Here is a 55,256-nt window from a genome sequence, read left to right on the forward strand (position 1 = left end):
CCATCTCCCGGTCTACTGCACGAATTTCTACCTGGGTGACGGACCGCATATTAGGCCGCATTGCTGCAACCATGGCATCTGGTTGTGACCGTAACTTGGGTTTGAGTGGTTCGCGGATAGCGATATGCCTTTCAAGTAGCAGCAGATCATTCCGCAAAATGAAGGTCCATTTTTTTAGCGCGGCAGGATCCACTTCAATAAAATATGCGGCTATGACGTCATCTTCCCCCCCACCATTTTTATTCGCAAAAAGCTCTGATAATCCTGCATCCTCCCAGTCAAGTTCAACACAGCCATCACTTTGCCAACTTTGCGGTAGGTAGCTGGGGAGTCGCCACAATCCTCTCAAAATTGCAGGTGCATGGCCTATATATCCAAGTTCCAAACAATACTCACCTGGAGGGGCAAAATCATCAGGAACCATGCATGATGCTCCGTGCTGCAGAGTTTGGGCGTACTCAAATACATGTACAGCCCTAAGATGTTGACCGGTTGAAAATTCATACCCGGAGGCATCGAGATAGAGGTCAATTGCTCCTATGCCAGCCCAGTGATAAATGTCCCCCACTTGGCAATCAAGCAGGGTCGCGGCCCGTTCGGGAGTACAGTATTCCAGTGGTATCACTTTTGATTTGTGGCTTTGTGTACTTGAAGGCATATGGTGTCTTTTTTCGAGTCTCTTTTGGTTAAGTGAGGTCTTCTTCACGTCCCTTACAACTAGACTCCGCGCTTAGTGATAGGCAGGGGCACCACCTTGTCACCGGCGATAAGGGATTCAATGCGTTCGGCCCATAGGTTCAAGCCTTGGCGGATCTCGGGTAGGTATTGGTACAGTGCATAGTCCTCAAACACGGAAGATACGCCTGTTTGGATGGTGTGATTAAGGGTCAGTTCGATCACGTGTGGTAGCACGCCAAGGGCCTGCATCTGCGTCGTAGCGGTACGGCGCAGGTCATGCGGTGTCCAATGGGGGATGCTGTTGCCATTCACCAAGAAGCAGCCTTGCTTGCGGGCGATGGCGCGGGTAACGCTCTTTTCGGTTAGGTGTTCGTCATTTTTGCCGGGGAAGCACCAGGGTGAACCCATAGCTAAGAGATGCAATTCACGGAATAGCTGTTCGGCCAGCGGAGAAAGCGGTACCTTATTCGACTTGCCGTTTTTGGAGATCGGGATAGTCCAGATCAGGGTTTCCCAGTCGATGTGCTCCCACTTAGCGGAAATCAACTCTCCCCGACGTTGGCCGGTGACCAACAGTAACTTTATGGCGAGTACGGTTTGTTCTGAAAGGCCCAGCTCCGGCAACGCTAGCCAGACCGCACGCACCTCATCCAAGGTTAGATATCGGTCGCGAGCTCTTCTCCGCCCTATCAGGGTAGAGGCCTTGATGCTAGCGATTGGGGACTGCTCGACGGCACCTACTTGTTCACCGTAGGCAAATATCTGCTTCAAGATCAGTAGTACTTCACGAGCCAGCCCCGGAGAGCCCCTGGCGACAACATCATCAATGACGCAAATCAGTTGAGCACGATGGGCTTCGGAGAGGGCTACCTTTCCCAGCTTTGGGAGGATGTCGACTTCAATGATCCGTTTAGCGTACTCGGGGCGACGGCGATTACGCATGGCGTAATTGTTAAACCAGCACCAACACAGCACCTCGATGGTATTTTGCTGCCGGGCCTTCTCCCGCTCTAATTCAAGCCGTCTGTGCTCTGCCTCTAGGCGCTGCTGTTCGCGCTGTTCGAGAGGGTCTATGCCTTGTTTCAGCAAGCCCTTGGTTTCTAGATGTACGAGACGAGCATCAGCAATAGATAGTTGTGGGTAACTGCCATACTCGATCCGATGTTTCTGACCGGTGGTAGGGTGGCGATACTGATAGAACCAAGTGTAAGAATTACCGCCGTGACTGATCCGCAGTTGCAATCCCTGTCCATCCTTCAGTGTCTGCTGCTGTCCGGTGGGTTTCACTGCCTTGATGTCGCCGTGTTTGAGTAGTCCCATAAATGCCCCACAGTCGCGAAGTCTTGGGGCAATTGTGGGGCATTTTTTCTGGATGCGCGAGGACAAACCTGAGCATTTGCGGACGAACATCACAATAGATATTTTGTAATGCACTGAAATTAAAGATTTTTATGCGCACACCCAAAAGCATCAGAACAAGTCAGAACGGTACAGAACTTCGTTCGGGACGAAGGGGTCGGAGGTTCGAATCCTCTCACACCGACCAAATTTGAAAAGGCCGCTCAATAGAGCGGCCTTTTTGCATTTTCCTTCCAGTTACTCGGTTTTTCATTAGCTGCTGACCTGTTACCTGGCCAAGTGATCTGACTTGATGTATGCAGGGTCGAAGCAAGCCCACAGACATTAAAAGGGCCACCGCTCGGTGGCCCATCGGTGGAGTCTGATCCTGACTCCGGCACTCTAGATTGTGGCAATCTCGCTATGGGTCTTGTCTATGGTGCCCTCCTTGCGCGCTAGGCGCTTTCAGATATGCCAGTGCTGATGCCGCAAAGCCTTCAAGCTGTGTTGAGGTTGCAAGGCCGCGTGCTTGGGGTACTCACAAATGAAATGTTCGATTCCCTCCATCAGTTGTTCACGTAGTGACATCACGGGCTCATGCCAGGCTTGCAGGCATAAATGGCCGGGGATCAACTGCTCCTGATAATCTTCCAGCAGCTGTTCTGGCCAGGGTTCAATACCGGAATTGCGTTGCAGCAAATAGTGGGCGGCGGGTTCACGGGCATAAATGAACTGAATTTGGGCCAGATCGCGTTGGCATAGCGTTTGACTGTTGATATGACAGGTCAAATATTTTCCCGTTTTCAGATCCAGAAAGTGACCGCGTTGCCGACAGGGAACGATGCGATACCAAGGCAGGGGTGAGGAGAGAGAATACCCCTCAAGCTCCTGTTCCAACCAGTGGCGACACTCGGGTGTCTGCACCTCGTCGAGCATGGACTCGAGCTGTGTCAACAAGGCTCTGGATGGTTTGATGGCCAGTTTCGCACTCATCGCCTGCAATCCTCCCTCTGCACACAATCCCGACTCTCAGTATGGACCTTGTTCGGCTAGAGGGGGTAAGGAATCTAATGATTAAAAGTGGATTAGCCGCGTGGTTTTTATGCACTAACTTGGTTCAACCCACCAGATAGGTACCGGTGCCGAAGGCGATGTGGGTGCCCTCTTCGTTGTGCAGCTCCATCCGGGCGACGGCCACCTTGCTGCCAGCCCGGATGATGTGGGCGGTGGCGATAAACTCGTTGCCGCGCCCTGGGCGCAGGTAATCCACCCGCAGATCTATGGTGCCGAGGCGGGCGAAGCGCTCCTTGAGATAGCTGGGGGAGAACTCCTCCAGCTCGTCGATGCAGGAGGCGGCGACTATCATACCGCCTGCCACATCCAGCAGCGTGGCGGTGACGCCGCCATGCAGGATGTTGTGGAAAGGGTTGCCGATCAGCTTCTCATCCATCTTGATGCGCAGCTCCACCTTGTCGAAGTCGTAGTGGGTCACCTGCATGCCAATCAGCTTGTTGAAGGGCATCTTCTCGGCAAACAGGTTGGCAATGCCACTGAGCGCCATCTTCTTGAGCATCTGTTTCATTCTCTGATCCCAATCCTTGTCATCAAAGCCGAGTAAAAACTCCAGCCAGTCTGCAACAGTTCATTAACAGTCGCAATGGCAGGTTTATTGTGGGCGGCGGCTGCTTTAGAATGGCGACCCCAAAGGAGAGCCCATGACCGCGATTGCCGAAACCCTGCCAGATCCTCAGCCAGAGAGTCCGCTTGCCCTGCTGCAGGCAGTCTTCGGCTATCAGCAGTTTCGGCCGGGTCAGCTCGAGATCATCGAGCAGATCGTCGCGGGGCGCGATGCGCTGGTGCTCAAGCCCACCGGTGGCGGCAAGTCGCTCTGCTACCAGATCCCGGCACTGCTGCGGCCCGGGCTCGGTGTGGTGGTCTCTCCCCTTATTTCGCTGATGAAGGATCAGGTCGACAGCCTGCGCGCCAACGGCGTAGCGGCGGTCTACATCAACTCGGCCCTCAGTCGGGAGGAGATGATCCAGAACTTCGCCGCCATGCGCCGCGGCGAGATCAAGTTGGTCTATGTCTCCCCCGAGCGCTTGCTGCAGCACGAGTTTATGGATCGGCTGGCCGAGCTGCCGCTCGGGCTGTTCGCCATCGACGAGGCGCACTGTGTCTCCCAGTGGGGCCACGATTTCCGGCCTGAGTATGCGGCACTGGGGCGACTCAAGCAGTGGTTCCCGCAGGTGCCGGTGGTAGCGCTTACCGCCACCGCCGACGAGGCGACCCGCAGCGACATGCTGCACCGCCTAGAGCTGAACGATCCCTTCATCCACACCGCCAGCTTCGATCGTCCCAATATCCGCTACAGCCTGGTGGAGAAGTTCAAGGCGGCTGAGCAGCTGCTGCGCTACGTGCAGAGCCAGAAGGGCAACTGCGGCATCGTCTACTGCTCCAGTCGCAACCGGGTGGAGGAGGTGGCCGAGCGGTTATCCCGCCACGGCTGCAAGGCGGCGCCCTATCATGCGGGGCTGCCGCTCGAGCTGCGCCAGCAGACCCAGGATGCCTTCCTCAAGGATGACATCGAGATAGTGGTGGCGACGGTGGCGTTCGGTATGGGTATCGACAAGCCCAACGTACGCTTCGTGGTGCACTACGACATTCCGAAGAACATCGAATCCTACTATCAGGAGACCGGCCGCGCCGGTCGCGATGGCACCCCCGCCGAGGCGCTGCTGCTCTACGATCCCGCCGATATCGGCCGGGTGCGCCGCCTGCTCGACAACATCGAGAACCCGCAGCAGTTGCAGGTGGAGCAGTACAAGCTCAACGTGATGGCGGCGTTTGCCGAGGCGCAAACCTGCCGCCGTCAGGTGCTGCTCAACTACTTCGGCGAGTACAACGACAAGCCGTGCGGCAACTGCGATATCTGTCTCGATCCGCCCAAGAGCTATGACGGCACTGAAGATGCCCAGAAGGCGCTCTCCTGCGTCTGGCGGGTGGGCCAGAATTTCGGGGTGGGTTATGTGGTGGAGGTGCTGCGCGGGTCGCTGAACCAGCGCATCAAGGATCATGGCCACGATAAGCTGTCGACCTACGGCATCGGCAAGGATCAGAGCCACGAATACTGGATGAGCGTGATCCGCCAGCTGATCCACAAGGGGCTGCTGACCCAGAACATCACTCGCAATCTGGTGCTGCAGTTGACCGAAGCGGCCCGTCCGGTACTGCGTGGCGATGTGAAGCTGGAACTGGCGGTACCCCGCCTGCAGCCTATCTCCAGCCGCAAGGAGAAGCGCAACGGTCTGCTCGATAACGCCAACTACGACAAGCGGTTGTTCAAGGAGCTGCGCGGCCTGCGCAAACAGATTGCCGAGGATGAAGAGGTGCCGCCCTACGTGGTGTTCAACGATGCAACCCTGGTGGAGATGGCTCAGCTGATGCCGATGACCGAAGACGAGATGCTGGCTATCAACGGTGTCGGGCACCGCAAGCTGGAGCGCTTTGGCGACGCCTTTATGGATCTGATCATCGACTACTGCCGCCGGTAGGGTCGATTAGGCAGCCTAATCGACCAGGGTAAGCGCGGCGCGGAAGAACCAAGGGTCAGACGCGAGGTTATTTCAGGCTGGCGTAGAAGGCGGCTAAATTGTCGATATCCGCATCGGTCAGCGGCGCCATGAAGGGATCCATCAAGGGCTCTTTGCGACTGCCATCCTTGAACGCTTTCAACTGTTTCACCAGATAGGCGGCATTCTGGCCCGCCAGATGGGGATAGTTGGGGATCATCGCCTTGCCTTCCACGCCGTGACAGGCGGCACAGACCGCCGCCTTGGCTTTGCCGGCTTCAATATCGGCAGCCTTGGCCTGATGACCCCATGCCAGTGCCAGCAAGGGCAGGGCATATACCCATTTTTGCATCTTCTTCTCCTTGAATTGAAAAATGATGGTTGCCAGTGAGCACAAGCATGGCTGACGGCAGTATAAAGAGTGACACGAGCATACGCAGGGACGAATGGCACAACCATGAAGTTGATCAACACTTTTGCGACCGAGTTGCCCTGGGCCTGTGAACCCGTGGTCCCCCAGCCGCTGCAGCAGCCCCAGTTGCTTCATCTCAACCGGGCTTTGCTGGATGAGTTGGGATTGGGAGGCGTCAGCGAGGCTGACTGGATCGCCTGTTGTGGCGAGGGAAAAGTGCTGCCAGGCATGCAGCCGGTAGCTCAGGTCTATGCGGGCCATCAGTTCGGGGGTTACAGCCCCCGGCTCGGGGATGGTCGGGCGCTGCTGCTGGGTGAGCAGCAGGCGCCGGATGGTCAGCGCTGGGATCTGCACCTGAAGGGGGCGGGTAAAACCCCGTTCTCCCGTTTTGGTGACGGCCGCGCCGTGCTGCGCTCCAGCATCCGCGAATATCTCGCCTCCGAAGCGCTCCATGCCCTCGGCATCCCGACCACGCGGGCGCTGGTATTGGTGGGGAGTCAGGAGCCCGTTTATCGTGAGCAGGTGGAGACGGGAGCGACCGTGCTGCGCACCGCCCTCAGCCATCTGCGCTTCGGTCATATCGAGTATTTCGCCTGGAGCGGGCAGGGGGAGAAGATCCCGCATCTCATCGACTATCTGCTGCGCCACTACTTCCCCGAACTGGAGAGTGGCGCCGACCTGTTTGCCGAGGTCGTGCGTCGCACCGCGCGGCTGATTGCCAAATGGCAGGCGGCGGGCTTCTGTCACGGGGTGATGAACACCGACAACATGTCGCTGCTCGGCCTGACGCTGGATTACGGCCCCTACGGCTTTATCGATGCCTACGTGCCCGATTTTGTCTGCAATCACTCGGATCCGGCGGGCCGCTACGCGCTGGATCAGCAGCCTGCGGTCGGTTACTGGAATCTGCAAAAACTGGCGCAGGCGCTGGCTGGCCATGTAGACGGTGATGCGCTGGCTACAGCGTTGGCCCAGTACGAGCAGCAGCTGATGTTGCACTACTCCGAGTTGATGCGGGCCAAGCTCGGGCTGGCAGTGTGGGAGGAGGATGACCCGGCTCTGTTCCGCGAGCTGTTCCGGTTGCTGGCGGCCCACAAGGTGGATTACCACCTGTTCTTTCGTCGTCTCGGTGAGGTAACGCAAGAGGGGGCGTGGCCTGCGTCTCTGCTGTCGCTATTGCCTGATCCAAAGGGTTGGCAGGCGTGGCTGGAACGCTATCGGGCGCGGCTGATGCGCGAAGGCGGAGAGGATGCCGTACGCAAGGCGCAGATGGATGCCATCAATCCCAAGTATGTGCTGCGCAATGCGCTGGCCCAGCGGGTGATAGACGCCGCTGACACAGGGGATATGCGGCCGTTCGAGCGGCTGTTCGCCGCCCTGCAGCGCCCCTATGATGAACAACCCGAATATGAGGATCTCGCCACCCCGACTCCGGCATGGTATTGCGGTGGTGAGCTCTCCTGCAGCAGCTGAGAGACAGGGAATGAGTTGGCAAATCAAACAGGTAGATAGCGAAGCTGGCGTGGTGACGCTGGATTGCCCAGCACTCGACTGGGACACGTTTCCGCTGTTGGCGCAGGTCTTGCTGCGAGAGTGGGAGCTGCAGCCGCTCGAGCAGGATGCGGGGGCTGACCGCCATAGCTGGTTGCTGGAGTTTGAAGGGAGCCAGTTTCGGCTGGAGTACGAACACTACAGCGGCTGCTGGCTGGAGGCGGTGTGCCCGGCGGATCGGGAGGCGCTGCTCTGGCTCGCCAGACAGCACAAGCTGTGACTATCGCCCACAAGGCTTGCTCTGCCGCTGGCCAACCTGGACAAGCGTAATCGCATAAAGATTGAACTATCGGTTTGGGGGCGTATAATCTCGCCCCTCGATTATCGCCAATGGTGGCGATATGGGTTCCCTAACCCCATTAACCAAAAAGGTCACAAGATGAATCTGACCCCTGCGCAGTACCAAACGGCGCTCGTTCGCCTGTCGTTGTTCCACATTCTGATCATTGCCAGCAGCAACTATCTGGTGCAGCTGCCGATCACCGTGTTTGGCTTCCACACCACCTGGGGGGCGTTCAGCTTCCCGTTTATCTTCCTGGCGACCGACCTGACAGTGCGGATCTTCGGTGCCGGTCTGGCGCGCAAGATTATCCAGACCGTGATGTTGCCAGCACTGGCGGTCTCCTATGCGCTCTCCGTACTCTTCTTTGAAGGGAGCTTCCAGGGCGTTGGTCATCTGGCCGAGTTCAACCTGTTCGTGGCGCGTATCGCGCTGGCCAGCTTTATGGCCTATCTGGTGGGGCAGTTCATGGATGTGGTGGTGTTCAACCGCCTGCGTCTGCTCAAGCAGTGGTGGATTGCACCTGCGGCCTCCACCCTGTTCGGTAATCTGGTTGATACCATCGCTTTCTTCAGTGTGGCCTTCTGGCGCACCACAGATCCTTTCATGGCAGAGCACTGGGTCGAGATCGCAACCGTCGATTACGTATTCAAGTTGCTGATAAGCCTTGGTTTGTTCGTGCCGCTCTACGGTGTCTTGCTGCGCTACCTCAGCCGCAAGCTGGTGGGCGAGGCCGGATTATCCAGCCTGCAAACGGCCACCCGGCAAGCCTGACGAGATTGACCACCCTTCGCGGTGGTCAATTTTTTTGCACTTTCTGCAAATAGCGCTTGCCTAGTTAAATGAGAATGATTATTGTTAACTTGTTTTCCGGGAAAGACTTCATTCGTTCCAACGTGATGGACTTCTTGTGAAGGCACGACATTGCTCACATTGCTTCCAGTTAAGGGCCAGTTTATCTGGCCCTCTTTTTTTGTCATTTTTCAGCAAGTTGCAGGCATAAAAAACGGGAGCCAAGGCTCCCGTCGTCACGCTGTCTGTGGCTTACTCGATATCGAGAGCCTCGGGGGAGAGGATCACCCCTGTGGTATCGGCGTAGAGGTGGTCGTCAGGCAGGAAGGTCACGCCACCGAAGTTGACCGGCAGATCGGTCTCCCCTACATCCTTGCTGTCGGCACCGACCGGAATGGCTGCCAGTGCCTGAATGCCGATGTCCAGATCTTCCAGAATATCGACTTCGCGGACGCAGCCGTAGCAGACAATCCCTTCCCAATCGTTCTCGGCCGCCGTGGTGGCGATGTCGCTGTCGATCAGAGCTCGGCGCATGGAGCCACCGCCATCGATCAGCAAGACGCGTCCCAGTCCGTTCTCTTTGACGAGTTCACGTATAAGACCATTCGATTCGAAGCATTTGACGGTGGTGATGACGCCGCCGAAAGAGGCGCGGCCGCCGAAGGAGCAGAGCATGGGTTCAAGCACATCCACCATGTCCTGATAGATGTCGCACAGTTCAGAAGTATTGTATTCCATAGTGTCAAATCCACGGCTGGAAACAGGTGCAACCAGTATAAGGAGTGGGTGTGGCATTTCAATGAATATTCCTTGCACAGATCACCTGTCGCCGCTTTTCTGCATAAGCTCAATGCAGTTCACTGCCTGTTTGCGAGAGGTCCATCGTGCTTATCCGTCATAAGTTGATCCTGAATACCGTGCTGGTTGCCGTTGCCATGCTGGTACTGAGCGGCCTGTTTATCTACTCCAGCCAGGTGCACCGTCACCTGACCGAAGCCCAGCGCAATATCGACCAGCTGGAGATCGCCATGCTCAACCTGCGGCGGGCCGAGAAGGATTTTCTGATCCGTAAGGATGTGACCTTCGTCGAGCGCTTCAATCAGGGGCTGTCAGATTTTCACCAGCACAATCGGGAGCTGGTGACCGATGACAATCTGGCGGCTGTCGAGGGGGAGCTGACCAGACTGGATCAGCAGATCAGCGGTTATGGCAAAGCCTTCAACGATCTGGTGGCCCAGCAGCAGAAGATTGGTCTGGGGCCGGAGGAGGGGCTCTATGGCAAGCTGAGGGCGGCGGTGCATGAGGTGGAGAATGGACTCAAGCAGCTGGATCAGCAGGGGCTGCTCATCACCATGTTGCAGCTGAGACGGGCGGAGAAAGACTTCATGCTGCGCTCCGATATCCAGTATCTGGAGCGTTTCGAGACCTTGCACAAGAGTTTTCAGGATAGCCTTGCCACTTTGCCGGAGGCGGATCGCGGCAAGCTGGAGCAGGCCAGCAAGCAGTACCGGCAGGACTTTGTGGCGCTGGTGCAGGGGATGCAGGTACTGGGGCTGAAAGAGGATGAAGGGCTGCGTAACCAGATGCGGGATCTGGTGCATCAGACCGAACAGGGGTTTGCCGCCGTCGATCAGCACATTGTCGCTGAGCTGGAGCGGCAGAGCGCTCGCCTCAACAGCCTGATGCTGGTCTGTGGCGGGGTGATTGTTGTGCTGATCGGCATCATGAGCGTGTTGCTGGGGCGCAGCATCGACCGTCCCATTACTCAGGTGAATGACACCGTCAACCGCATTCGTCAGGATAATGACCTGCGCTTGAAGATAGAACTGCGCGGGGCAGATGAAATGGCCCAGCTGGCAGGCAATCTCGACGTGATGCTGGGCGGGTTTCGCGATCTGATCGGCGATGTGAAGCAGAGCGTGCACACCCTGACCGAAGCGGCGGATCACCTTTCGGCCAACGTCAAGCGCACCAGTGAAGGGGCGGCGCGTCAGCTGCAGGAGACCGATATGGTGGCGACCGCGTCCACCGAGATGGGCTCCACCATCGAAGAGATCGCCCGCAACACAGAGCAGGCGGCCAACAATGCGCAGGCGACCAACAACAAGGCGATGGAGGGGCGGGCTGCGGTCGAGAATACTGTCGAGCAGATCCGCTCGCTGGCGGGTAATCTGGAGAGTTCATCCCGCGAGGTGAGCCAGCTGCAAAAAGAGAGCGAGACCATCGGCTCCGTGCTCGACGTGATCCGTGGTATTGCCGAGCAGACCAACCTGCTGGCCCTCAACGCAGCCATCGAAGCAGCTCGGGCAGGGGATCAGGGGCGCGGCTTTGCGGTGGTGGCCGATGAGGTGCGTAATCTGGCCATCCGTACCCAGAAATCGACCCAGGAGATTGCCGGCATCATCAGCTCGCTGCAGAAACAGACCGGCAGCATCGTCGAGGTGATGGCAACCTGCCGCGAGCAGGGCAACCGCAGCTCGGATCAGGCCAGTACTGCAGGGGAGTTGCTGGGGCAGATCACTCAGGATGTTACCAACATCATGGACATGAGCACCCAGATTGCCGCCGCCATCGAACAGCAGAGTTTGGTGGCCAACGAGGTGAACCGCAACGTCAACAACATCCGCGACATCGCCCAGGAGTCGAGCATCATGGCGGAGGAAAATGCGAGATCCAGCGAGGGCCTCAACGAGCAGGCCCAGCTGCTCAACAAGGCGGTGGCAAAATATCGGGTTTAGTGAGCGGACTGGCATCCTTGTGAGGTTTTTGCACCAGAGTGGCAATGATTTGATCGTAATGGCTGTTATTGGGGAAATTCGCTCATATAATCGCCGCCACTATGATGATTCGGAAGGATTCGATGGCAAAGTTGCTGGTGGCCGTATTCGGGCTGCTCTGTTCCTGTCTGGTGTTGGCAGGTTCGGCGCCTCAGGCTACCCCACTCAAGCCCGGTATGGAACCGCTGCTCAGCTGGTTCAACGGGGCCTTTACGAGCCGGGAGCAGGCCAGTTACGACAGCCGCTTTACCAGTGCCGAGCTGCGCCTGATGGAGATTTGGCCCGGCTATCAGGGCTATCGCTGGGTCTATGCCGAGCAGTATCTGAGCATGCGCTCCGTCCGTCCTTTCCGCCAGCGCATCTATCGCTTCTCACCTGCCCCTGACGGGCGGATCCTGATGGCCGAACTGACCATGCCCCGTGCCACCGATTTTGCCGGTGCCTGGCATGATCCCGCCCTGCTCGACAGTCTGACCCCGCAGCAGCTCTCCTTGCGCCACGGATGCGAGATCTGGTTGACCCGTACCCCCTCCGGCGAATATGCCGGTCACACCCGGGTGGGCCACTGCTCCACCGATTTTGGTGGTGCCACGACGCTGGTGCAGCATATTTGGATTGGCCCCGACAGCGTCAGACTGCTGGATCGCGCCTATGACAACGCAGGGAGCCCGCGCTGGGGTAGCCCGGGTGAGGGGTATGTCTATTTGCGTCGTTCCAAAGGGTTTGGCCAGTAGGGGAGAGTGCGTCTGGCTGCGGGAACATGAAGGATGAAAAACAGGGATCGTAAAAAAGGCGCCCATTGGGCGCCTTTTTCAGAATTCTTCAGAAGTAAAATTACTTCTTGGTGGTCATCGCACCGAAACGCTTGTTGAACTTGTCTACGCGGCCGCCGCTAGAAACTTCTTTCTGCTTGCCGGTGTAGAACGGGTGGCACTCGGAGCACACGTCCAGGTTCAGATCTTTACCGATGGTAGAGAAAGTGTTGATGACGTTACCGCAAGAGCACTTGGCGGTGATGGCTACGTAGTCAGGATGGATACCAGCTTTCATGGACAACCTCAATTAATAGGCCGTGTCGCCATCCGATCTCTTGTCGGACACCACACGATTGTTGAACACAGTTTCAAAGGCTGCGAATAATATAGGAAATGCCTGAGATCAGGCAAGTGGCTTCGCAGAAAAAATAGGCAACCCCTGGTGAATTCTTCCCAAACGCTGGATCTGGTTCGTGTCGCTGTCCCGGTACCGTTACGCCGTCACTTCGACTATCTCTCTCCCCTGCCGTTACCTGCCCCCGGTTGCCGGGTCGAGATTCCTTTCGGTCCCCAGACCCTGGTCGGGCTGGTGGTGGATCATCCGGCCGACAGCCAGGTGCCCCGCAACAAGCTCAAGCCCATCAAACGGGTATTGGACACGGCTCCGGTGCTGGGGCCGGATATTCTGGCGCTGATGAACTGGAGCGCCAGCTACTACCAGCATCCGCTGGGGGAAGTGCTGCCCCATGCCCTGCCGGTGTTGGTGCGCAAGGGGGAGCCAGCCGCCTATCGGGAGCTGGAGTTCTGGTTTGCCACCGAGGCGGGCATGGCCATCGACCTTAACGAGCTCAAGCGGGCGGCCAAGCAGCAGCAAGCGCTCGCCCTGCTGCGCAAAGGGCCGCAGACCCCCTCCGCCCTCAAGCAGGAGGAGATCCAGAGCGCCGCTCTCACCGCGCTGGAGAAGAAGGGGCTGCTGGAGAAGCGCTCGCTGGAGCCAAGCCATGACGGCGACTGGGCCGCCCGTTTTGAACCGGGGGAGGGGCTGCGCCTCAATGGCGAGCAGGCGCTGGCTGTCTCTGCCGTTACCAGCCAGAGCGACAAGTTCGGTGCCTTCCTGCTGGATGGCATTACCGGCTCCGGCAAAACCGAGGTGTATTTAAGCATCCTTGAGCCCTTGCTCAAGGCGGGCAAGCAGGCGCTGGTGATGGTTCCGGAGATCGGTCTCACCCCGCAGACCATCAACCGCTTCCGGCGCCGCTTCAACGTGCCGGTGGTAGCGATGAACTCCGCCATGAACGATCGGGAACGGCTCGACGCCTGGCTCGCCTGCCGCGACGGCGGCGCCGCCATCCTGATCGGCACCCGCTCGGCGGTGTTCACCCCGTTTCACAACCTCGGCATCATCATCATCGACGAAGAGCACGACGGCTCTTTCAAGCAGCAGGACGGTTTTCGCTACCACGCGCGAGATCTGGCGGTGATGCGGGCTCATCGTGCCGGTATCCCCATCCTGCTTGGCTCGGCTACCCCGTCGCTGGAGACATTGCACAACGCCCGCACCGGCAAGTATCACCACCTCACCCTGACTCGCCGCGCCGGCAATGCCCAGACCGCCCGTCAGGTGATCCTGGATATCAAGAGCGTGCGGTTGCAGGCCGGGCTCTCCCCCCAGCTGGAGCTGCTGATGGCAGAGCATCTGGCGGCGGGCAATCAGGTGATGCTGTTCCTCAACCGCCGTGGCTATGCCCCGGCCCTGATCTGCCACCAGTGCGGCTGGAGCGCTGCTTGTGAGCGGTGTGATGCCTGGTACACCTGGCATCAGGCTGGGCGACGACTGCATTGTCACCACTGCGACAGCGTGCGCCCGCTGCCCCACCACTGCCCCGAGTGTGGCAGCAACGAACTGATCGGATCGGGAGTGGGCACCGAGCAGCTGGAACAGCTGCTTACCACGGTTTTCCCGCAATATCCCGTAGTGCGCATCGATCGGGACAACACCCGCCGCAAGGGGGAGCTGGAGACCCATCTTGGCGACATCAAGGCGGGCAAGTACAAGATCCTGATCGGCACTCAGATGCTGGCCAAGGGCCATCACTTTCCGGATGTGACCCTGGTGGGCCTGCTGGATGTGGATGGTGCCCTGTTCAGCGCCGATTTTCGCGCCGCCGAGAAGCTGGCCCAGCTCTACACCCAGGTGGCGGGCCGTGCCGGTCGTGCCAGCAAGCCCGGGCTGGTGGTGTTGCAGAGCCACCATCCGGAACATGCCCTGCTGCAGGATCTGACCCAGAACGGTTACGGCCATTTCGCCGATACGGCGTTGAAAGAGCGCCGCCTGCTGGGGCTACCGCCGTTCAGCTATCAGGGGCTGTTCCGCGCCGAGGCCAACGGCCGTGACGAGGTGCAGCTGTTCCTCGCCCGCCTCGCCGATACCCTGCGCAGCGCCCGCTATCCCCACGTTCAGGTGCTGGGGCCCATCAGCGGCTTTATGGAGCGCAAGGCGGGCAAGTTTCGCATGCAGTTGCTGGTGCAGGGGCCGAATCGGGCACCTCTGGCCCAACTGCTGGATTGGGCGGTGAAGGAGCTGGAAGGCTGGCCCGAGACCAAAAGGGTGCGCTGGAGTCTGGATATCGACCCCACCGAGCTGAGTTGATGGTGCCGGAGCCGGTCGCTGGCAGTTATCGTCAGCGACCGGGTTTGCCATGCGGGTGCGGGGTTCAGACCCGCAGATCGATCTGCTGCACCCAGCCTCCCTTACCCTGTTCGGTGAGATAGAGGCCGGATTGGCGCAGCACCCCCTGATTGCCGCTCTCCCCCAGATGGTTGAAGGGGGTGTCGAGGGGGCGCAGCAGGATGGCGCCGATCCCCAGTTCGACCAGTGCGATAGGTGCGTGCTCCGGATGCCAGAACTGCAGGGCTGAAAACTGGCTATCCCCCTCATCCAGCACCCCGTTGCCATCCTCATCTAGGGTGGCCAACTCGCCGAAGCCATTGCCGGAGCGGGCACCGAACAGCTCGCCCCCATCGTCTATGGTGCCGTTGCCATTGCGATCCAGCGCCACAAAGCCGCTCCCTTCCCGCAGACCCGGCAGGCTATCCTCCTTGCCATCCTGATCGATATCGAAAGTGACCCGTGCCTCGGTCAGATCGGCAATCTTGCCATCCAGACTCAGCACCAGCGGATCCTTGAGGGCATTGAGGGTGGTGCGCCGCTGGCTCACCTCCAGTTGACGCCAGTCGAGCACAAAGCCGAGATCGAGCTGCATAGTCTGACCATCTTGAGTCGCTACGCTGGCCGATGCCACCACGTTGAGCTGCTCCTGTTGCAGCAGGGTGTCAGTCACCTCCACCAGTTGATCCGGCTCGGCGGCTTGAGCAGCGGCGTCTCCTTGGGTCACTCCATCGCCTCCTTCTTCGGAGGGTTTGATCGGCTTGGGCAGCTCGATTTCGTGGCCCAGCATCGCCTCGATCATCAGCTTGATCAGCCGCTGGCGGTTATCCAGTCCATCGTCGGGAATGCCATCCTGCTCTTTGCCGACTTCCGCTGCGGGCGGTGTGGGAGGCGTTGAAGCTTGCTGACTGGCGGCGGATTGCCTCGGGGTTTGCAGCGTCAGGGCGCTGGCGAGGGTCAGGGTGCTGCTGCGTTCGCCGGCCGCTGCCGTATTGTTGCCTTCCGGTGGATTAACTACGGGTGGCACTGGCCCAAGATTGCGCACCTTGCGGCTCTGGGCCTGTTGTTGCCGGTATTGCACCTCCCCCTGGAGGTCGTAGTGGTCGATGCGCATACGTTCGCCCTCGGCGCTATACATCTGGTCAGTTATCGACCGCTTAATGTACAGGGCTTAACACCAAATCGGACTAATCAGGGAGGTGGTTAGTACTAGGTTGCAAGGTGGCGGCGTGGCAGGATGGCAAGAGACTGGATGGTGGCGCTCTAGTTGAACATTTTCAGGTAACGCGGCGCACTCTGGCTGACAAGCGGCATCGGTGAGGATAGGGAGAATTACATGAGAAATTGTCTGGTGATGGACGTGGCGGGCTATGGTGGATTCCTGTCTGGCGCCCCTTGCATCAATATCAATGATGTTGAGGGCTTCACTCATGCGTAATTGTCTGGTGATGGGAGCGGCAGGCTATATCGGTTCCTATCTGGTGCCTCACCTGCAAACCCTCGGCTACAGGGTGATTGCCGGGGCGCGCCGTCCCTGCCGCTTGCCTGAGGGGGTCGAGTTTCGCCTCGCCGACAGCCTCAAGCCGATCACACTGCTGCCTGCGCTGGCGAACATAGACACAGTCTTCTATCTGGTGCATGCCATGGGGGCGGGGGCCGATTTTCACCGGCTGGAGCAGCAGGGGGTAAAGAATTTTGCTGCCGCCGCCCGTGCTGCCGGGGTGCGCCGTATCATCTATCTCGGGGCAATCCAGCCTGAACAGTGCAACAGCCGCCATCTCAACTCCCGCCGCTACTGTGGCGAGTTGTTTCGCGAATCTGGCGTACCGACGGTGGAGCTGCGCGCCGGCATCATCATCGGGCCCGGTTCGGCGGCGTTCGAGGTGATGCGGGATCTGGTGTTCAACCTGCCGATGATGGTGACGCCCAAATGGGTGCGCTCGCGCACGCCGCCGATTGCGCTGTCCAACCTGTTGCACTATCTGGGCGGGCTGGTAGAGGCAGACGAGGTGGATGGGCGCATCTTCAACGCGGTCGGCCCCGAGCTGCTCAGCTATCAGCAGCAGTTGCAGAAGTTCGCCGCCCATATCGGCAAGCGCTGCCCCATCATTCCCATCCCGTTTCTGAGCCCGCGCCTCTCCGCCTGGTGGCTGCAGTTTGTTACCTCGGTGCCGCAACCGGTAGCCAAGGCGCTGGTGGGCGGTCTCAAGCACGACATCCCGGCCGATGACGGCCCGCTGCGCGCCTTGCTGCCGCAGACCCTGCTCAGCTTCGACGAGGCGCTGGCGGAGAGTCTGGCGCTGGAGCAGAAGCTGGGTGCCGAGCAGCAGGGGCAGGAGACCCCCCTCGGCCTGCGCTGGCGCCATCCCGAATATGGTTTCTATGACCGTACCGCCAGCGGCGAGGCCATCTGCCTCGCCTCCCCCGAGGTGGTGTGGCAGGTGTTGCAGCAGCTGGGGGGGGAGCAGCGCTACTTCTACATGAACGAGCTGTGGGTGGTGCGCGAATGGATGGATCACCTGATCGGCGGCCCGGCCCGCACCCGTGGCCGCACCAATCCGGATCGTTTCGTGAAGGGGGATATGCTCGACTCCTGGCAGATCCTCGGGGTGGATGAGGGGCGCAGGCTCGATCTCTTGTTCAACATGAAGGCCCCGGGCGTCGGGCGGTTGGAGTTCAATATCCTGCCGGAGGAGTCCGGGTTGACCCGCATCCGGGTCACCGCTCACTGGCACCCGCAGGGCGCCTGGGGGCTGGCCTACTGGCTCGCCATGCTGCCGTTTCACCTCTTCATCTTTCAGGGGATGACCGAAGCCATCGCCCGTCAGGCCGAAGCGAGAGCGGGTATCCCGGTGATGGATTAACCCCTCTTCACACCATTCCCGCTGATAGAGTGCCCCGTTCGGGGCACTTTTTATGCCGCGGCCATGCCCGGTTATGGCAGATAGTGGTAGGCGTCTCATGGCAAAGGCTGGCATCATGCCGCGGTCTTGTTTACCGCGGATAGATAATCAGTCAGAAAAAGAAGGGATTATGAAGAAAAAACCGTCAATTTTGGGGGGCGCCTGCATCATTGCCAGCGTCTGCGTGGGAGCCGGCATGCTCGGTCTGCCGAGTTCGGGGGCGGGGGCCTGGACCCTCTGGTCGGTGCTGGCGCTGACCGTCACCATGGTGATGATGACCCTCTCCGGCTGGATGCTGCTGGAATCCTTCCAGCACCACGACATGCGGGTCTCCTTCAATACCGTGACTCGCGAGCTGCTGGGGGAGAAGCTCAATCTCCTCAACAACCTCTCGGTCTACTTTGTTGGCGGCATTCTGCTCTACGCCTATATCACCTCCTCCGGTGCCATCCTGCAGGGGATTCTGGGGATCGACAGCAAGCTCGCGTCCGTGTTGTTCGTGGCGCTCTTCTCTGCGGTGGTGTGGCACTCGACCCGCGCCGTTGACCGTATTTCGGTGGTACTGATCGCCTTCATGATCCTCAGCTTCGCCCTCGGTGTGGCCGGTCTGCTCGGCAGTATCAAGCTGCCGACCCTGCTCGATCTGGCGGGCAGCGAGAGCCGCTATGCTCCCTATGCCATGGCGATGCTGCCGGTGGCGCTCACCTCGTTCGGCTATCACCACTCGGTGGCCTCCCTGCGTGCCTACTACCAGAACGAGCAGCAGGCCAGATGGGCCATTCTGGGGGGAACCCTGATCGCGCTGGCGCTCTACGTGCTCTGGCTGTTGGGGATCTTCGGCAACCTTCCCCGTCAGGATTTTGCTCCCGTGATTGCCAAGGGAGGGGACGTGAGCGTGCTGCTCTCCGCCCTCTCCGGGGTCATTGAATCGGAGAAGGTGGCCAGCGCCATCAACGGCTTCTCCATGGCGGCCATCCTCTCCTCCTTTATCGGGGTGGGGCTCGGGGTGTTCGACTATCTGGCTGATCTGTTCAAGTTCGACAACAGCCGCGCCGGTCGCTGCAAGACCTGGGCGGTCACCTTCCTGCCGCCGCTGCTGCTCTCCCTGCTCTTCCCGTTCGGCTTCCTGCTGGCCATCGGCTATGCCGGTGCCGCCGCCACCATCTGGACCTGCATCATCCCGGCATTGCTGGTGCTGCGCACCCGGGCGCGGGCCGAGCGGGGCGAAGTGACACCCCACTTCGTCACCCCCGGCGGCAAGCTGATGGCCTGGCTGCTGATCCTGTTCGGATTGGCGACCGCGCTGTTCCACTTCCTGTCGATGGCAAATCTGTTGCCGGTCTATCTGGGCAACTGAGTCAGGTCTACAGCACTGACAGAAAGGGCGGCAAGGCCAACTTGCCGCCCTTTTTGCTCCATTTTCATCCCATGCGGCAGAATCTATAACTAAAGTGGTATGTTTGGGTGGGGTAAGGTGCTGAAATAACTGGTCTGATCTGGCTGATGGCAGCATGATCTGCTGGGCATGCCCACCGCTTTCTTTTATGATCCCCGCCCTTCTGCGTGCCCCCTGTCGGCACCTCATTTGCACCAACCACATCGGGGTCCCCCATGTCCGATCTGCGTCAAGAAGCACTCGATTACCACGCCCAGCCCGTACCGGGCAAAATTGCCATCGCCCTGACCAAGCCTGCCGAAACCGCCCGTGATCTGGCGCTGGCCTACAGCCCGGGTGTTGCCGAGCCGGTGCGCGAGATCGCCGCCAACCCGGCCGATGCCTATCGCTATACCGGCAAGGGCAATCTGGTGGCCGTCATCTCCAACGGCACCGCTATTCTGGGGCTGGGTAATCTGGGGCCGCTGGCCTCCAAGCCGGTGATGGAGGGCAAGGCCCTGTTGTTCAAGCGCTTCGCCGGTATCGACGCCATCGACATCGAGGTGAAGCACGAGACCAGCCAGCAGTTCATCGACACGGTGGCGGCTATCGCCGATACCTTCGGTGGCATCAATCTGGAAGATATCAAGGCGCCGGAGTGTTTCGAGATTGAAGAGGCGCTGATCGCGCGCTGCGACATACCGGTGTTCCACGATGACCAGCACGGTACCGCTATCGTCACCGCCGCCGGTCTGCTCAACGCGCTGGAGATTCAGGGCAAGCAGATCAGTGACAGCCGCATCGTCTGCATGGGGGCGGGGGCTGCCGCCACCGCCTGCATGGATTTGCTGATCAAGTGTGGCGCCAGAGCGCACAACATCTTCATGCTGGATCGTCAGGGTGTTATCCACACCGGCCGCAGCGATCTCAACAAGTACAAGCAGCGCTTCGCCAACGAGACCCCGCTGCGTACCCTGATGGATGTCATCGAAGGGGCTGATGTGTTTGTCGGTGTTTCCGGCCCCGACGTGCTGCCCGCTGAAGCGGTCGCCCTGATGGCGCCCAATCCGGTGATCTTTGCCTGCTCCAACCCGGACCCGGAGATCAAGCCTGCGCTGGCCCACGGGGTGCGCAGCGACCTCATCATGGGTACCGGCCGCTCCGACTACCCGAACCAGATCAACAACGTGCTCTGCTTCCCCTTCATCTTCCGCGGTGCCCTCGACGCCCGTGCCAGCCGCATCAACGATGCCATGAAGATTGCTGCGGTCGAGGCGATCCGCGCTCTGGCCAAGGAGCCGGTGCCGGCCGAGGTGCTGACTGCAGCCGGGGTGAGCGAGCTCGCCTTCGGCAAGGATTACGTCATTCCCAAGCCGATGGATGCCCGTCTGCTGCCGCGGGTTGCCCGCGCCGTGGCGCTGGCGGCGGTCGCCTCCGGCGTCGCCCGCATCGAGCTGCCCGCGGACTACATGCTGTAATCCGGCATTGCAAACGGCCCTATAGCGGGGCCGTTTTTATCTCTGCTTCTGGCGACAGCCAGAGACGCCAGCCGGGCGACAGGTTGGGGCTGATGGAGGCAAATCGGGTGCAAAGGTGGTCAAACAGCGCTCTCCTCTGACACAATATTGCCACTATGACGCTAACGAGAATCAAGATGCAGCAGCCTGTCAGCGGCCGTTTGGCCCACGCCCTCTCCTTCTTGCGCCATGATGGTCGCCACTTTGCCCAGTTTGTCTGGGGCCGTTTCCAGCAGGACAGATTGACGGTTACCGCCGGTTATCTGGCCTATGTCACCCTGCTTTCACTGGTGCCGATGATCGCCGTAGTCTTTGGCATGATGTCCGCCTTCCCGGTGTTCCAGAGCCTCAAGCAGGCGATGGAGCAGTTCGTCTACCACAACTTTGTGCCGACTGCGGGAGATATGCTCAAGGAGTACATCGACGGCTTCGTCGCCAATGCCACCAACACCACGGCAGTGGGGATAGGAGCGCTGGTGGTGGTGGCGCTGATGCTGATCTCCGCCATCGACAAGAACCTCAACTACATCTGGCGTTCGACCCAGGGCCGCCCGCTGGCGCAGGCGTTTGCCATGTACTGGATGATCCTGACCCTGGGGCCCGTGCTTATCGGGGCCAGTATCGCCATCTCCTCCTACATCTTCTCGCTGCGGTTGTTTGGCGCCGAGAGCCTGTTCGGCATCGGCTATCTGCTGCTGCGCGGCTTGCCGTTCCTCTTCTCGGTGCTCACCTTCCTGCTGGTCTATACCGTGGTGCCGAACTGCAAGGTGCGGCTGATCCACGCCTTTATCGGCGCGCTGGTAGCGGCGACCCTGTTCGAGCTGGCCAAGCGCGGCTTTGCCATCTACATCACCAACTTCCCCTCCTATCAGGCCATCTACGGCGCGCTGGCCACCATCCCGATCCTGTTTGTCTGGGTCTATTTGAGTTGGCTGGTTGTGCTGCTTGGTGCGGAGACTACCGCCTGCCTCGGCGAGTACGAGAAGCCGGCGAGCGAGGAGCTGGGCTAAGCCATCGCCTTGGCCACCGGTTTATTGGTAGCATCGACGACCGCCCCTGTGAGGGGGCGGTCGTTCTGTTTTGAGAGGAGAGGGATGTGATTGCATTGATTCAGCGGGTCAGCGAGGCTAGCGTGACCGTCGAGGGCGAAGTAACCGGCTCAATCGGTCAGGGGCTGCTGGTGCTGCTCGGGGTGGAGCAGGGGGATGATGAGGCCAAGGCCGACAAGCTGCTGCACAAGGTGAGCGGCTATCGGGTCTTCTCCGACGAGAATGGCAAGATGAACCTCAATGTCAGCCAGATCGGCGGCAGTCTGCTGGTTGTCTCCCAATTCACGCTGGCGGCCGATACCAAGAGCGGGATGCGCCCGAGCTTCTCCTGTGGTGCCCACCCGAGCGAGGCCGAACGCCTCTATGACTACTTCGTGGCCAGGGCCGCCGCCAGCGGCATCCCGACAGCAACCGGGCGTTTTGCCGCCGACATGAAGGTGGCGCTGGTCAACGACGGCCCGGTCACCTTCTGGCTACAGGTCTGAGGATGCCTGATCCCGCGGTATGACGTGGACGATCACGTTGATGAGCCCTGCGACCGGATAGGGGGTAGCCGGGCCAATCCACTGCTCGATCAGCGTCAGGGCGTGGGTTAGCTCCAGTTCGGTGCGCGGCAACAGGTTGATGACCAGAGTGCCGTTCAGCCGGGGGGCCAGCGCCCGGTAGAGCCGCTCCTGAAACAGCAGCAGCGGGTTGCCATCCTGACTGAAGAGATCGAGCAGGATGAGGTCGTACTGCTGCTCGCTCTGCTCGAGAAAGGCGAGGGCATCGGCCTGATGGAGTGTCGGAACGGCTTGCCCATCGTGCGCCTGATGCTGGAAAAACTGCTGATAAACGGTCAGCACCTCTTCGTCGAGGTCAACGCACTCGTGGCGAGCATCGGGCCAGCGCTGACTCAGATGGCGGGTGAGATCGCCGCCACCCAGCCCCAGTTCGAGGATTTGCTCAGCCCGCTCCGGTAGCAGGCAGGCGATGACCCGCTGATGGGGCAGACAGAGGGTCGCGGGGTCGGCGAGCGACATGGCGGATTGCACCACGCCATCTATCTCCAGCCAGCGGTGCTGGTCATTTTCCTGTACCGTGAGGCGGCGCTGGGGTTTGACGCTGAGGTGCAACAAGTGATCGGCTTGGTACGCTTGCAGATTGAAGTCCATGAATTTGCACGGCAAGATGGTTTCCGACCAGTGTAACTCAAGGATGAAACTATGTACCGGGTAGTCACCCCTCAGACAGTCGCCGAGCTGGATGCCTACTACCAGTTGCGCTGGGAACTTCTGCGTAAACCCTTCAATCTGCCGGTCGGTTCCGAGCGGGACGAATACGATACGGTCGCCATTCACCGGCTGATGCTGGCTCCCGATGGTACTCCCATCGCTGTGGGCCGCCTCTTTATCGGCGGTGACGAGGCGCAGATCCGCTTCATGGCGCTGCGTCCCGAATATCGCGGCCAGGGGCTGGGCGCCAAAATGGTGGAGGATCTCGAGCAGCTGGCCCGCAGCGAGAAGGTGAAACGGCTGGTGATGAACGCCCGTCAGGAGGCGGTGGAGTTCTATCGCAAGTGCGGTTTTCTCGAAGTGGGGGGTGGCCCCGTCTCCTTTGGTCGGATTCCCCATCGCCAGATGATCAAATCCCTGAGCCCGTTGCAGACTATCCAGTACCGGCCGGAGTGGTGTCAGGATCTCACCACCCGCTGGTCGCGCGGGGTACCCATCAGCGAGAAGATGGGGATGCATATCAGCCACTACGATGGCCAGACTTTCCACCTCAAGGCCAATTTGGCGGCCAACTTCAACGTGCATGGCAGCATGTTCGCCGGTAGTGTCTACAGCCAGTGCGTGCTGGCGGGCTGGGGGCTGATCTGGCTGCAGCTTAAAGAGGAGGGGCTGGTAGGCGAGCCGGTGCTGGCCGAGAGCACCATCAAATATCATGGCCCGGTCGATGAGGAGCCCGAGGCGCGAGTGGCCCGCGAGGGGATGCCCGCCGTGCTGCAGCCGCTCAAACGGGGGGAGCCTGCCACCTTCAGCCTCAAGATCCAGCTGTTCAGCGGCAGTAAACTGGCGGCGGAGTTCTGCGGCCACTACGTGGTGCAGCCGCCCCGCCGTCCGGGCCAGTAACCGCGTCGTTTCCCCATCAAACAACAAGGCCTCATTATGAGGCCTTGTCTGTTTTTACCCTTGCCGGCTGTCGCTTGCCTGCCCGGCTTGGGTCTGCACTTGGGCTTGGGCTTTCGGCGCGGGAGCCGGTCGCCAGAGCGGGGCACTGTTGCCTTGCGGAGGATAGCGTACTCCCACTTCCCAGCCGCAGGCGTCCTGCTTCTGAGGGAAGCTCCAGGCCAGCGTGGGGGCAGTTAGCGGCCCGCGCCACTGGCCGAGCAGCTCGGCGCAGCGGTTGCCATTGAGGATCCCCAGATCCAGCTGCCACTGCTCGTTGACCAGATCGATCCCCCCTTGCAGCGCCAGCAGATGGGTGATGGTGGAGGCACCAGCCTGCTCGATCTGCAGTTGCCCCTTGTCGATCTTGCCCAGCAGCTTGATGCGGTAGAAGGGGGTGTCACCCTCCTGCATCGCCTGCCACAGCTGATCCGGCGTCAGGGTGGGTGGGGTCGCCCCCTTGAACCACTCATCCAGCAGCGGATCTATCTTTACCTTGTCCCAGAACGGCTCGTCGGCATCGAGGGCAAAGCTGCCCTGCAGGGTCTGGCGCCACTCGCCCGCCGTTTTGCCGTGTTCGGCTTGCAGGTCGGCGCTCACGTCCGCCTTGCCGGCAAAGGAGACCGGGGAGTGGAATAGCTTGCCCCATTGCTGTAGATCCAGCTTGGTCGCCTGCAGTTGGAGGCGGCTGCTCTGGCCCGGTTCGCGGCCCCACTGGCCACTCAGGCTGAGGGAGCCCTCATCCGGCAGCGAGCTGGTGAGCTTGCCCAGTTGCCAGGAGCTGGGGGTCAGCTCCCCATACAGTTCGCCGTTGCGGGCGCTGAGGCCATCCCACACCAGCTCGAACCACTTGCTCTCGATACGAGCACGGCCGAGCAGCGGGCCGGGTTGGTTATCGCGCAGGGCGAGATCGCTCAGATAGAGCTGCCAGCCGGTCAGCGACAGGGGCAGGGTATCGTCGAAGGAGAGCACCTTGAGCTTGTCGAACGCCAGCTTGCGGATATCGACCTGCTGCGGGCGCCAGCTCTGCCAATCCTGCCACCACCCTTGCGGCAGGCTGATATCCATGCCGCTCAGCGCCACGTCTTTCAGGGTCAGCTTCTGCTGCTGGCTATCGAGGGAGAGCTCGACATTGAACTCCCCTTCATAGGCCTTGCCCTGCAGTTCGCCGTCGATCTGCTGGGGCGAGAAGGCGAGCTTGCCCTTGATCTCCTCCAGCTGGAACAGGCCACGGCCCATGTCGCCCAGGGTGCCGCTCAGATAGCCGGTGGGCTGGCTGCCCGCCTGCCAGTTGAAGGCGGTGAGCTGGCCGCTGAAGTTGTTGAAGGAGAGTTCCTGATTGATGTCGTTGAGGCTGACGCCGTCCAGCTGACCACGATCCAGCGATACGCTTTGCAACGGGAAGCGCTGCGGGAAGCCTTGCTGTGTCAGATCCCCCAGCTCGACCCGCATGCCGCGCGCCTTGAGGTCATGCAGTTGCAGGGTGCGAGCGGGCCAGTCCAGCACCATGCCGGTCTCCAGCAGACCGTCAAACAGGTTGGTCACCAGCTTGTCGGTGCGCAGCACTTCTCCTTCCAGCCGTCCTTGCAGGTTGAGACGGGCGAAGGTGAACTGCGGAGTCTCCAGCTGGCCGATATTGAGGCTCAGGTTGGCCTGTGGTTGCCGTTTCGGGTCGATCAGCTCCCAGTCACTCAGGGTGGCATTGAGTCCGCGCAGGGTCAGCTCGGGGCTCTCCAGACTGAGCCGGTCTATGGTGCTGTCACTGATAGTGAGGGAATGCACCGGCAGGCTCGGCAGCTGGTTGGGCAGCGGCAGCTTGATGGCGGGACGAATGAGATCGAGATGGGCGATGCGCACGTCGCGGCTCAGCCAGTCGATGCTCTCGATCTCCAGATAGATCTTGTCGAGGGAGACCGCATCGCCGTAACGTACCTGCTCTGCCAGCAGGGTGTAAGGGTGCAGCGGGTTGAATACCAGTCGCCCTATGGTGACCGGCACGCCGGTCTGCTGGCTGATCCAGCTGGCGATGGGGCCTTTGGCGCGCTCGGCGTCGAACAGGCCGAGGGCAACCCAGACAAACAGCAGCAGGAAGGCGAAGGTGTAGAGCAGGCCGCGTAGCCAGGAATTCATGGTTGCTTTCCTCCTGTTTTGGGATGTGTTGTCAGGCGTTTGAGTAGTGGTCTCGCAGACCGAGCCAGCGCCGTATCAAGGGTTCGACATGACTCGGATGCCTATCCATGAGGAAGCGCGCCATTTTTTGCACCTGCGGAATAAGCGGCTGATCCCGCACCAGATCGGCGATCTTGAGATCGGCCAGACCGGTCTGGCGAGTGCCGAGCAGTTCCCCCGGGCCGCGCAGTTCCAGATCGCGCTGGGCGATGAGGAAGCCGTCGTTGGTCTCCCGCAGCACCCCGAGTCGGCTCTGGGCCGTCTTGGACAAGGGGGCATGATAGAGCAGCACGCAGTGAGAGGCCACCGCACCCCGGCCAACCCGGCCGCGCAGCTGGTGCAACTGCGCCAGCCCGAGCCGTTCCGGGTTCTCGATGATCATCAGGCTGGCGTTGGGCACATCCACCCCCACCTCGATGACGGTGGTGGCGACCAGCAGTTGCAGTATGCCTGCCTTGAACTCCTCCATCACCCGCTGTTTCTCCACCGGCCGCATCCGGCCGTGCACCAGCCCGATATGCAGACCGGGCAACAGGTTCTGCAGCTCGGCAGCGGTATCCTCGGCGGCCTGGCACTCCAGCACCTCCGACTCCTCGATCAGGGTGCAGACCCAGTAGGCCTGCTTGCCCTCGGTGCAGGCGAGCTTGACCCGTTCGATCACATCGCCGCGGCGGCTGTCGGGCAGCGCGACTGTGGTGATGGGGGTGCGGCCCGGCGGCAGTTCGTCGATGACCGAAGTATCGAGGTCGGCATAGGCGGTCATCGCCAGGGTGCGGGGGATAGGGGTGGCGGTCATGATGAGCTGATGGGGATGTACCCCTTCACGCTCCCCTTTCTCGCGCAGGGCGAGGCGCTGATGCACCCCGAATCTGTGCTGTTCATCGATGATGACTAAGGCGAGGCGCTGGAACACAACCTGCTCCTGAAAGATGGCGTGGGTGCCCACCACCATCTTGACGCTGCCATCTTTGATCGCGGCCAGCGACTCTTCCCGCGCCTTGCCTTTCTGTTTGCCCGCCAGCCAGCCGACTCCGATGCCGAGCGGCTCCAGCCACTTGGCGAAGTTGATGGCGTGCTGTTCCGCCAGCAGCTCGGTCGGCGCCATCAAGCCCACCTGACAGCCGTTGCCGATGGCCTGCAGGGCCGCCAGCGCCGCGACCAGGGTCTTGCCGGAGCCCACATCCCCCTGCACCAGCCGCATCATGGGGTGGCTCTGTTGCAGATCCTTACTTATCTCCGCTACTACCCTGCTCTGGGCGCCGGTGGGCTTGAACGGCAGGGCGCCGAGCAGTTGTTCAACCAGCGCGGGCGCCGGTTTGAGGGCGCGGGCCAGCTGGGTTTGCGCCTGAGCGCGCACCTTGAGTACCGAGAGGTTGTGAGCCAGCAGCTCCTCCAGTACCAGTCGCTGCTGGGCCGGATGTTGGCCGCTTTCCAGCAGCGGCAGCGCCACCGAGGGGGGCGGGCGGTGCAGCAATTTCAGGGCGGCGGCCAGCTCAATCTGGTGGGGATAGAGGCCGGCGGGCAGCAGCTCCTCCACGCCATAGAGGTCGAGCTGGGCCAGCGCCTGATCGGTGAGGTTGCGCAGGGTGAGCTGGCGCAGCCCTTCGGTAGTCGGGTAGACGGGGGTGAGCGCCTCTTCGGTCTGGCCGGCCTGCTCCTCGCCGAGCAGCTTGTACTCGGGATGGGCCATCTCCAGCCCGTATTTGCCGGGGCGAGCCTCGCCAAAGCAGCGGAGCAGACGGCCCGCCGCCAGACTGTTTTTCTGGGCGGCGGTGAAGTTGAAGAAGCGCAGGGTGAGGGTGCCGGTACCATCGCTGATGCGACAGACCATCATGCGGCGGCGCCCCATCACCAGCTGAGTGTCCTGGATTTCGCCCTCGACGGCGCCGTGCAGGCCGGGCGGCAGATCGCCGATGGGCCACACTTGGGTGCGGTCCTCGTAGCGCAGGGGAAGGTGGAACAGCAGATCCTGTACCGTGGCCAGCCCCAGCCGCTCGAGCTTCTCCAGCATCTTGCTGCCGACACCCTTGAGGCTATCGAGAGGAATTTTATCCAATTTCATCAATTAGATGCCCGAAAACACTGTAAATATGTCCAGATGATAGGGGTTGTTGAGGGGCCGATGCAAGCCGAGTCGCTGCTGGCAGGGCCGCCAAGGCGGGGGAAACGGCGGATATAACAAAGGCCTGCCGAAAACGGGAGGCCTTTGTGTGGCTGCCAACAGGCAAGGTGCGGGCGCATGGCGCCCAGGGTCAGATGATGCGCTTGAGCAGCAGGTGGGCCTTAACCCGGTGGATCCGTCCCAGCAGCTTGCGCACCTGTTCCGGGTAGTCCTGGATCTGTTCCACCTGATCGAAGTGGCTGATCCGCTTGGTGTTGGTCAGGATGTTATCCCGCTCCGCGTTGAACTGAGGGCGCAGCAGGTGGCGACGATCGTGTACCAGCAGGCCGTTCTCCAGATCCAGCGCCCAGGCGCGGGGGTTGAGGTTGTTGCCGGTGAGCAGGGCCCACTCGTCATCCACGAAGATCCCCTTGAGATGGTAGGAGTTGCGCTCGCAACACCAGAGCATCAGGTTGAGGCGACCGTCGTCGATGTGGCGCTGGTTGCGCTCGGCAAACTTGCGCAGGTTGGTCTCGTAGAGATAGGGCAGGCCACCGATGGTGGAGAACTTCTCTTCCGGCGGAATGAAGAAGTCGTTGGCGGTCTTGTCGCCCACTACGATGGTCACCTTGCAGCCGCGCTGCAGCAGATCCTCGATATCCTTGCTCAACTCCTTGGGCGGGTTGAAGTAAGGGGTGCAGATGAAGATCTCCCGCTCGGTGGCGCGCACCAGATTGCGGATCATCAGGTTGAGCTGATTGTTGCGCTTGCCCAGACCCACCATGGGGGTGACGGCCACCTCTTGAGTGTTGACCGGCATGGTGCTGAAGCGGTACTGGCTCTGGCGCAGGTTCTGCTTGAAGCGGCGGATTGGCCCCTTCAGCTGCTTGGCGCTGGGGATATCGCTGTGATCCAGTCGCTGCACCGCGTCGCTCTTCACGAACAGATCATCCACGTAGTTGACCATGCTGCGGGCCAGCTCCGGGCTGGTGATCTGGTGATAGCGATCGAAGCGGTAGCGATCCTGCTGGTGCAGGTAGATGTCGTTGAGGCTGGCACCGGAGTAGAGCACCACATCATCGAAGATGAAGCCCTTGAGGTGGAGCACGCCGAGCAGCTCGCGCCCTTTGACCGGCACGCCGTAGATTTCGATCTGGTGCTCGTGTTCGGCAGCCATGGCCTGATACATCAGGTGGTTGCCGCCCTGCTTGCCCTTGCCGATCAGGCCGCGCTGGGCACGGTGAAAGTCGACGAACAGCTTGATGTCGAGGGCCGGATTGCGCTGCTTGGCGGCGTAGAGGGCGGAGAGGATCTCCCGGCCTGCTTCGTCATCCTGCAGATAGAGCGCGACCAGATAGATGCGCCGGGTGGCACTGGCGATAAGCGCAAGAATGCGGCGTTTGAAATCCTGGGCGCTGTAGAGCACTTCAAACTGATCCGCTGCGACGGCGATCTGGGGCAGGCGCGCCAGCAGTTGTCGATAATGGGCCGATGAATGCATAGATAAACCTGAAATCACGGGGTTAAGCGTTCCACTCGGAGCGATGAATAGGCGATTCTAGCAATCTCGCCCTCTCAGCCAAAGAAAGAATCATCAGAAAGATGAAAAAGGCCTCACGAGTGAGGCCTTTTTGTCAGCATTTTGCCCTTGTCAGAGGAAGCTGTAGATGATCATCGCCATCACGCCGCCGGTGGTGCCGATGATGGTTTCCATCACGGTCCAGGTCTGCAGGGTCTGCTTCTCGGTGAGGCCGAGGTAGCGGTTGGCCAGCCAGAAACCGGAGTCGTTGACGTGGGAGAGCACGATGGCACCGCCGCCGATGGCGATGGTGACGGCCGCCAGCTGGGCACCGTTCAGGCCGAGCGGCTCCAGCATCGGCAGCACCAGACCACAGGCGGTCAGCATGGCGACGGTGGCAGAGCCCTGAATCACCCGTACCGCAGCGGCCAGAATGAAGGCCAGCGCGACGATGGGCAGACCGGAATCGGCCAGCATGTTGCCAAGGGCGGCACCCACACCGGAATCAACCAGCACCTGCTTGAACACGCCACCGGCACCGGTCACCAGAATGATGACGCCCGCCGGCTGGATGGCGCTGTTGCAGACGCTCATCACCTCGTCACGGGACATGCCGCGGCGAATGCCCAGCAGATAGAAGGCGGCCAGACAGGCGACCATGATGGCGGTGAAGGGGTGACCGATGAACTCCAGCCAGTTGTGCAGGGTGGAGCCCGCCTCGACGAAACGACCGACGATGGTCTTGAGGCCGATCAGCAGCAGCGGCAGACCGATGAGGCCCATGGCCAGCCCAAAGGAGGGCAGGGATTTGCTGTCATCGTGGACACTGTTCTGGGCATCGGCAGGCAGCGGTACATCGACGATCTTGCTGATGAAGTCACCGAACAGCGGGCCCGCCAGGATCAGCGCCGGTATGGCGGCGATCAGGCCGAACAGGATCATGTAGCCGAAGTCGGCACCCAGCTGGGAAGCGACCAGGATCGGGCCCGGCGCCGGAATAAGGAACGCCTGACAGGTGGCGATACCCGCCAGCAGGGCGATACCGATCTTCACTACGCTGCCGCCGCCACGACGGACGATGGCGAAGGCGACGCCGATCAGCAGCACCACGGCCACGTCAAAGAAGAGCGGCAGGGCGCAGACAAAGCCGGTCAGGGCCATGGCCCAGTTGGCGCGCTTGACGCCGAACTTGCCGAGCAGGGTGTGAGCCACCCGGTCGAGGGCACCGGTCACTTCCATCACCTTGCCGAACATGGCGCCCAGCGCCACCACCACGGCGACGAAACCGAGGGTGCCACCCATCCCTTTCTGGATGGTGTTGGCGATATCGGCCGGGTTCATGCCAGCGGCGAGACCCGCCACCATGGAGACCAGGATCAGGGCTACCACGGCGTGGAGCCGGGCCTTCATCACCAGGAAGAGCAGCAGCACAATCGAGCCGGCGGCTGTCATGATCAGGGAGAGGTCAGACATTGTTATGCGTTCCTTTTTCCAAGTTCAGTCGTGACACCTTGCCGATCCGTCGGCAAACCATATCTTTATGATTTATTTAGATTTATGGCAAGGGCTCAACATCATATGCCCAGGTGACTATGGGTTTGCTCAGTCTGTGGCAGACTTCACATTTTCAATCGTTACCGGTAACATGTTACCGGTAACGTGTTAGATTAGAACCCATCAACAGCTGGTTTTTTGAAAAGTGGGACAGAGGTCAAATTATGGCGGGTAAGTGCATTATCGTGATGGGTGTGTGTGGTAGCGGCAAATCCAGCGTGGGTCTGAAAGTGGCCGAAGCGCTGGGCGCCAAGTTCATCGATGGTGATGACCTGCACCCCAAGGCCAACATCCAGAAGATGGCTGGCGGCAACCCCCTCAACGATGAGGATCGTGCCCCCTGGCTGGAGCGGATCCGCGACGCCGCCTACAGTCTCGAGCAGAAGAACGAGACCGGCATCATTGTCTGTTCCGCCCTCAAAAAGAAGTACCGCGACCAGATCCGCGAAGGCAACGAGTCGGTCAGCTTCATCTTCCTCGATGGCAGCCAGCCGCTGATCCTCGAGCGGATGCGTGCCCGCAAGGGCCACTTCATGCGTGAAAGCATGGTACAAAGTCAGTTCGATACCCTGGAGCGCCCGGATGGCGAAGCCGGTGTATTCCACATTGATATAGACGGCACCTTCGAACAGGTGGTTGACCGCGCCGTCACAGCATTGGAGCAAGCCCAATGATTCATCAGGTAATTTCCGACGTCACCGCCCGCATCCGCGAGCGCAGTGTCGCCCGTCGTCAGGCATTTCTGGCCCGCATCCAGCGTCAGGCAGAGCAGGGCAAGACCCGCGCCGCGCTGGCCTGCGGCAACCTGGCCCACGCCGTGGCCGCCTGCAGCAGTGACGAGAAGGGTCGCATTCTCGATATGACCCGCGCCAACGTCGGCATCGTCACCGCCTACAACGATATGCTGAGCGCCCATCAGCCCTATCAGGGCTATCCGGATCAGATCAAGGCGGTGCTGGCCGAGCTGGGCCACAGTGCCCAGGTCGCCGGCGGCGTGCCCGCCATGTGCGACGGCGTGACTCAGGGTCAGCCGGGGATGGACATGTCCCTCTTCTCCCGCGACCTGATCGCCCAGGCGACCGCACTGTCGCTCTCTCACAACACCTTTGATGCCACCCTGCTGCTCGGTATCTGCGACAAGATCGCTCCGGGTCAGATCATGGGGGCCCTCTCCCACGCTCACCTGCCGACTGCATTTGTTCCTGCTGGCCCGATGGCGAGCGGCATCAGCAATGACGAGAAGGTGAAGGTGCGTCAGAAGTACGCTGCCGGTGAAGTGGGTCGCGATGCCCTGCTGGAGATGGAGTGCGGCGCCTACCACGCGGCAGGCACCTGTACCTTCTACGGCACCGCCAACACCAACCAGCTGGTATTCGAGGCCATGGGCCTGATGCTGCCGGGCTCCGCTTTTGTGCATCCCCATAGCGAGCTGCGCCGCGCCCTGACCGCCGAAGCGGCCTGCCGCATCAGCGCCATGATCCCGGGCTCCCCGGCCTATCGCCCGCTGAGCGAGGTGCTGGATGAGCGCTCGCTGGTCAACGGTCTGGTGGCCCTGCTCGCCTCCGGCGGCAGCACCAACCACAGCATCCACATGGTGGCGCTGGCCCGCGCGGCCGGTCTGGTACTGACCTGGGATGACATCAGCGATCTTTCCGACGTGGTGCCGCTCTTGGTTCGCATGTACCCGAACGGCCCTGCCGACGTGAACGCCTTCGAACAGGCAGGCGGCGTGCCCGGCCTGATGCGCCGTCTGGCGCAAGAGGGGCTGATCCACATGGATGCCACACCGGTCTTTGGCGAGATGCAGGATTACCTCAGCCGCCCGGCACTGGTCGATGGCCAGTTGGTATGGCAGCCGGTGGGCGAGAGCGGCGATGCGAGCGTGTTGTCACCTTCCGGCAGCGTGTTCCAGACCACTGGCGGCACCAAGCTGCTGGCGGGCAATCTGGGCCGCGCCGTGGTCAAGGTCTCCGCCGTGGCTCCCGAGTATCGGGTGATTGAAGCCCCGGCGCGGGTCTTCTCCTCCCAGCATGCGGTGGAAGCGGCCTACAAGGCGGGCGATCTCAATCAGGACGCCGTGATCGTGGTGCGCCACAATGGCCCGGCCGCCAACGGCATGCCGGAGCTGCACAAGCTGATGCCGGTGCTCGGCAACCTGCAGAAGGCGGGTTACAAGGTGGCGCTGGTCACCGATGGTCGTCTCTCCGGCGCCTCCGGCAAGATCCCGGCCGCCATCCACGTCACTCCGGAAGCGCTGCACGGCGGGGCCATCGGCCTGCTTGCTGACGGCGACCTGCTGCGGGTTGACGCGGTAAACGGCAGCCTCGACTGTCTGACCGATTTGAGTGGCCGTACCCAGGCCGAGATTGACCTCACTCTGGAACAAGAGGGGTGGGGCCGTGAACTGTTCAGCGTGATGCGTCGCGCGGTATCGAGCGCCGAGTGTGGCGCTACCATCTTTGACTAAGGAAGAGCTATGCAGAACTGGAAAGTGACCCCGGCCGAGGTGTTTGCCGCCTCCCCGCTGGTACCCGTGATGGTTATCAACGAGCTGGATCAGGCCCTGCCGATGGCCAAGGCGCTGCTCGACGGCGGCATCTCTGTCTTCGAAATCACCCTGCGCACCCCGGTGGCGCTCGATGCCATCGCCCTCATCGCCAAGGCGATGCCGGATGCCATGGTTGGTGCCGGTACCGTGCTCAACTGCGAGCAGTTTGACGCAGCCGTCTCTGCCGGTGCCCGCTTCGTCATCTCCCCGGGGATGACCCCGGCCCTGCTGGACCACGCGGCCAAGAGCACCGCACCGCTGATCCCGGGCGTGGCCACTCCGTCTGAAGTGATGCAGGCGCTGGAAGCGGGCTATGACCACCTGAAGTTCTTCCCGGCCGAAGCGAACGGCGGTACCAAGGCGCTCTCCGCCATTGCCGCCCCGCTGCCCCAGGTGAAGTTCTGCCCCACCGGCGGTATCGGCCCGAAAAACGTGGCCGACTATCTGGCACTCAAATGCGTGGCCACCGTCGGCGGCTCCTGGATGCTGCCGGCTGATGCGGTCAAGAGCGGCAACTGGGAAGAGGTAACCCGCCTCTCCCGCGAAGCGGTTGAACTGGTTAAACGCTAAGCATCAGTTGTGCAGAAAACCAAACAGGCCACCCTCGGGTGGCCTGTTTGCTATCAGCGTGGCTTCAGTGGGTGCGGGAAGGGATTACCCCAGACTCTCCCCGACATAGAGGGAGAAGCCGATATCCTTGCGGGTGTCGGGTTGGGATTGGCCGTTGAGACGCGCCAGCAGCATGGTGGCCGCCTCCCGACCGATCGCTTCCCGCGGGGTGGCGATACTGGCCAGTTTGGGGGTCATGGCGTGGCCGATGTCGAGAGCGTTGCAACCGGCGATGGCGATCTGCTGGGGCACCGGGATCCACTTGGCCTGACACTGCAGCAGAGCACCCACCGCCAGGTCATCGTTGGTGCAGAACAGGCCGTCGAGGTCGGGATAGCGTACCAGCGCCTGATCCAGCAGCTCGCCCCCCAGAGTGAAGCTGGAGGATTGTTCGGTCAGCAGATGCTGGCCGGTGAGGCCGAAGTCGGTCATCGCCTGATAGTAACCCTCCATCCGCAGCTGGGTGCGCACGTCGAGCCGTGCCCCCAGATAGACCACCTTGCGTCGGCCCCGGCGCAGCATCTCTGTTACCATGGCCCGGGCGGCGGCTCTATGGTCCATACCGACCACCATATCGATGGGGGTTTGCGGCAGATCCATGGTCTCCACCACCGGAATGCCGGCGGTGGCGATCATCTTGCGGGTGCGCTCTGTGTGCTGGCTGTCGGAGAGGATGAGGCCATCCACATGGTAGGAGAGCAGGGACGCGACCTGCTCCTCCTCCCGCTCCGGGCTGTAGCCGTAGTGGGCCAGCAGGGTCTGGTAACCGGCCGGTCGGGTCACCGACTCGATGCCGTGGATCACCGCCGAGAAAACCTGGTTGGAGAGGGAGGGGATCAGGATGCCGATCGCCTTGCTGGTCGCGTTGGAGAGAATGTCCGGCGCTCGGTTGGGGATATAACCCAGCTCTTCCACCACAGCCGCGATCCGCTCGCGGGTCCCCTCCGCTACGGTCTGCGGGTCGCGCAGATAGCGGCTGACAGTCATCTTGGTCACGCCGGTCTGGTCGGCGATATCTTGCAGGGTGGGGCGGCGCTTGCGGGTGGGGCTCATAGGGGTGTCCAGGGTGGATGTTACATGTAACATTACCGTTTTTGGCGGATAAAGTCAGCATATGAAGCCGTTTTTGCAGGAGTTTTCCGATGATCAGAGGCAAGCAGTTTGTGGATGTCCAGTTCGAGCAACAGGATGTGGAGGGGGAGCAGTTCTCGGAGTGCCGCTTTATCGGCTGCAACTTCTCCTGGCTGGATCTGAGCGATAGCCGCTTCATCGACTGCAGCTTCTACGATCGGGAGAGTGAGAGGGGCTGCCTGTTGCAGGGTTGCGATCTGCGCGAGGCCAGCTTCCTGCGCTGCGATCTCACCATGGCCGATTGCAGCCGCAGCCAGTGTCTGGGGTTGGAGATGCGCGACTGTCAGGCGGTCGGTATCAACTTCGGCCACGCCAGCTTCGCCAATCAGATCACCGCCAAAAGCTACTTCTGCGAGGCCCATCTGACCGGCAACAACTTCAGCTACGCCAGCTTCGAGGGTTGCCTGCTGGAGAAGTGCGAGCTGACCGGCAACCGTTGGCAGGGGGCCAACCTGTTTGGTGCCTCGCTGGCGGGTTCCGATCTCAGCGGCTCCGAGTTTGGCCAGATCGACTGGACCAGCTTCAAGCTGCAGGGCTGCGATCTGCGCCAGTGCGACCTGCCGGGGCTGGATCTGCGGCGGGTCGATCTGCAGGGGGTGCAGATCAACGAGGATCAGCAGCAGACCTTGCTGGAGCAGATCGGTCTGGTTGTCTTCCCCTGAGCCGAGCGAAAAATTAGGTAATTTTTCATCAAATTAAGCCGACAGTGGGGAGGGCGCTCCTGAAACGACAAAAGCCTGCGTGATGCAGGCTTTTGCTAGTGAGCGTGTGATGCGTTTGTCGGCCGGGTTGACTCAACCCTTGGCCAGCCATTTGGTCGGGTTGATCGCCTCGCCCTGATAGCGAATTTCGAAGTAGAGGCCCGGTCTGTCCTGACCGCCACTGTCACCGACCAGTGCCACCGGTTCACCCTGTTCCACATTCTGGCCAACCTGACGCAGCAGCGACTGATTGTGACCGTAGAGGCTCATATAGCCCTTACCGTGATCGATTACCAGCAGCATACCGAAGCCATCGAGCCAGTCGGCGTAGACCACCTGGCCCGGCGCGACCGCCTTGACCTGGGTTCCTTCGCTGGCGCCGATCAGGGTGCCTTTCCACTTGAGCTGGGCGGTGCGCGGCGAGCCGTAGGCGATGAGGATCGGCCCCTGTACCGGCCAGCGCAGGCTGCCATTGGTCTTGAGCCCGCTGTAGTAACCTGCGGTCCCAATCCCCGAGCCTCGCTCCGGTTTGGTACTGGACATCTCTTCGACCGGTTCTGCCGGTTTGACGGTTTTGTTCTGCTGGGCGGCGAGTCGTTGTTGCTCGGCGCGGCGCTGTTCGGCCAGCTTGCGCTGACGCTCCTGCTCCGCTTTCAGCTTGGCCAGCCGTTCCCGCTCGGCCCGTTCACGGCGCTCCTGCTCTTCACGCTTGCGACGCAGCTCTTCCAGCCGGGCTTTCAGCGCCTTCTCCGCCTTGACCAGCTTGGTGAGCTTCTGCTCGTCATCCTGTACCGACTGCTGCAACTGGTTGCGCACCTTGGCCCGGCTCTGCTGGCTGGCCAGCAGGGTCTGGTGATGCTCTTGCTGTTCGGCAAGCAGGGTTTGCAGTCTGGTTTCGGTCTCTTTGGTTGCCTGCTGGTTTTTCGCCAGCTTGTCGCGGGTGACGCGCAGGGCGTCGATGGCCTCGATGCGGGCCTTGTTGAGGTAGTCGTAGTAGTCGAGGGAGCGGCTCAGTTTGGCCGGATCCTGCTGATTGAGCAGCAGTTTCAGGTAGTCGTGGTTGCCCGCCTGAAAGGCGCTCTCCGCCTGTTTGGCCAGCAACTGCTTTTGATGTTTGGCTTGAACTTCCAGCGCCAGCTTGTCTTTTTGCAGGGTCGCCAGCTTCTGCTGGTTCTGCTTCAACTGCTGTCTGGTCTGGTTGAGTTTGGCGGCGGCGGCCGAGATGGCCTGCTCGTCAGCCTTGAGCTGGGTATTGAGCTTGGCAAGCTCCTGCTTGCTGAGCTTGATGGTCTTCTGTTGCTCTTTGATCTGGGACTGCATGGTGCCCAGCTGCTGATTGGCGGCCAAAGCCGATTTGCTGGCGCCAAACAACAGGCAAAAAAACAGCGCGCCGGCCAACAGGCCGACGCGACTGGTTTTCTGTGAAATAACTTCGCATCCCCGCATGGGGAAGGATTATTTCAGAATCATCAGGGGCTTGCCAGTCATTTCCGGCGGCACCGGCAGACCCATCAGGGTCAGCATGGTGGGGGCCAGATCGGACAGTTTGCCACCTTCAACTACCTCGGCTTTGCGACCGAAATAGATGAGCGGAACCGGCAGATTGGTGTGGGCGGTGTGGGCCTGACCAGTCTCTTCGTCCAGCATCTTCTCGGCGTTGCCGTGGTCGGCAGTGATCAGGCACTCGCCACCCACTTCGGCCAGCGCGTCGGTGACACGACCGATGCAGTGGTCAACGGCTTCACAAGCTTTGACTGCGGCATCAAACACACCGGTGTGACCAACCATGTCGCCATTCGGGTAGTTACAGATGATGACGTCGTACTTGCCGCTCTTGATGGCCGCAACCAGCTTGTCGGTCAGCTCTTCGGAGCTCATCTCCGGCTGCAGGTCATAGGTCGCCACTTTCGGGCTGGCCACGATCTCGCGATCTTCGCCGGTGAAGCAGGACTCTTCGCCACCGTTGAAGAAGAAGGTGACGTGAGCGTACTTCTCGGTTTCGGAGATGCGCAGCTGGGTCTTGCCCTGCTTGGCCAGCCACTCACCCAAGGTGTTGACCAGAGCGGTCGGCGGGTAGGCACAGGCAGTTTTGATGTCGGCCGCGTATTCGGTCAGCATCACGAAGTTCAGCTTCGGCTCAACGGCACGAGCGAAGCCGGTGAAGTCGGTGTCAACGAAGGCGCGGGTGATTTCACGGGCACGGTCGGCACGGAAGTTCATGAAAATCAGCGCATCGCCATCTTCCATCGGTGCAGCTTCGCCGATGCGGGTGGCTTTGACGAACTCGTCGTTCTCGTCGCGGGCATAGGCGGCAGCCAGTGCTTCGGTGGCGCTATCGGCGGTGAACTCGCCCTTGCCCTGGGTCATCAGGTCATAGGCTTGCTGCACGCGATCCCAGCGGTTGTCACGGTCCATGGCGAAGTAACGGCCGATCATGGAGGCGAAACGACCCTTGCCCAGCTTGGCGAACAGGGCGTCGAACAGCTCGATGGAGGACTGGGCGGAGCGCGGCGGAACGTCGCGGCCATCCAGGAAGGCGTGCAGGTAGATCTTCTCGGCGCCACGCTTGGCGGCCATTTCGATCATGCCCATGATGTGCTCTTCGTGGCTGTGTACGCCACCCGGGGACATCAGGCCCATGATGTGAACTGCTTTGCCGTTGGTCACGGCAGCGTCAACAGCCTTGGCCAGCTCGACGTTCTGGAAGAATTCGCCATCCTGGATGTCTTTGGAGATGCGGGTCAGCTCCTGATAGACGATGCGACCGGCACCGATGTTGACGTGGCCCACTTCGGAGTTGCCCATCTGGCCATCCGGCAGACCGACGTCCAGGCCGGAACCGGAGATCAGGGTGCTGGTGTAGTCACGGGCCAGACGATCGAGGTTGGGAGTCTTGGCGGCAGCGACGGCGTTGTGCTCTTGCTTGGTGCTGTAGCCCCAACCGTCCATGATGACCAGAACCAAAGGTTTCTTAGCTGTTGACATAAGACTATGTCCTCTCGGATTGGAAAAAATGCGGGAAATGAAACTAGCGTAATATTACTACATCTGCCGAAATAGTCACCTGATAGCCAAGGGGCGCTCCTGCTGCCCCGCAAGCCACGCCCTTCCTGCCATGATCGATGCCCAATGAGGATGGGAGCCTGCTCGCGCTTTGCCGCCAAGATGGCTGATCTTATCAATACCCCCATGTATACTCGGGCCCTTGTCTTGGTCCCTGGATAGTAGAAGATGCAAGAGTATTTGGATTTTGCGGCCCGTAACCCGCTGCTGACCGCAGCCTGGTTGGGTCTGGCTGGCACCCTGGTTTACACCACTGTGCGTGCCCGTTTGTCCCCGGTAAAAACCGTCAACAACCACACCGCGACCCTGCTGATCAACCGCGAGAATGCCACCGTGGTGGATATTCGCAGTCAGGAAGAGTATGCCAAGGGCCATCTGGCCGGTGCCCAGCACCTGCCGCTGACCCAGATCCAGAGCAATAATCTGGGCCCGGTTGAAAAGCATAAAGATGCCCCCATCATAGTGGTGTGCGAGTCGGGAATGACTGCGGGCGGCGCGGGCCGTCAGCTGAGCAAAGCTGGCTTCAAGCAGGTTTATGTGCTCGGCGGTGGCATGGCCCAATGGCGTGCAGAAAATCTGCCGGTAACCAAGAAACGCTGATTTAAGCAGGGCCTGAGCCCACTTATCCATATAACAAGGAATCAAACGAAATGGCTGACGAGATCAACAACCAGGAAGTACAACCGGAATTCCACATCCAGCGTGTTTACACCAAGGATGTCTCTTTCGAAGCGCCGAACACCCCGCACATCTTCCAGAAAGAGTGGCAGCCGGACGTCAAGCTGGATATGGATACCAAGACCAACATCCTGGCTGAGAGCGTGTACGAGGTTGTTCTGACCCTGACCGTGACTTGCAAACTGGAAACCGAAACTGCCTTCCTGTGCGAAGTACAGCAAGCCGGTATCTTCACTATCGGTAACCTGCCGGAGCCGCAACTGGCTCACTGCCTGGCTGCCTTCTGCCCGAACATCCTGTTCCCGTATGCCCGCGAAGCCGTGGCCAACATGGTGAGCAAGGGTTCCTTCCCGCAGCTGAACCTGGCACCGGTCAACTTCGATGCCCTGTTTGCCCAGCACATGGCGCAAGCTCAGGCCCAGCAGGCGACTGCGGAAGCCTGATAATGGCTGACCAGATCGCTATCTCGGTCTTGGGGGCGGGGTCTTATGGCTCCGCCCTTGCCATTTCTCTGGCGCGCAACGGTCATCCGACCCTGCTGTGGGGTCACGACCCCACCCATGTCGCCGAGCTGGAACAAGACCGCTGCAACAAGGCATTTTTGCCTGATGTCCCTTTTCCCGCCGATCTGCAGCTGACTGCGGATCTGCAACGTGCGGTACAGGCTGCCCCCGTGCTGCTGCTGGTCGTGCCAAGCCATGTATTTGGCGATGTGCTGACCCGGATCAAGCCCTTCCTGCGCCCTGATACCCGTATCGCATGGGCCACCAAGGGTCTGGAGCCGGACAGTGGCCGTCTGCTGCAGGATGTGGCTCGTGAAGTGCTGGGTGACGAGATACCGCTGGCGGTGATCTCCGGCCCCACCTTCGCCAAGGAGCTGGCTGCCGGTCTGCCGACCGCCATCTCTGTCGCCTCGACTCACGATGAGTTTGCCGACGATCTCTCCCATCTACTGCACTGTGGCCGCTCCTTCCGGGTCTATACCAATCCGGACTTCGTCGGTCTGCAGCTGGGTGGGGCGGTGAAGAACGTCATCGCCATCGGTGCCGGTCTCTCCGACGGGCTCGGGTTTGGCGCCAATGCCAGAACCGCGCTCATCACCCGGGGTCTGGTGGAGATGCAGCGTCTGGGTGCGGCGCTGGGTGCCGATGCCAAAACCTTTATGGGGATGGCGGGGCTCGGGGATCTGGTGCTCACCTGTACCGACAACCAGTCGCGCAACCGTCGCTTCGGGCTGGCCCTCGGGGCTGGCAAGGATGTGAACACCGCCATGACCGAGATCGGTCAGGTGGTGGAGGGGTATCGCAACACCAAAGAGGTGCATCTGCTGGCGGCCCGCTGCGGCGTCGAGATGCCCATCTGCGAGCAGATCTTCAAGGTGCTCTACGAGGGTAAGAACCCGAAAGAGGCGGCCATCGCCCTGCTGTCGCGAGACAAGAAGGACGAGTAATCTGCCGATTGCCCATGCAAAAGGCCCCGCCGGATGGCGGGGCCTTTTCTTTGCTGCAAGGGCTGCAAATCAGTAGTAGGAGTGGTCGCCGCGTTGGTGCTCGGTGGCGTCTTTCACGCCGTTGAGCTCACCCGGGAACTTCTCCAGCAGCTGCTTCTCGATCCCCTCTTTAAGGGTGTAATCGACCATGGAGCAACCGTTGCAACCACCACCAAACTGCAGGATGGCCAGTTTGTCTTCAGTCAGCTCGACTAGGGTGACCTTGCCACCGTGACCGGCCAGCATAGGGTTCACTTCGGACATCAACACGTACTCGATGCGCTCGATCAGCGGCGCGTCGTCGGCCACTTTACGCATCTTGGCGTTCGGTGCTTTCAGGGTGAGCTGGGAGCCCATCTGATCGGTCACGAAGTCGATGGTGGCATCCACCAGGAAGGGGGCGCTCAGGGGATCGACCATGCAGTCGAAGCCGCTGAAGGGCAGGTGTTGATCTTCCGGGTCCACGGCATCGGGCGGGCAATACGATACGCCACACTCGGCATTCTGGGTTCCCGGATTGACCACAAACACCCGGATATTGGTGCCATCAGGCTGTTTTTCCAGCAGTTTACGGAAATGGGCCTGGGCGGCGTCGGAAATGCTGATCATCACTATCCTCATAAACCTGAGTGTACGACTAGGGTATTCATGATAACGCGGTTATTAATGCTTGGGTAGCATGCCGATGGCTACTTGCTGTGCCGCAGGGTACGACAGATTGCCCACACTTCCACCTTTGTGATGCCGCTCTCATGGAGCAAACGGCTGAGCTGACCGGCGGTGGCGCCTGTGGTCACGACGTCATCGAGCAGGGCGACATGGCGATAGTGGTGGGGGCGGATCCGGAATGCCCCGCGCAGATTGCGCCGCCGCTGCCCGGCGCTCAGGGTTGTTTGTTGCGGGGTCGACTTGATGCGCTGCAGTAGGGTGTTGTCGCAGGGAATGTCGGTGAACTCGCCAAGGGCTTGTGCGATCTCCTCCGCCTGATTGAACCCACGCCGCCATTGCCGCCACCAGTGCAGGGGAACCGGAATGATCGCCTCCGGCGGCTCGCAGCCATCCAGATGATCGGCCAAGAGGCGTGCCAGTAGCGGTGCCAGCAGGATCTGACCGGAATATTTGAGCCGGGGGATCAGCATGGGGTAGGGGGCCCGGTAGTCGCCAATCACCTGCAACCGCTCCCAGGGGGGAGGTCTGCGCTGGCAGCGACCACAGACCGGTATGCTCTCTTCTATACAGGCAGCCAGCGGTGCGGCGCAGAGGCGGCATCTTGGCTCTGATTGATGCAACGCCTGCCGACACCAGCTGCAGAGCAGGGGCTCGTTGTCGCAAGGCTGATGGCAGAGCAGGCAACTCCCTTGCCAGTCACCGTGGCTGCCGAGCAGCGGGCTTGCTTTAGCGAGCAGTCGCTTTAACATGCTGACCCCAAGAGCATGAACAGGGATCTTGAGTCTAGATGAGCATATCGGTAGAGCAGTTTGGCCAGGGGCCCGATCTGGTGCTGTTGCACGGTTGGGGGATGAACGGCGCGGTCTGGCATGGCATTGCCCAACAGTTGGCGTCCCACTATCGGGTTCATCTGGTGGATTTGCCCGGCTTTGGCAACAGCCTGCTGGCAGACGAGGTGGATTATAGCCTGCCCTGGCTTGCCGAGCAGGTGGCTGCTATCTTGCCGCAGAATTGCCATCTGCTTGGCTGGTCGCTCGGCGGTCTGGTGGCAAGCCAGTTGGCGCTGACTCATCCCGATCGGTTGCACTCCCTGATCACGGTAGCCAGCTCTCCCTGCTTTATGGCGCGGGACGAGTGGCCCGGAATTGCCCCCAAGGTGCTGACCGGTTTCAACCAGATGCTGGCGGGGGATTTTCGCCAGACCATAGAGCGCTTTCTGGCGATCCAAGCAATGGGCAGTGAACATGCCCGGGACGATATCCGTCAGTTGCGCCACTGGCTGGCCGAGCGGCCGGCGCCCGAGTTTGCCGCACTCGAGGCCGGACTGAGGCTGTTGGCCGAGATTGATCTGCGCGAACCGCTGCTGGAGCTGGAGCTGCCCTGGTTGCGGATCTATGGGCGACTGGATTCATTGGTACCCAAGGCGGCCATTCCCCTGCTGGATGATCTCTATCCTGCCAGCCGCAGCGTGACCCTCAATAAGGCCTCACACGCACCTTTTATCTCCCACCCTGACGAATTCATTGAAATCGTTCGAGATTTTGTTGGATAAAAAATAGTCAGCAAGCTTCATTAATCCTCTGGTCTGGCGGATAATTAAGCTGTGACCAGAGGAGTAACATCATGCGTATTGATTCTGCTTTCAACAGCGGGGTACAGGGATTTCAGCGAGCCGAGCAGATTGCCGACAAGGCATCCAATCAGATCGCCCGTCTCAACACCCCCAGCGGGGATCAGGTGCAAGTGACCGATGAGCTCGTCAATCTCAAGGTGGCCGAGCTGCAGGCTGGCGCTTCCGCCAAGGTAGTGCAGACCGCCAGCGATATGATGGGAACCCTGATCGACATCCGGGTGTGAGATGAACATCAATGTCAGTCTGCCTCCGCTTATCCCGACACAGCTGCAACCCCAGGTGGAAGCGGCGAGGACGGATAATCGCCGGGCAGAACTGATCCCGCAGGCCCGGGCGGGCCAAGCCTCCGTTGCCGAATCCGAAGTCGGCTCCCAGAAAGAGAAATCCAAAGCCGGTCAGGCCTCCAGCAATCAGACCTCCCAGAACAGCCGTGAAACCGGGCAATTAGCGCCGACGACACTGCCAGACAATCGCTTTGTCGAGGCCACCGGTGAGGATGGGCAGCGCAAGCAGCAAGATCCCAAACAGCAGGAGCAGCAACAGCGGCAAGAGCAGCAGGTTCAGGATCTTGTCGAGCGTGACAAGGAGGTGCGTACTCACGAGCAGGCTCACCAGTCTGCGGGTGGAGAGTACGCCAGCTCGCCCACCTATCAGTTTACGCAAGGGCCGGATGGCAAGCGTTATGCTACGGGTGGCGAAGTCCAGATCGATACCAGTGTCGTACCCGGTGACCCTGCGGCTACCATCGCCAAGATGCAGCAGATCCGCTCTGCAGCGCTGGCGCCTGCCGAGCCTTCCGCGCAGGATTTGGCCGTTGCACGCAGCGCCGCCGCGAGTGAAGCCAAGGCGCGCAAAGAGCTGATGGCCGAGCAGAGCGCGAAATCGGGCGGTGTGCTGAGTGCCTATATGGACAAGCGCAACAGCGTCATCGCGGGCCACTATCAACAGGCTGTCAGCCCGGCTTCTACCCAGTCCCTCAGTCTGCATATCTGAATCACCCTCGCCAAACTTTCAGCTGCTTTGCCTGTTTTGCAACTAACCTGAAGATCAGGCCCATTCCAATTTCACAGGAGCTGTCATGCATTTCGATGAAGTCAAAGCGGAAGATTTCACCACCTTCTCCCGTGTACCGCCCCCCCACCTGCAGATGGAGCAGTTTCTGATGCAGCTCGGAGGAGGAGGAACTGAAGGAACCAGTTTCAAGAAGAAAGTGATGCTGGCGGCTGGCTGGAGCCACACCGGCGTCGTCTCTTACGGCAAGTATCCGCAAGAGGCCTGCAAGGCATTCAACCGACTGCGGGAGGTGCTGGCCCAGCATGGAGAGCCCGAGAGCATACTTGCTGCCCTGACGCAGTAATCCTGAGCTTCGCGCGTAAAAAAGCCCCTTGCGGGGCTTTTTGCATTTAGAGACGTTCCGGACGGTGTCGTTACTTTTTCGCTTTGGAGAGCGCTGCCGCGAAGGCGTTGCCCATGGCACCACCCATAGGGGGGCTTTGGCGCGGCTCATTTCTTGGCTTGGCGTTGCCAGCACTGCTGTTGCGCGCTTCAGCCGACTTGCGGGCAGCTTGTCCCGCTTTCTCGTCGAGGCGCATGGTCAGGCTGATCCGCTTGCGCGAGGCGTCCACTTCCAGCACCTTGACCCGCACAATGTCGCCCGCCTTGACCACCTCGCGGGGATCCTTGACGAAACGGTCGGTCAGGGAGGAGATATGCACCAGCCCGTCCTGATGAACACCGATATCGACGAAGGCGCCGAAGTTGGTGACGTTGGTGACCACCCCTTCTAGTACCATCTCTGGCACCAGGTCGCTGATCTGCTCCACCCCTTCCTTGAAGGTCGCGGTTTTGAACTCGGGGCGCGGGTCGCGGCCCGGCTTGTCCAGCTCGCCGATGATGTCGGTGACGGTAGGTACGCCGAATTGCTCATCGGTGTAATCGGCCGGTTTCAGGCTGCGCAGCAGGCTGCTGTTGCCGAGCAGACTCTCCACGGTCTGCTCCAGCTTGGCGAGGATCCGCTCCACCACCGGATAGGACTCGGGGTGCACCGCCGAGCTGTCGAGGGGATTGCTGCCGCCGCGAATGCGCAGGAAGCCGGCGCACTGTTCGAAGGCTTTTGGGCCGAGTCGGCTCACTTTCAGCAATTGCTGACGGCTCTTGAATGCGCCGTGCTCATCCCGGTAGGCGACGATGTTCTGGGCCAGCGTCTGGGAGAGGCCGGAAACCCGGTTGAGCAGGGCGACCGAGGCGGTATTCACATCCACACCGACCGCGTTCACGCAATCCTCGACCACCGCATCCAGCCGACGGGCCAGCTGGCTCTGGCCGACGTCGTGCTGATACTGGCCCACCCCGATACTCTTGGGATCGATCTTGACCAGCTCGGCCAGCGGGTCTTGCAGGCGGCGGGCGATGGAGACGGCGCCACGGATCGAGACGTCGAGATCCGGGAACTCCTGAGAGGCAAGCTCGGAGGCGGAGTAGACAGAGGCTCCTGCTTCGCTCACCACTATCTTCTGCGCCTTGGCGGCGGGGTAGCGCTCGAACAGGTCGTTCACCAGCCGGTCGGTCTCCCGCGAGGCGGTGCCGTTGCCGATGCTGATGAGCTCGACCTTGTGTTTCTGGCACAGCTCGCTCAGGGTCTTGAGGCTCTGATCAATCTGCCGTTTTGGTTCGAACGGATAGATGGTGGCGTGATCGACCAGCTTGCCGGTGGCATCCACCACGGCAACCTTGACGCCGGTGCGGATGCCCGGATCCAGCCCCATGGTGCAGCGCATGCCCGCCGGGGCCGCCATCAGCAGATCCTTGAGGTTCATGGCGAACACCTTGATCGCTTCCTCCTCTGCCGACTCGCGGATACGGCCGATCAGCTCAGTCTCCATCTGAAGCGACAACTTGATCTTCCAGGTCCAGCTCACCACCCCTTGCAGCCACTTGTCGGCCGGGCGGTTCTGCAGGTTGAGCTTGAGGTGGTGGGTAATGATCCCTTCGCAGGGGCTAGCACTCTCGTCGTCACCGGTGACCAGCGCCAGATTGAGGATCCCTTCATTGCGGCCGCGCAGCATGGCCAGCACCCGGTGGGAGGGGGCCTTGTGCAGTGGTTCGTCGTGTTCGAAATAGTCCTTGAACTTGGCCCCTTCCTGCTCCTTGCCTGCCACCACGCGGGCGCGCAGGGTGGCATTTTGCCACAGGTAGTCGCGCAGCTTCTCCAGCAGGTCGGCCTGCTCGGCGAAGCGCTCCATCAGGATATAGCGGGCGCCGTCGAGGGCTGCCTTGCTGTCGGCAATGCCCTGTTCGGGATTGAGGAAGGTGGCTGCAGCTTGCTCGGGATCCTGCATCGGGTCGCTGAGCAGCAGGTTGGCCAGCGGCTCCAACCCGGCTTCGATCGCCATCTGCCCCTTGGTGCGGCGCTTGGGCTTGTAGGGGAGATAGAGGTCTTCCAGTCGGGTCTTGCTGTCGGCGCCATTCAATTCGCGGGCCAGCTCGGGGGTCAGTTTGCCCTGCTCTTCGATGGAGCGAATGATCACCTGACGGCGATCTTCCAGTTCACGCAGATAGCCGAGGCGGCTTTCCAGAGTACGCAGCTGGCTGTCGTCCAGACCGCCGGTCACCTCTTTACGGTAACGGGCGATAAAGGGCACGGTCGAGCCTTCATCCAGCAGGCGTACTGCGGCCTGCACCTGCTCCGGGCGAGCATTGAGCTCACCGGCAATCTGTCTCTCTATGGTTTGCATCATGATGTTGTTGAGGGCCTCTGTGGTCGAGTCCGCGCCATCAGGCGCCAAGTGTGAGCACTATATGGGGTCGTGTTGCGGGATGCCACCCTGCGCCGGGGTCTGCACCCGTCAGACTGATAAGTCGCAGGGGAGAGCGTTTATCTTGCCATTACACCTGTGACTCTGGATGTGCCTGTGGCAAGCAGTCCGGCTACTTGGGGTAGCTGATCTCGTTGATATACCAGCAGACGTCACCAACTGGCGTACGGACGATGGCCTCATCACCGACCTCTTTCTTGAGCAGGGCGCGGGCCATGGGGGAGTCGATGGAGATGTAATCCTTGCGCTCGAAGATCTCGTCATAGCCGACGATGCGAAAGCGCTTGGTCTCGCCCTCTTCGTTTTCCACCTCGACCCAGGCACCGAAGAAGACCTTGCCCTCCTGCGCGGGGGCATAGTCGACGATCCCCAGCTCTTCGAGACATTTGCGCAGGTAACGCACCCGCCGATCGATCTCCCGCAGTCGCTTCTTGTTGTACTGGTAGTCGGCATTTTCGCTGCGATCCCCCAGGCTGGCGGCCCATGCCACCTTTCTGGTGACCTCGGGGCGCTCCTGACGCCAGAGGAAATCGAGCTCTTCTTTCAGCTTGTTGTAGCCTTCGCGGGTGATCAGCTTTGTCTTCATGGTGATGCGGACCTGGTCAAAGAGGGGTAATCATCGCTAACTGCTCGTGAATATTAGCTTTTGTCCTCCTTCTGTCGAGAGAAATTGCGCCAGCTTGGCGGGAGCCATTCAGCGGTACTGGTCTGGAGGAGGGCTTGACGGCCGTCACGCTCTGATCATGGGTAATAACCGGTAACATATTTATGCTTTTCTCCCGCGATATCCCCCCCTAGTATGGTGGGCAGCGAAAGAATGAAGAGGCAAAGCAATGAGTCAGCAGCAATACAAGGTCCTGGTCGTGGACGATGACCTGAAATTACGTTCCCTGTTGGAACGCTATCTCACCGAGCAGGGATTCGTGGTGCGCGGCGTGGCTAATGGCGAACAGGCCGATCGCTTGCTGACTCGTGAAAACTTCAGCCTGATGGTGCTTGACCTGATGTTGCCGGGGGAGGATGGGCTCTCCATCTGTCGTCGTCTGCGGGAAGCTGGCAACCAAATCCCGGTGCTGATGCTCACTGCCAAGGGGGATGAAGTGGATCGCATCGTCGGGCTCGAGATGGGAGCCGATGACTATCTGCCCAAGCCATTTAATCCCCGTGAACTGCTGGCGCGGATCCGAGCTGTGCTGCGCCGCCATACTGTCGAGTTGCCAGGGGCTCCCTCTGCTGCAGAGAAGGTGGTCAACTTCGGAGCCTTCCAACTCAATCTGGCTACCCGTGAGCTTAGCCGGGATGGTGAGCCGATGGCGCTCACCAGCGGTGAATTTGCGGTGCTCAAGGTGCTGGTCAGCCATCCGCGCGAGCCGCTCTCCCGCGACAAGCTGATGAATCTGGCCCGTGGCCGCGAATACACCGCCACCGAACGCAGCATCGATGTTCAGGTTTCCCGCTTGCGCCGCCTGCTGGAGCAGGATCCGGCCCAGCCCCGCTATCTACAGACCGTCTGGGGTCTGGGGTATGTGTTTGTACCAGATGGTGACGGTGCATGAAAAAGGTCGGCAGCATGTTCTCGCGCATGCTCTGGTTCCTGGCCGCCGTTCTGGTGGTCTATCAAGCGGTCTCCTATGTCACCTTCTACAACTATCTGCTGGCACCCACCGTCAAACAGATCAGTCACCTGCTGGCCAATCAGGTCAAGCTGATCTTTCCGGTCAATACCGAGCAGCTGGCGTTGAGTGAAGATGCCGAGGCGCTGGTCTATGTGACGACCGGTACCGACATCTATACCCAGAGCGAGGCGGTGCAGCATGGCTTCAACGATGCCAAGCCGTACCCCTATCTGGAGGAGAACATAAGCCGCGAACTGGGTGGCCCGGCCAAGGTGCGGGTCGAGATCCAGGATCACTACATCATCTGGATCCAGCCGCCACAGGCCAGCAAAATCTGGGTGCGGATCCCGCTGACCGAGATTGAAGATGACGATATCGAACCCCTCATCATCTATCTGAGCGTGCTGCTGGTGATCACCCTGTTTGCTGCCTGGCGCTTTGCACGCCAGTTGGTTCGTCCGCTCGAGGATCTCGAGGCTGGCGCGGTTGCCGTGGCCAGAGGACATTTCCCCGAGGCGCTGGGGGAGCTGGGGTCACGGGAGGTACGCCGTCTGACCCGCACCTTCAACCATATGTCCCACTCCATCAAGAGCCTGATCGAAGAGCGTAACCTGATGATGGCGGGGGTTTCCCATGACCTGCGAACCCCGCTGACCCGTATCCGGCTGGCTACCGAGATGATGTCCTCCGGTGACGAATATCTCAAGGAGAGCATCAACTCAGATATTGATGAGTCCAATGCCATCATCGATCAGTTCATCGATTACATCCGCCCGGATGAGGGGCAGGCTCCGGTACCTGTCGATCTGACCCAGCTGGTGCACGATACCCTGTTGATCTATTCGGAGCAGGGGCTGGACGTCGATCTGGCGCTGCCACAAGAGGCAGTGCGGGTGGCCTGCAATCCGGTTAGTATCCGGCGGGTGTTGAACAACCTATCAAGCAACTCGCAGCGTTATGGGGCGAGCCGCTTGTATGCCGAGTTGAAGGACGACGGGCACTGGGTGCGCCTGCGCCTATCCGATGATGGCCCCGGTATTCCGGAGCAGGACTACTCCCGGGTGCTCAAGCCGTTTACTCAGGGGAATGTGGCGCGGACCGTTGGCGGCAGTGGCTTGGGGTTGGCCATCGTGGCCAAGATAGTCGCCCAGCACCACGGCACTATCCGGCTGGGAAGCTCGGATCTCGGCGGCCTGCTGGTCGAGATACGGCTGCCGAAACATCAGCCACAGGAGTGGATGGATTGAGAGAAGGGCGTATCCGTGGATACGCCCTTCTGCATGGTCAGCTCTTGGTTTCGACTGATGCACGATAGCGTTTACCGTACTTGAGCTGCTGGATCAGCAGGGCGGCAACGATGAGCGCCAACCCGATGGGGGTGGCCGGATGGATGGTTTCGCCGATCAACAGGTTGAGCAGCACCAGTGAGGCAAACGGCGAGATAAAGATGAGGTTGCTGATGGGGGCCGTGTTGGTGGCATGGCGCAGCGCCATCAGCCAGAGCACGAAACCGAAGCCCATTTCGAACAGTCCCACATAGATGGCACCAGCCCATCCCTGCCAGGCGGTCATGGCAAAATCGGAGAGCAACCAGGTCGCAACGACGATAAAGGGCAGGCTGATCATAAAGCCGAGCAACAGGCTGACGATGGGATCCCCCTGATTGCGGGTGTTGAGGATCCAGTAGCTGGCCCAGATGAGGGTCGAGACCAGTGCCAGCGTCACGCCGAGGGGGTTGTCGAACTGCAGGCCGAATACATCCCCTCTGGTAGCGATCACCAGTGCGCCAAAATATCCCAACACGATGGCGACGCCATCGCGCCGACGCAGCTTCTGGCCGAGAAAGGGGACGGCAAGCAGACTGAGAGTGATAGCCCAAGTGTAGTTGAGGGTCTGTGCCTGCTGGGCAGGCAGCAGGTCATACGCCTTGAACAGCAACAAGTAATAGAGAAAGGGGTTCAGCACACCCAGAGTCAAGTAGTAGAAAGGGCGGGCCTTGATGTAGCTCCCCAGCAGCGGCAGTTTGCCCTGTTTGGCGACGACGGCTGTCAGCGTGAGAGTTGAGGTGAAGGCGGCCACAAGCAACAGTTGCACGGGTTCGAAATAGGCGAGGGAGATCTTGAAGGCTGTGGCGACCGTCGACCAGAGGGCAACGGCGCAAAGGCCATACTGATAGGCTTTCTTTTGATCTTTGAGCATGGGATGTCGTTCCACTGACGGAGGCAAGCGCACAGTCTACCAGTCTGCTTGTAACATTGTCGTTACCTGGGTGTTGGCAGCAGAGTGCGTTGCCGCAGGCGAGATCCATCTGTTACATAAAACTGCGCATAATCTGTTCGCTTTCCCTTGCGCAAATTTGAAAAATCCGTATAATCCCCTCCGCTTACCCATGAGGTAAGCCAGACGATATGTCTGTTGCTGAGTTTCCTGTTTACAGGAGCCAGCCATACAGTCCTCCCGATATGGGGGGAAACGTGAAAAATCACACCTCTGGCGGGAGAAATCTCGGTCGGGCGGTGTTGATTTATGTTCTTTTATCTATTGGAGCTCTGTCAATGCAGAACCAAAGAATCCGTATCCGCCTGAAGGCTTTTGATCATCGCCTGATTGATCAATCCACTGCGGAAATCGTTGAAACTGCTAAGCGCACTGGCGCGCAGGTTCGCGGTCCTATTCCGCTGCCGACTCGCAAAGAGCGCTTCACCGTCCTGATCTCCCCGCACGTCAACAAAGATGCGCGTGATCAGTACGAGATCCGCACTCACAAGCGTCTGGTAGACATCGTTGAGCCGACTGACAAGACCGTAGACGCCCTGATGCGTCTGGATCTGGCAGCTGGTGTAGACGTCCAGATCAGCCTGGGTTAATTACGGAAAGAGGTTGATAACAATGACAATCGGTCTTGTAGGTCGCAAAGTGGGTATGACTCGCATCTTCACTGAAGATGGCGTTTCTATCCCGGTGACTGTTATCGAAGTTGAAGCTAACCGTGTAACTCAGGTCAAATCTGTAGAAACCGACGGCTACAACGCTATTCAGGTTACCACTGGCGCCAAAAAAGCCAGCCGTGTGACCAAGCCGGAAGCTGGCCACTTCGCCAAAGCTGGTGTAGAAGCCGGTCGCGGTCTGTGGGAATTCCGCCTGAACAACGGTGAAACTTTCACTGTTGGTAGCGAGCTGAAAGTAGATCTTCTCGCTGACGTTAAGCTGGTAGACGTTACCGGCACATCCAAAGGTAAGGGCTTTGCTGGTACTGTTAAGCGCCACAACTTCCGCACCCAGGATATGACCCACGGTAACTCCTTGTCTCACCGCGTTCCGGGTTCTATCGGTCAGAACCAGACTCCGGGTCGTGTATTCAAGGGCAAAAAGATGGCTGGTCACATGGGTGCTGAGCGTGTAACGACTCAGAACCTGGAACTGGTTCGTGTTGACGCTGAACGCAACCTGCTGCTCATCAAAGGTGCAGTACCGGGTGCAACCAACGGCAACGTGATCGTCAAACCTGCCGTCAAAGCGTAACGTCTGAGGAGATAGTAATGGAATTGGTAATGAAAGACGCCAAGAGCGCTCTTGAAGTTTCCGAGACTACCTTCGGGCGCGAATTCAACGAAGCTCTGGTTCACCAGGTCGTCGTTGCATATGCCGCTGGTGCCCGTCAGGGTACTCGTGCGCAGCTGACTCGCTCTGAAGTGTCTGGTGGCGGCAAAAAGCCGTGGCGTCAGAAGGGTACTGGTCGTGCCCGTGCTGGCTCCATCCGTTCGCCCATCTGGCGTTCCGGTGGTGTGACTTTTGCTGCTAAGCCGCAAGATCACAGCCAGAAAGTAAACAAGAAGATGTACCGCGGCGCTATCCGTAGCATTCTGTCCGAGCTGGTACGTCAAGAGCGCCTGATCGTTGTTGAGAAGTTCGGCATCGAAGCTCCGAAGACCAAAGAACTGATCGCCAAGCTGAAAGAAATGGAACTGACTGACGTTCTGATCGTGACTGCTGAAGTCGATGAGAACCTGTTCCTGGCTGCTCGCAACCTGTACAAAGTTGACGTGCGTGACGTTGCCGGTATCGACCCGGTCAGCCTGATCGCTTTCGACAAGGTTCTGATGACTGCTGACGCAGTTAAGCAAATCGAGGAGATGCTGGCATGATCCGTGAAGAGCGTCTGCTGAAAGTTCTGAAGGCTCCGCACATCTCTGAAAAGAGCACCATGGTTGCAGAAAAGCAGAACACTATCGTGTTCAAAGTTGCTGTTGATGCTACCAAGGCGGAAGTCAAAGCTGCAGTTGCGAAACTGTTCGAGGTCGAAGTTGAGACCGTCCGTACCCTGAACATGAAGGGTAAGACCAAGCGCGCAGGTGCACGCGTAGGCCGTCGTTCCGATTGGAAAAAGGCTTATGTGACCCTGAAAGCTGGTCAGGACATCGACTTCATGGGCGCAGCCGAGTAAGAGGAGTTCTCAAAAATGGCAATCGTTAAGTGCAAGCCTACTTCTCCGGGCCGCCGCCACGTCGTCAAGATCGTCAATCAAGAGCTGTACAAGGGCAAGCCCTTCGCCGCTCTGCTGGACAGCAAAAGCAAGTCCGGTGGTCGTAACAACAACGGCCGTATCACTACCCGTCATATCGGTGGTGGTCACAAGCAGCACTACCGTATCGTCGACTTCAAGCGCGACAAAGACGGTATCCCGGCTAAAGTAGAGCGCCTGGAATACGATCCGAACCGTACCGCTAACATCGCTCTGGTGTTGTATGCAGACGGTGAGCGTCGTTACATCTTGGCTCCGAAAGGCCTGAAAGCTGGTGACGCGATCGCTTCTGGTGCTGATGCAGCCATCAAGGTAGGTAACGCCCTGCCGATGCGCAACATCCCGGTTGGTTCTACCGTTCACGCTGTAGAGATGAAGCCTGGTAAAGGTGCCCAGCTGGCTCGTTCCGCTGGTACTTTCATCCAGATCCTGGCTCGTGAAGGTAACTATGTAACTCTGCGTCTGCGTTCCGGCGAAGTACGTAAAGTTCTGGCCGAGTGCCGCGCTACCATCGGTGAAGTCGGTAACTCCGAGCACATGTTGCGTCAACTGGGTAAAGCCGGTGCAAACCGCTGGCGTGGTATTCGTCCGACCGTTCGCGGTATGGCGATGAACCCGGTTGACCACCCGCACGGTGGTGGTGAGGGTCGTAACAAGGGCATGCAGCCTGTGTCCCCATGGGGCCAGAAGGCTAAAGGCTTCAAGACCCGTAAGAACAAGCGTACCGACAAGTACATCGTACGTCGTCGTAACAAGTAATTGTTAACATAGAGGAATCACCATGCCACGTTCTCTCAAGAAGGGTCCATTTATTGACCTGCACTTGCTGAAGAAGGTAGAGAAAGCGGTGGAAAGCGGGGATAAAAAGCCGGTTAAAACCTGGTCCCGTCGTTCAATGATCATCCCGAACATGATCGGTTTGACCATCGCTGTCCATAATGGTCGTCAGCACGTTCCGGTTTTCGTTACCGAAGAAATGATCGGTCACAAACTGGGTGAATTCGCACCGACTCGTACTTATCGCGGCCATGCTGCTGATAAGAAGGCTAAGAAGCGCTAAGGGATAAATGATGGAAGCTATCGCTAAACACCGTTATGCCCGTACTTCTGCCCAGAAAGCTCGTCTGGTAGCCGATCAAGTACGTGGTCTGTCCGTAGACAAGGCTCTGAATATCCTGACCTTCAGCCCGAAAAAGGCTGCAGTGCTGGTTAAGAAAGTGCTGGAATCTGCCATTGCAAACGCTGAGCACAACGAAGGCGCCGATATCGACGCGCTGCGTGTTGCTACTATCATGGTCGACGAAGGTCCCTCCATGAAGCGCATCCGTCCGCGTGCCAAAGGTCGTGCGGATCGTATCCTCAAGCGTACCGCTCACATCACTGTAGTGGTATCCGACGCTAAGGCTGGGAGATAAGCAATGGGTCAGAAAGTACATCCTAATGGCATTCGCCTGGGTATTACCAAGCCTTGGAATTCTACCTGGTTCGCGAACACCAAAGACTTCGCTGACAACCTGTACAGCGATTTTCAAGTACGCCAGTTCCTGACCAAGGAACTGAAAAACGCGTCCTTGTCCAAGATCACCATTGAGCGTCCGGCCAAGAGCATCCGTGTGACCATTCAC

General features: G+C 60.0%; 55 protein-coding genes (2 of these 55 cut by a window edge). 34 read left to right on the plus strand and 21 right to left on the minus strand.

The window, feature by feature from the left end:
- The 4 genes from G5380_RS11890 to G5380_RS11905 form a co-directional block, all read right to left on the minus strand.
- Positions 1–706 carry the 5' portion of a hypothetical protein gene (locus G5380_RS11890; protein ID WP_421352779.1) on the minus strand. 194 nt of this gene lie to the left of the window's left edge, so the window shows 706 of its 900 coding nt (coding positions 1–706); its start codon is at positions 704–706; its stop codon lies beyond the left edge, outside the window.
- An 11-nt stretch (positions 707–717) separates the two neighbouring features.
- The gene (locus G5380_RS11895) at positions 718–1,998 is read right to left on the minus strand and encodes a tyrosine-type recombinase/integrase (RefSeq protein WP_421352780.1); all 1,281 of its coding nucleotides are present in this window, start codon (positions 1,996–1,998) and stop codon (positions 718–720) included.
- A 483-nt stretch (positions 1,999–2,481) separates the two neighbouring features.
- Positions 2,482–3,009 carry a hypothetical protein gene (locus G5380_RS11900; RefSeq protein WP_005342628.1) on the minus strand — a complete coding sequence of 176 codons (528 nt, stop codon included), beginning with the start codon at positions 3,007–3,009 and terminating at the stop codon, positions 2,482–2,484.
- 124 nt (positions 3,010–3,133) lie between these two features.
- Positions 3,134–3,598, minus strand: coding sequence for a thioesterase family protein (locus G5380_RS11905; protein ID WP_005355465.1), 465 nt, complete (start codon positions 3,596–3,598; stop codon positions 3,134–3,136).
- Between the two features lie 133 nt (positions 3,599–3,731).
- Between G5380_RS11905 and recQ the strand changes: the two genes are divergently transcribed.
- Positions 3,732–5,567 carry an ATP-dependent DNA helicase RecQ gene (recQ, locus tag G5380_RS11910; protein WP_319889610.1) on the plus strand — a complete coding sequence of 612 codons (1,836 nt, stop codon included), beginning with the start codon at positions 3,732–3,734 and terminating at the stop codon, positions 5,565–5,567.
- A 67-nt stretch (positions 5,568–5,634) separates the two neighbouring features.
- Here the strand turns inward: recQ and G5380_RS11915 are convergent, their stop codons facing one another.
- Positions 5,635–5,937, minus strand: a complete 303-nt coding sequence (locus G5380_RS11915; RefSeq protein WP_076493969.1) for a c-type cytochrome — start codon at positions 5,935–5,937, stop codon at positions 5,635–5,637.
- A gap of 105 nt (positions 5,938–6,042) precedes the next feature.
- Between G5380_RS11915 and G5380_RS11920 the strand changes: the two genes are divergently transcribed.
- The 3 genes from G5380_RS11920 to G5380_RS11930 all read left to right on the plus strand — a co-directional run bounded on the left by G5380_RS11920 (position 6,043) and on the right by G5380_RS11930 (position 8,602).
- Positions 6,043–7,470: a protein adenylyltransferase SelO gene (locus G5380_RS11920; protein WP_421352781.1), complete on the plus strand. Its 1,428-nt coding sequence runs from the start codon at positions 6,043–6,045 to the stop codon at positions 7,468–7,470.
- A 10-nt stretch (positions 7,471–7,480) separates the two neighbouring features.
- Positions 7,481–7,768 (plus strand): DUF3630 family protein, encoded by a 288-nt coding sequence (locus G5380_RS11925; RefSeq protein ID WP_139399965.1) that lies wholly within the window; start codon positions 7,481–7,483, stop codon positions 7,766–7,768.
- A 159-nt stretch (positions 7,769–7,927) separates the two neighbouring features.
- Positions 7,928–8,602 (plus strand): 7-cyano-7-deazaguanine/7-aminomethyl-7-deazaguanine transporter, encoded by a 675-nt coding sequence (locus tag G5380_RS11930; protein WP_005340680.1) that lies wholly within the window; start codon positions 7,928–7,930, stop codon positions 8,600–8,602.
- A 270-nt stretch (positions 8,603–8,872) separates the two neighbouring features.
- Here the strand turns inward: G5380_RS11930 and rraA are convergent, their stop codons facing one another.
- Complete coding sequence (gene rraA, locus G5380_RS11935; protein WP_005340678.1) at positions 8,873–9,358, minus strand: ribonuclease E activity regulator RraA; 486 nt, start codon at positions 9,356–9,358, stop codon at positions 8,873–8,875.
- 146 nt (positions 9,359–9,504) lie between these two features.
- Between rraA and G5380_RS11940 the strand changes: the two genes are divergently transcribed.
- A complete protein-coding gene (locus G5380_RS11940) occupies positions 9,505–11,358 on the plus strand; it encodes a methyl-accepting chemotaxis protein (RefSeq protein WP_421209218.1) in 1,854 nt (617 codons plus the stop codon).
- 122 nt (positions 11,359–11,480) lie between these two features.
- Positions 11,481–12,131, plus strand: coding sequence for a chromophore lyase CpcT/CpeT (locus G5380_RS11945; RefSeq protein ID WP_021230765.1), 651 nt, complete (start codon positions 11,481–11,483; stop codon positions 12,129–12,131).
- A 100-nt stretch (positions 12,132–12,231) separates the two neighbouring features.
- Here the strand turns inward: G5380_RS11945 and rpmE are convergent, their stop codons facing one another.
- Positions 12,232–12,447 carry a 50S ribosomal protein L31 gene (gene rpmE / locus G5380_RS11950; protein WP_005340673.1) on the minus strand — a complete coding sequence of 72 codons (216 nt, stop codon included), beginning with the start codon at positions 12,445–12,447 and terminating at the stop codon, positions 12,232–12,234.
- A gap of 147 nt (positions 12,448–12,594) precedes the next feature.
- Here rpmE and priA point away from each other — a divergent pair, with 147 nt between their 5' ends.
- Entirely contained in the window at positions 12,595–14,802 is a 2,208-nt protein-coding gene (gene priA / locus G5380_RS11955; RefSeq protein WP_421209219.1) for a primosomal protein N', read from the plus strand.
- 64 nt (positions 14,803–14,866) lie between these two features.
- Here the strand turns inward: priA and G5380_RS11960 are convergent, their stop codons facing one another.
- Positions 14,867–15,958 carry a hypothetical protein gene (locus G5380_RS11960; RefSeq protein WP_421209220.1) on the minus strand — a complete coding sequence of 364 codons (1,092 nt, stop codon included), beginning with the start codon at positions 15,956–15,958 and terminating at the stop codon, positions 14,867–14,869.
- Positions 15,959–16,250: 292 nt separating this feature from the next.
- On the opposite strand from G5380_RS11960, the gene G5380_RS11965 reads away from it, so the two are divergent.
- The 5 genes from G5380_RS11965 (at position 16,251) to dtd (ending at position 22,149) form a co-directional block, all read left to right on the plus strand.
- The gene (locus G5380_RS11965) at positions 16,251–17,684 is read left to right on the plus strand and encodes a DUF2867 domain-containing protein (RefSeq protein ID WP_421352782.1); all 1,434 of its coding nucleotides are present in this window, start codon (positions 16,251–16,253) and stop codon (positions 17,682–17,684) included.
- 169 nt (positions 17,685–17,853) lie between these two features.
- Positions 17,854–19,080, plus strand: coding sequence for an aromatic amino acid transporter (locus G5380_RS11970; RefSeq protein WP_100652317.1), 1,227 nt, complete (start codon positions 17,854–17,856; stop codon positions 19,078–19,080).
- Between the two features lie 254 nt (positions 19,081–19,334).
- On the plus strand, positions 19,335–20,576 hold the full coding sequence (locus G5380_RS11975) for a malic enzyme-like NAD(P)-binding protein (RefSeq protein WP_075116213.1): 1,242 nt from the start codon (positions 19,335–19,337) through the stop codon (positions 20,574–20,576).
- A 176-nt stretch (positions 20,577–20,752) separates the two neighbouring features.
- Positions 20,753–21,625 carry a virulence factor BrkB family protein gene (locus G5380_RS11980; protein ID WP_005340664.1) on the plus strand — a complete coding sequence of 291 codons (873 nt, stop codon included), beginning with the start codon at positions 20,753–20,755 and terminating at the stop codon, positions 21,623–21,625.
- Between the two features lie 86 nt (positions 21,626–21,711).
- On the plus strand, positions 21,712–22,149 hold the full coding sequence (dtd, locus tag G5380_RS11985; protein WP_421209222.1) for a D-aminoacyl-tRNA deacylase: 438 nt from the start codon (positions 21,712–21,714) through the stop codon (positions 22,147–22,149).
- Here dtd and G5380_RS11990 read toward each other — a convergent pair.
- Positions 22,138–22,818 (minus strand): spermidine synthase, encoded by a 681-nt coding sequence (locus G5380_RS11990; RefSeq protein WP_180342979.1) that lies wholly within the window; start codon positions 22,816–22,818, stop codon positions 22,138–22,140. The two genes, dtd and G5380_RS11990, sit on opposite strands and share 12 nt — an antisense overlap.
- A gap of 51 nt (positions 22,819–22,869) precedes the next feature.
- Between G5380_RS11990 and G5380_RS11995 the strand changes: the two genes are divergently transcribed.
- Complete coding sequence (locus G5380_RS11995) at positions 22,870–23,778, plus strand: bifunctional GNAT family N-acetyltransferase/hotdog fold thioesterase (RefSeq protein WP_069527624.1); 909 nt, start codon at positions 22,870–22,872, stop codon at positions 23,776–23,778.
- 54 nt (positions 23,779–23,832) lie between these two features.
- Here the strand turns inward: G5380_RS11995 and G5380_RS12000 are convergent, their stop codons facing one another.
- From G5380_RS12000 to gntU, 4 genes are all read right to left on the minus strand, one after another.
- Entirely contained in the window at positions 23,833–25,944 is a 2,112-nt protein-coding gene (locus tag G5380_RS12000) for an AsmA family protein (protein ID WP_421209223.1), read from the minus strand.
- A gap of 31 nt (positions 25,945–25,975) precedes the next feature.
- The gene (gene recG / locus G5380_RS12005) at positions 25,976–28,045 is read right to left on the minus strand and encodes an ATP-dependent DNA helicase RecG (protein ID WP_421209224.1); all 2,070 of its coding nucleotides are present in this window, start codon (positions 28,043–28,045) and stop codon (positions 25,976–25,978) included.
- 190 nt (positions 28,046–28,235) lie between these two features.
- Positions 28,236–29,585, minus strand: a complete 1,350-nt coding sequence (pssA, locus tag G5380_RS12010) for a CDP-diacylglycerol--serine O-phosphatidyltransferase (protein ID WP_346197841.1) — start codon at positions 29,583–29,585, stop codon at positions 28,236–28,238.
- A gap of 150 nt (positions 29,586–29,735) precedes the next feature.
- Positions 29,736–31,076, minus strand: coding sequence for a gluconate transporter (gene gntU / locus G5380_RS12015; protein ID WP_302246945.1), 1,341 nt, complete (start codon positions 31,074–31,076; stop codon positions 29,736–29,738).
- A gap of 245 nt (positions 31,077–31,321) precedes the next feature.
- Between gntU and G5380_RS12020 the strand changes: the two genes are divergently transcribed.
- The 3 genes from G5380_RS12020 to G5380_RS12030 are packed head-to-tail and all read left to right on the plus strand — an operon-like array spanning position 31,322 to position 34,275.
- Entirely contained in the window at positions 31,322–31,831 is a 510-nt protein-coding gene (locus tag G5380_RS12020; RefSeq protein ID WP_005340649.1) for a gluconokinase, read from the plus strand.
- Positions 31,828–33,624 (plus strand): phosphogluconate dehydratase, encoded by a 1,797-nt coding sequence (gene edd / locus G5380_RS12025; RefSeq protein ID WP_181497001.1) that lies wholly within the window; start codon positions 31,828–31,830, stop codon positions 33,622–33,624. The genes G5380_RS12020 and edd overlap by 4 nt, the downstream gene beginning before the upstream one ends.
- Before the next feature lie 9 nt (positions 33,625–33,633).
- The gene (locus tag G5380_RS12030; protein ID WP_181497002.1) at positions 33,634–34,275 is read left to right on the plus strand and encodes a bifunctional 4-hydroxy-2-oxoglutarate aldolase/2-dehydro-3-deoxy-phosphogluconate aldolase; all 642 of its coding nucleotides are present in this window, start codon (positions 33,634–33,636) and stop codon (positions 34,273–34,275) included.
- Between the two features lie 84 nt (positions 34,276–34,359).
- Here the strand turns inward: G5380_RS12030 and G5380_RS12035 are convergent, their stop codons facing one another.
- On the minus strand, positions 34,360–35,367 hold the full coding sequence (locus G5380_RS12035; RefSeq protein ID WP_076493932.1) for a substrate-binding domain-containing protein: 1,008 nt from the start codon (positions 35,365–35,367) through the stop codon (positions 34,360–34,362).
- A gap of 89 nt (positions 35,368–35,456) precedes the next feature.
- Between G5380_RS12035 and G5380_RS12040 the strand changes: the two genes are divergently transcribed.
- The gene (locus G5380_RS12040; protein WP_421352783.1) at positions 35,457–36,107 is read left to right on the plus strand and encodes a Qnr family pentapeptide repeat protein; all 651 of its coding nucleotides are present in this window, start codon (positions 35,457–35,459) and stop codon (positions 36,105–36,107) included.
- Positions 36,108–36,239: 132 nt separating this feature from the next.
- Here G5380_RS12040 and envC read toward each other — a convergent pair whose 3' ends face one another.
- Both envC and gpmM read right to left on the minus strand, forming a co-directional pair.
- Entirely contained in the window at positions 36,240–37,592 is a 1,353-nt protein-coding gene (gene envC, locus G5380_RS12045) for a murein hydrolase activator EnvC (protein ID WP_421312916.1), read from the minus strand.
- A 9-nt stretch (positions 37,593–37,601) separates the two neighbouring features.
- The gene (gene gpmM / locus G5380_RS12050) at positions 37,602–39,131 is read right to left on the minus strand and encodes a 2,3-bisphosphoglycerate-independent phosphoglycerate mutase (protein ID WP_204384904.1); all 1,530 of its coding nucleotides are present in this window, start codon (positions 39,129–39,131) and stop codon (positions 37,602–37,604) included.
- Between the two features lie 246 nt (positions 39,132–39,377).
- Here gpmM and G5380_RS12055 point away from each other — a divergent pair, with 246 nt between their 5' ends.
- Genes G5380_RS12055 through gpsA form a run of 3 tightly spaced genes read left to right on the plus strand, consistent with a single transcriptional unit; the run spans position 39,378 to position 41,337 of the window.
- Entirely contained in the window at positions 39,378–39,809 is a 432-nt protein-coding gene (locus G5380_RS12055; RefSeq protein ID WP_005340640.1) for a rhodanese-like domain-containing protein, read from the plus strand.
- A 50-nt stretch (positions 39,810–39,859) separates the two neighbouring features.
- Positions 39,860–40,330 (plus strand): protein-export chaperone SecB, encoded by a 471-nt coding sequence (secB, locus tag G5380_RS12060; RefSeq protein WP_042054222.1) that lies wholly within the window; start codon positions 39,860–39,862, stop codon positions 40,328–40,330.
- Positions 40,331–40,332: 2 nt separating this feature from the next.
- A complete protein-coding gene (gpsA, locus tag G5380_RS12065; protein WP_236767761.1) occupies positions 40,333–41,337 on the plus strand; it encodes an NAD(P)H-dependent glycerol-3-phosphate dehydrogenase in 1,005 nt (334 codons plus the stop codon).
- A 69-nt stretch (positions 41,338–41,406) separates the two neighbouring features.
- Here the strand turns inward: gpsA and nfuA are convergent, their stop codons facing one another.
- Both nfuA and G5380_RS12075 read right to left on the minus strand, forming a co-directional pair.
- Positions 41,407–41,985: a Fe-S biogenesis protein NfuA gene (gene nfuA / locus G5380_RS12070; RefSeq protein ID WP_005340636.1), complete on the minus strand. Its 579-nt coding sequence runs from the start codon at positions 41,983–41,985 to the stop codon at positions 41,407–41,409.
- A gap of 80 nt (positions 41,986–42,065) precedes the next feature.
- Positions 42,066–42,794, minus strand: a complete 729-nt coding sequence (locus G5380_RS12075; RefSeq protein WP_421206243.1) for a ComF family protein — start codon at positions 42,792–42,794, stop codon at positions 42,066–42,068.
- Positions 42,795–42,832: 38 nt separating this feature from the next.
- Here G5380_RS12075 and bioH point away from each other — a divergent pair, with 38 nt between their 5' ends.
- From bioH to G5380_RS12095, 4 genes are all read left to right on the plus strand, one after another.
- Positions 42,833–43,597 carry a pimeloyl-ACP methyl ester esterase BioH gene (gene bioH / locus G5380_RS12080; RefSeq protein WP_421209231.1) on the plus strand — a complete coding sequence of 255 codons (765 nt, stop codon included), beginning with the start codon at positions 42,833–42,835 and terminating at the stop codon, positions 43,595–43,597.
- Between the two features lie 71 nt (positions 43,598–43,668).
- Positions 43,669–43,902, plus strand: a complete 234-nt coding sequence (locus G5380_RS12085; RefSeq protein WP_042054219.1) for a flagellar hook protein FlgE — start codon at positions 43,669–43,671, stop codon at positions 43,900–43,902.
- 1 nt (position 43,903) lies between these two features.
- A complete protein-coding gene (locus G5380_RS12090) occupies positions 43,904–44,671 on the plus strand; it encodes a putative metalloprotease CJM1_0395 family protein (protein WP_279476717.1) in 768 nt (255 codons plus the stop codon).
- An 85-nt stretch (positions 44,672–44,756) separates the two neighbouring features.
- A complete protein-coding gene (locus G5380_RS12095; protein ID WP_005355353.1) occupies positions 44,757–45,035 on the plus strand; it encodes a hypothetical protein in 279 nt (92 codons plus the stop codon).
- A 70-nt stretch (positions 45,036–45,105) separates the two neighbouring features.
- Here G5380_RS12095 and G5380_RS12100 read toward each other — a convergent pair whose 3' ends face one another.
- Positions 45,106–47,415: a Tex family protein gene (locus G5380_RS12100; RefSeq protein WP_421209232.1), complete on the minus strand. Its 2,310-nt coding sequence runs from the start codon at positions 47,413–47,415 to the stop codon at positions 45,106–45,108.
- 190 nt (positions 47,416–47,605) lie between these two features.
- A complete protein-coding gene (gene greB / locus G5380_RS12105; protein WP_005355349.1) occupies positions 47,606–48,079 on the minus strand; it encodes a transcription elongation factor GreB in 474 nt (157 codons plus the stop codon).
- 247 nt (positions 48,080–48,326) lie between these two features.
- Here greB and ompR point away from each other — a divergent pair, with 247 nt between their 5' ends.
- Positions 48,327–49,049 (plus strand): two-component system response regulator OmpR, encoded by a 723-nt coding sequence (gene ompR, locus G5380_RS12110; RefSeq protein ID WP_005340625.1) that lies wholly within the window; start codon positions 48,327–48,329, stop codon positions 49,047–49,049.
- Entirely contained in the window at positions 49,046–50,356 is a 1,311-nt protein-coding gene (envZ, locus tag G5380_RS12115) for a two-component system sensor histidine kinase EnvZ (RefSeq protein ID WP_227341576.1), read from the plus strand. Before ompR ends, envZ begins: the two co-directional genes overlap by 4 nt.
- A gap of 37 nt (positions 50,357–50,393) precedes the next feature.
- Here envZ and G5380_RS12120 read toward each other — a convergent pair whose 3' ends face one another.
- Positions 50,394–51,308, minus strand: a complete 915-nt coding sequence (locus G5380_RS12120) for a DMT family transporter (protein ID WP_227341575.1) — start codon at positions 51,306–51,308, stop codon at positions 50,394–50,396.
- A 356-nt stretch (positions 51,309–51,664) separates the two neighbouring features.
- Between G5380_RS12120 and rpsJ the strand changes: the two genes are divergently transcribed.
- The 8 genes in view from rpsJ to rpsC are tightly spaced (at most 22 nt apart) and all read left to right on the plus strand, a layout consistent with a single transcriptional unit that may run on beyond the window.
- Positions 51,665–51,976: a 30S ribosomal protein S10 gene (rpsJ, locus tag G5380_RS12125; RefSeq protein WP_005307944.1), complete on the plus strand. Its 312-nt coding sequence runs from the start codon at positions 51,665–51,667 to the stop codon at positions 51,974–51,976.
- Between the two features lie 22 nt (positions 51,977–51,998).
- A complete protein-coding gene (gene rplC / locus G5380_RS12130; protein ID WP_005340620.1) occupies positions 51,999–52,631 on the plus strand; it encodes a 50S ribosomal protein L3 in 633 nt (210 codons plus the stop codon).
- Between the two features lie 17 nt (positions 52,632–52,648).
- A complete protein-coding gene (gene rplD / locus G5380_RS12135) occupies positions 52,649–53,254 on the plus strand; it encodes a 50S ribosomal protein L4 (protein WP_005340616.1) in 606 nt (201 codons plus the stop codon).
- Complete coding sequence (gene rplW, locus G5380_RS12140; RefSeq protein ID WP_005307955.1) at positions 53,251–53,553, plus strand: 50S ribosomal protein L23; 303 nt, start codon at positions 53,251–53,253, stop codon at positions 53,551–53,553. Before rplD ends, rplW begins: the two co-directional genes overlap by 4 nt.
- Positions 53,554–53,568: 15 nt before the next feature.
- Positions 53,569–54,390 carry a 50S ribosomal protein L2 gene (rplB, locus tag G5380_RS12145; RefSeq protein WP_005340614.1) on the plus strand — a complete coding sequence of 274 codons (822 nt, stop codon included), beginning with the start codon at positions 53,569–53,571 and terminating at the stop codon, positions 54,388–54,390.
- Between the two features lie 22 nt (positions 54,391–54,412).
- Entirely contained in the window at positions 54,413–54,691 is a 279-nt protein-coding gene (gene rpsS / locus G5380_RS12150; RefSeq protein ID WP_005307960.1) for a 30S ribosomal protein S19, read from the plus strand.
- 10 nt (positions 54,692–54,701) lie between these two features.
- Positions 54,702–55,046 carry a 50S ribosomal protein L22 gene (gene rplV, locus G5380_RS12155; protein WP_005319741.1) on the plus strand — a complete coding sequence of 115 codons (345 nt, stop codon included), beginning with the start codon at positions 54,702–54,704 and terminating at the stop codon, positions 55,044–55,046.
- Between the two features lie 3 nt (positions 55,047–55,049).
- Positions 55,050–55,256 carry the 5' portion of a 30S ribosomal protein S3 gene (rpsC, locus tag G5380_RS12160; protein WP_005307962.1) on the plus strand. The gene runs 507 nt beyond the window's last position, so 207 of the gene's 714 nt are visible here — the first part of the coding sequence; the start codon lies at positions 55,050–55,052; its stop codon lies beyond the right edge, outside the window.

The sequence above is a fragment of the Aeromonas sp. 604443 genome, from assembly GCF_049170315.1.
GTDB lineage: Bacteria > Pseudomonadota > Gammaproteobacteria > Enterobacterales > Aeromonadaceae > Aeromonas > Aeromonas veronii_A.

Excerpts from the sequence above, each read along its gene's own strand:
- G5380_RS11895 (WP_421352780.1), bottom strand. The coding sequence starts at position 1,998 with ATGGGACTACTCAAACACGGCGACATCAAGGCAGTGAAACCCACCGGA.
- G5380_RS11900 (WP_005342628.1), bottom strand. The coding sequence starts at position 3,009 with ATGAGTGCGAAACTGGCCATCAAACCATCCAGAGCCTTGTTGACACAG.
- G5380_RS11905 (WP_005355465.1), bottom strand. The coding sequence starts at position 3,598 with ATGAAACAGATGCTCAAGAAGATGGCGCTCAGTGGCATTGCCAACCTG.
- recQ (WP_319889610.1), top strand. The coding sequence starts at position 3,732 with ATGACCGCGATTGCCGAAACCCTGCCAGATCCTCAGCCAGAGAGTCCG.
- G5380_RS11915 (WP_076493969.1), bottom strand. The coding sequence starts at position 5,937 with ATGCAAAAATGGGTATATGCCCTGCCCTTGCTGGCACTGGCATGGGGT.
- G5380_RS11920 (WP_421352781.1), top strand. The coding sequence starts at position 6,043 with ATGAAGTTGATCAACACTTTTGCGACCGAGTTGCCCTGGGCCTGTGAA.
- G5380_RS11925 (WP_139399965.1), top strand. The coding sequence starts at position 7,481 with ATGAGTTGGCAAATCAAACAGGTAGATAGCGAAGCTGGCGTGGTGACG.
- G5380_RS11930 (WP_005340680.1), top strand. The coding sequence starts at position 7,928 with ATGAATCTGACCCCTGCGCAGTACCAAACGGCGCTCGTTCGCCTGTCG.
- rraA (WP_005340678.1), bottom strand. The coding sequence starts at position 9,358 with ATGGAATACAATACTTCTGAACTGTGCGACATCTATCAGGACATGGTG.
- G5380_RS11945 (WP_021230765.1), top strand. The coding sequence starts at position 11,481 with ATGGCAAAGTTGCTGGTGGCCGTATTCGGGCTGCTCTGTTCCTGTCTG.
- rpmE (WP_005340673.1), bottom strand. The coding sequence starts at position 12,447 with ATGAAAGCTGGTATCCATCCTGACTACGTAGCCATCACCGCCAAGTGC.
- G5380_RS11960 (WP_421209220.1), bottom strand. The coding sequence starts at position 15,958 with ATGTATAGCGCCGAGGGCGAACGTATGCGCATCGACCACTACGACCTC.
- G5380_RS11965 (WP_421352782.1), top strand. The coding sequence starts at position 16,251 with ATGCGTAATTGTCTGGTGATGGGAGCGGCAGGCTATATCGGTTCCTAT.
- G5380_RS11970 (WP_100652317.1), top strand. The coding sequence starts at position 17,854 with ATGAAGAAAAAACCGTCAATTTTGGGGGGCGCCTGCATCATTGCCAGC.
- G5380_RS11975 (WP_075116213.1), top strand. The coding sequence starts at position 19,335 with ATGTCCGATCTGCGTCAAGAAGCACTCGATTACCACGCCCAGCCCGTA.
- G5380_RS11980 (WP_005340664.1), top strand. The coding sequence starts at position 20,753 with ATGCAGCAGCCTGTCAGCGGCCGTTTGGCCCACGCCCTCTCCTTCTTG.
- G5380_RS11990 (WP_180342979.1), bottom strand. The coding sequence starts at position 22,818 with ATGGACTTCAATCTGCAAGCGTACCAAGCCGATCACTTGTTGCACCTC.
- G5380_RS11995 (WP_069527624.1), top strand. The coding sequence starts at position 22,870 with ATGTACCGGGTAGTCACCCCTCAGACAGTCGCCGAGCTGGATGCCTAC.
- G5380_RS12000 (WP_421209223.1), bottom strand. The coding sequence starts at position 25,944 with ATGAATTCCTGGCTACGCGGCCTGCTCTACACCTTCGCCTTCCTGCTG.
- recG (WP_421209224.1), bottom strand. The coding sequence starts at position 28,045 with ATGAAATTGGATAAAATTCCTCTCGATAGCCTCAAGGGTGTCGGCAGC.
- pssA (WP_346197841.1), bottom strand. The coding sequence starts at position 29,585 with ATGCATTCATCGGCCCATTATCGACAACTGCTGGCGCGCCTGCCCCAG.
- gntU (WP_302246945.1), bottom strand. The coding sequence starts at position 31,076 with ATGTCTGACCTCTCCCTGATCATGACAGCCGCCGGCTCGATTGTGCTG.
- G5380_RS12020 (WP_005340649.1), top strand. The coding sequence starts at position 31,322 with ATGGCGGGTAAGTGCATTATCGTGATGGGTGTGTGTGGTAGCGGCAAA.
- edd (WP_181497001.1), top strand. The coding sequence starts at position 31,828 with ATGATTCATCAGGTAATTTCCGACGTCACCGCCCGCATCCGCGAGCGC.
- G5380_RS12030 (WP_181497002.1), top strand. The coding sequence starts at position 33,634 with ATGCAGAACTGGAAAGTGACCCCGGCCGAGGTGTTTGCCGCCTCCCCG.
- G5380_RS12035 (WP_076493932.1), bottom strand. The coding sequence starts at position 35,367 with ATGAGCCCCACCCGCAAGCGCCGCCCCACCCTGCAAGATATCGCCGAC.
- G5380_RS12040 (WP_421352783.1), top strand. The coding sequence starts at position 35,457 with ATGATCAGAGGCAAGCAGTTTGTGGATGTCCAGTTCGAGCAACAGGAT.
- envC (WP_421312916.1), bottom strand. The coding sequence starts at position 37,592 with ATGCGGGGATGCGAAGTTATTTCACAGAAAACCAGTCGCGTCGGCCTG.
- gpmM (WP_204384904.1), bottom strand. The coding sequence starts at position 39,131 with ATGTCAACAGCTAAGAAACCTTTGGTTCTGGTCATCATGGACGGTTGG.
- G5380_RS12055 (WP_005340640.1), top strand. The coding sequence starts at position 39,378 with ATGCAAGAGTATTTGGATTTTGCGGCCCGTAACCCGCTGCTGACCGCA.
- secB (WP_042054222.1), top strand. The coding sequence starts at position 39,860 with ATGGCTGACGAGATCAACAACCAGGAAGTACAACCGGAATTCCACATC.
- gpsA (WP_236767761.1), top strand. The coding sequence starts at position 40,333 with ATGGCTGACCAGATCGCTATCTCGGTCTTGGGGGCGGGGTCTTATGGC.
- nfuA (WP_005340636.1), bottom strand. The coding sequence starts at position 41,985 with ATGATCAGCATTTCCGACGCCGCCCAGGCCCATTTCCGTAAACTGCTG.
- G5380_RS12075 (WP_421206243.1), bottom strand. The coding sequence starts at position 42,794 with ATGTTAAAGCGACTGCTCGCTAAAGCAAGCCCGCTGCTCGGCAGCCAC.
- bioH (WP_421209231.1), top strand. The coding sequence starts at position 42,833 with ATGAGCATATCGGTAGAGCAGTTTGGCCAGGGGCCCGATCTGGTGCTG.
- G5380_RS12085 (WP_042054219.1), top strand. The coding sequence starts at position 43,669 with ATGCGTATTGATTCTGCTTTCAACAGCGGGGTACAGGGATTTCAGCGA.
- G5380_RS12090 (WP_279476717.1), top strand. The coding sequence starts at position 43,904 with ATGAACATCAATGTCAGTCTGCCTCCGCTTATCCCGACACAGCTGCAA.
- G5380_RS12095 (WP_005355353.1), top strand. The coding sequence starts at position 44,757 with ATGCATTTCGATGAAGTCAAAGCGGAAGATTTCACCACCTTCTCCCGT.
- G5380_RS12100 (WP_421209232.1), bottom strand. The coding sequence starts at position 47,415 with ATGATGCAAACCATAGAGAGACAGATTGCCGGTGAGCTCAATGCTCGC.
- greB (WP_005355349.1), bottom strand. The coding sequence starts at position 48,079 with ATGAAGACAAAGCTGATCACCCGCGAAGGCTACAACAAGCTGAAAGAA.
- ompR (WP_005340625.1), top strand. The coding sequence starts at position 48,327 with ATGAGTCAGCAGCAATACAAGGTCCTGGTCGTGGACGATGACCTGAAA.
- envZ (WP_227341576.1), top strand. The coding sequence starts at position 49,046 with ATGAAAAAGGTCGGCAGCATGTTCTCGCGCATGCTCTGGTTCCTGGCC.
- G5380_RS12120 (WP_227341575.1), bottom strand. The coding sequence starts at position 51,308 with ATGCTCAAAGATCAAAAGAAAGCCTATCAGTATGGCCTTTGCGCCGTT.
- rpsJ (WP_005307944.1), top strand. The coding sequence starts at position 51,665 with ATGCAGAACCAAAGAATCCGTATCCGCCTGAAGGCTTTTGATCATCGC.
- rplC (WP_005340620.1), top strand. The coding sequence starts at position 51,999 with ATGACAATCGGTCTTGTAGGTCGCAAAGTGGGTATGACTCGCATCTTC.
- rplD (WP_005340616.1), top strand. The coding sequence starts at position 52,649 with ATGGAATTGGTAATGAAAGACGCCAAGAGCGCTCTTGAAGTTTCCGAG.
- rplW (WP_005307955.1), top strand. The coding sequence starts at position 53,251 with ATGATCCGTGAAGAGCGTCTGCTGAAAGTTCTGAAGGCTCCGCACATC.
- rplB (WP_005340614.1), top strand. The coding sequence starts at position 53,569 with ATGGCAATCGTTAAGTGCAAGCCTACTTCTCCGGGCCGCCGCCACGTC.
- rpsS (WP_005307960.1), top strand. The coding sequence starts at position 54,413 with ATGCCACGTTCTCTCAAGAAGGGTCCATTTATTGACCTGCACTTGCTG.
- rplV (WP_005319741.1), top strand. The coding sequence starts at position 54,702 with ATGGAAGCTATCGCTAAACACCGTTATGCCCGTACTTCTGCCCAGAAA.